We start from the raw sequence: 57,671 nt of genomic DNA, 5'->3' as shown, positions 1-57,671 counted from the left end.
TGCACGCAGAGCAATCCGACATCGAAACGCTGCGTGCCGATCCGCTGCAGATCGCAGCGAACCGGTCGCCACCCATACCCCTGCCAGTACGGCAACAGACGCTCGCAGACGTCGCAGGTATCGACCAAGCACAGGCGGCGAAGCGCGGCGCCGGTGTCCGACATATCCCTCCTTGGCGCCAATATTTTGAAACCCCAGTAAAAACAGCTATTTGGCGCAGGCAATGTAACGCTAGCAAGAACTTTGGCGCGGCTTGGATCGATTCTCTATAGCGCTAATCTCGTTATGTTTTCGTAACGCACTATGCTCATGGGTGCAGGTTGGAATGGCACCCGGTCGAGCCGTGTTGTCACGCGCGACCGCGGACCGTCGGCCATGCGACGAGAAGGCCCCGAATCACCGATGGCAACTTGCCGCATCCCGGCGATTGGCCTACCGTCTGGCACACAACAAGAACGCCACAAGGAAGTCTGTCCATGTACATACTCCGACGCGCACTCTGGCTGATCCTTTTCCTCGTCCTCGCCGCCCTGGCCGTTGTGCTGTATTACGTCGCCAACCCCAACCTCCCCGGATACCAGCCCCCCGGGCAGCTTCACTATCTCGATCAGTGGAGCCCGCACGCACGGCAGATCTACTACTACACGCCCCAAGGTACGCAGGTGAAAGGCCTGCGCTACGAATGGTTCACCGCGCTCGAGCGGCCGTTCTCCAACGAGAGGTTTTCTGCGCCGGAATACCTGGCCCGCTTCGGTTTCCTCGTCGACCCGCAGCAACAACCCAGCCAGCTCAACCCCGGCAATCTGCCGGTCGGCTTCGCCCGCCACGCGGACCCCAGGACCGGTATCAATTACCTGGACGTAAGCTGCGCCGCCTGCCACACCGGCGAATTGCGCTATCGGGGCCAGGCCGTGCGTATCGATGGCGGCGCCGCGTTGCATTCGCTCGCCTCGACGGTGCCAACCCTGCGTGGCGGCAGCTTCGGCCAGGCACTGGGCGCCAGCATGGTCTTCACCTACTACAACCCGCTGAAATTCAAACGCTTCGCCAAAGCCGTACTGGGCGAGCGCTACCCCAGCGGGCGCGATCAGCTGCGCAGCGAGTTCAAGGCGACGCTGGACAAACTGGTCGCCCAGGCGTGGAACGACACGCACCGCGGCCTCTACCCCACCGAGGAGGGATTCGGGCGCACCGATGCCTTCGGGCGTATCGCCAATACGGTGTTCGGCGATGTCATCGACCCAAGCAACTACCGCGTCGCCAACGGCCCGGTGAGCTATCCGCAGGTCTGGGACATCTGGAAATTCGACTGGGTGCAATGGAACGGCTCGGCGATGCAGCCGATGGCACGCAATCTGGGCGAGGCTCTGGGCGTCGGTGCCCCGGTGAGCATCTTCGATGCCAACGGCCAGCCGGTGGCGGAAAGCGAGCGCTATGCCTCGGGGGTCCGGCTACACGACATCCACACCCTGGAGGAGACCCTCAAGCAGTTGAAGCCTCCGACCTGGCCGGAAGACATCTTCGGCAAAGTCGACCTGGAGCTGGCCAGCCAGGGGCGCGCCCTGTTCGCCGAAAACTGCGCCTATTGCCACGCACCGGATGCCAAGTCGCAGGACGAACGCTTTGCCAAAACCCGCAACCCCGAGTGGCGCATGCGCATCGTGCCGACGCGCATCATCGGTACCGATCCGACCACCGCCGATAACATCGCCGATCACCGCTTCGACATTCGCAAGCTCGGCTGGAGCAAGGAGGAGCTCGGCAAGCTGGATGTGCGCCTGTTCGGCTCCACCCTGGCGGACATCGACCTGGGCAGCATCTCCAGCGCCAAGGGGCTGGCCTACCTTACCGCCTACGTGGAAGACCGTGCCTATCGCGATGCCGATATCGACGCCGAGCAACGCCGTCGCATGAACGGCTATGGCCTGCCGATCGGCGTGCAGGAAAAGCGCGGCTACAAGGCACGGCCGCTGCACGGCATCTGGGCTACGCCGCCGTTCCTGCACAACGGTTCGGTACCGACGCTGTTCCAGTTGCTCTCGCCTGTGGCCGAGCGCGCAAGTGAGTTCTGGGTCGGCAATCGCGAATTCGATCCGAAGTACATCGGCTTTCGCAGCGAGGAGTTCCCCGGCGGCTTCCTGTTCAAGACCTCGATCACCGGTAACGGCAACGGCGGTCACGAATTCCGCGAGGGCTGCCGCCGGGACGGCGTAATCGGCCGGCTCTTGCAGCCCGAGGAACGCTGGGCATTGATCGAGTACCTCAAGGTGCTCGGTGACGCCAGGCTGGAAAACCAGCTCGAACCCCGCGAGGCCAGGGATTGGACTCCCGGCCCCAACTGCCAGGATTGATCCTGGTTCCAGACAGGGACAGCAAACGAGAATAGGGATCGCCCGATGCTCACACGCTTATGGCTTTGGATAGGACGCCTGCTCGGCAAGCTCCTGGCCCTGGTTCTGCTGCTTGGCTTGGCCGCCTGGGGTATCGGCGCGCTGTATTACAACTGGAAGTTCTCCGGCCCGGTTTCGGCCGAGGAAGAGATTCCCCCGGACGAAGCGGTGCGGACCCGAGCGATCATCGAGGACGCCATTCGCGTCGTCGAGCAGCACCGCTCCAATACCCGCGTACTGCGCGACGCCCATGCCAAGGCCCATGGCTGCGTCAAGGCGCAGGTCCAGGTAGTGCCCGACCTCGATCCCGAGCTGCGCCATGGCGTGCTCAGCCAGCCGGGCAAGACCTGGCAAGCCTGGATGCGGCTATCCAACGGCAACGCCTATCCGCAGTTCGACAGCACGCGCGATGCCCGCGGCATGGCCATCAAACTGCTCGACGTACCGGGCGACAAGCTGATTGGCGGCCCGGACCATGCCGGCGAGCAGGACTTCGTCATGTTCAATCACCCGGTGTTCTTCGTGCGCGATGTCGCCGAGTACCAGCAGAATTTCGCCGCCCAGGCCGAAGGCAAGCGGATTCTCGCCTTCCTGCCCGGCTGGGACCCGCGCCACTGGGAAATCCGCCATCTGCTCATCGCCCTGCAGACCCTGGCCCCCGCGCCCGACAGCCCGACCGAAGCGGTGTATAGCTCGGTGTCGCCCTACAAGCTGGGGCCACACAACATCAAGTACCGCGTCGTGCCGGCACCGGAGAACTGCCCAGGCTACGAATTGCCGGAGCCCAATACCGATCTGCCCAACTTCCTGCGCAGCGCGCTCTACCAGCAATTGTCTCTGGACCGCGTCCCGGCCTGCTTCGCCCTACAGGTACAGCGGCAGAACCCGCAGCACTACATGCCCATCGAAGACACCAGCGTGCGCTGGAGCGAGGAAATATCCCCCTTCGAAACCGTCGCCAACATTGTGTTGCCAGCGCAGGACTTCGATAGCACCGAGCAGAACCTGTTCTGCGACAACCTCTCCTTCAACCCCTGGCATGCACTCCCGGAGCACCGGCCGATCGGCGGCATCAATCGGCTGCGCAAGGCGGTGTACGAGGCCGTCAGCATCTATAGAAGGGAGCGCAACGGGGTAGCGCTGCCGCCGGCCCGTGAGTGAACTTTGCCCTGAAGAGCCTTTCGACATGAACGGCCTTTAGGGCAGCACACTTGCGCCGTCAGCGCCCGGCGCCCATCACCCTGGCTGGCCCCCATCGCTCGCCCACCCGCGTTCGATGAAATGACTATCGGCCCGACCTGCTTAGGGCTAGTGTGAATACAGATCGAATGCCTCGGCATCGCCAGGGATGGCCACGTCAGCCGCTGCCGCGGAGGGCAACACCATGAGCAATGCAACGCCTCTTCTGGATCTGGAACATCTGCGTCGTTTCAGCCCGCTGGATTTCCTCACGCCGGCGTATCAGAAGCAGTTGCTGGAAAGCCTGCAACTGGTCAAACGGCCTGCCGGGTCCGCCTTCCTGCGTCGGGGGGAAACGTCGCTGGCGCTCTACTACCTGCTCGAGGGAGAAATCTGGCTGGGAGAGGAGCCCGCGCGCCGTACCCTCAAGGCCGGCAGCCTGGAAGCCTGTCATGCCCTGAATGAAATTCAGCCGCAGGCGCAATCGGTGGGCGCGCTGACCGATGTCACGCTGTTCGCCATCGACCGGGGGTTGCTGGAACGCCTGCTCAATTGGAGCCAGTCGGCCGCCTACCAGGTCAGCAGCCTGGAAGAAAGCGCCGCGCAGGAGGAGGAAGAGGACGACTGGCTGGCCAAGCTGTTGCGCACTCCGCTGTTCAGTAGGCTGCCGCCGTCGCACCTGCACGCCCTGCTCGCGCGCTTCGAGTACGTCGAAGCCAAGGCAGGCGAGGCGGTCGTTCGCTATGGCGAGCCGGGCGATCACTTCTATGTGCTCAAGCATGGTAGCGCGGCTGTGAGCCTGCCCTTCGCCTATCAGCAGGAGCCCCGGCAAGAGCTGCACACCGGCGACTTTTTCGGCGAGGAAGCCCTCGTCAGCGGTGCGGTGCGCTCGGCAACCGTGACCATGCTCGAGGACGGCACCCTGGCGCGACTGAACCGCGAGCTGTTCATCGAACTGATCCGCCCGACGCTGATTCCCAAGCTCAGCTCGGCGCAACTGGAACAGATCGCCCGCCAAGGAAAACAGCAGTGCCTGCTGCTCGACGTGCGCCTGCCCGTTGAATATCGGCAGGCCCACCTGCCGGGCAGTATCAACCTGCCGGTCGCCCATCTGCGCACCCATGCCGAGAGCCTGGAGCGAAACCTGTTCTACGCGGTAACGCCGGAGGGCGGCATTCGCAGCGAACTGGCCGTGCATCTGCTCAACCAGCTGGGTTTCGAAGCCTTCCTGCTGAGCGATCCGGAGCAGCCGACCTAACCCTGGGCCCTCGGAGGAGCGCCCAGGCAAATCGCCATTATCCTGCCATCACGGCGCGTCAAAAAATGGACGAATCGCTCCTTGCGCTGCGAAGAGCGGTGCTAGAGTGTTAATTCCAGAGGCTCGGCTTACCCCGCCCCCTGCCCAGCCGGACCGAGGAATCGCGGTCCTTCTCAGGTACTGCAACAGGACTGCCTCATTGAAACGTTTGACCTTCCCCCAAGCCTGCGAGCTGATGAAGCGTCACTTCCAACCCCTTGGCTTCGAAGCCACGCTGGAATCCCCTGAAAGCCTGGTCGCGCGCATATCCTATGCCGGAAACCACGAACCGCTGTTGACCGTGACCGGCATTCGCTGCTCCACCTCCCTCAGCATCGGCGACGTGCGACGGATCATCCATACCATCGAAGCGGACCTGGACCTCATCAGCACACGCTTGGAAACACAACAGCTATCCCGGCTGCGCTGAGCGAAACGGCGAGCCTGCCAAGCGCAGCGCTAGAGAGGTCCGAAGAGAAAAATCCGTTAGTTAACGCGACGAAGTGCACCATTTTTGCGACCTGCTTGTGACTTCTCGGTCATACGCTGTCATCCATAGCAATGACAGTCCGCTGAAACCCCAACGCAGGCGGAAAAACCACTGGGCACTTCGGAGAAACCACCCATGAACGCCCCGCTCCGTTTTAACGAAGCACTTTTGATTGCCGGCCGCGCTTTTCAACCCTTCCAGTGCGTAGCCTGGTCCCAGCAAGAAGGTAACGGCGAGCTCAGCCTCAGCGTCATAGACCGCACCAGCACCCGACTGCTGGGCCGTACCCGCATCTCCAGCGCCACCTATTCCGACCCGCTGAAACTGGCCGAAGTCCTGGCCCAGACTCGCCTGGAGCTGAGCCGCGAAGGCTTCGCGCTCGCGCCCTGGAGCATGCCGGAATAACCCTCGGCGAGGGCCTGCCGTTCGCATCGATCACGTAGTCTGCGAGCAGGCCCGCTCTCCCCTCTCATGCTGCCGGCGACCCCTGGGCCAGTTTTGTGGTCAAAGAGGGCATCAGAGAAAGGAGGGCCCCATGAAAGGCGCTGAAGCCTACGTCAACGATCAATGGCAAACCTGCGGCCTGACTGCCCTGCCCCAGGGCTCCGGACCGTTGGACATCACCCTGCATTTTCACATCCCCCGCGACACCCAGTTCACCGGCCTGTTCCAGCACATCTGCCAGGTGGCGGAGCGTCACCTTTGCCAGGCCTACCCAGGGCGCGAGGTCCATCATGAGCCCATCGTCGGCTCGGTGCTCGGCGACGGCAGCGGCGACGCCATCAGTCTGCACTACCGGATCGGCCCCGCGCGCGACTGAACCGCGCGACGATCGTCCGATCCAATCGTTGTCTATCCCTGCCAAGCGCTGAAGAGGGCAAGGCCCCGGCGCCCTGTGTTTTCCAGGAGTACCCAAACGATCATGTCCAGCGCCCATCTGAGCCTCGAAGAAGCCCTGCATATCAGTTCCCTGGCATTTTTACCCTACTCCTGCGTGACGACGATGAACGCCGAGGACGCCAGCTTCGGCCTGAGCGTCATGAACAGCAGGGGTACCCGGCTGCTGTCCATCCCCCATATCGCACGCTCGCAATACAGCGACCCGATCCACCTGGCCGGCACGCTCGAACTGGCGCGACTCGAGCTGAGCAAGGACGGCTATCCCCTGGAACCCTGGTCGATGCCATTCCAGGCCTCCCTCGACTGACCGGTGGCGCGAACGGCCGCGCGCCGTGCCGGTCAGTTGAGAGACGGCAAGACCCGTCGCTCACACCGTCACGGCGGCTCGCATTCGCCGGAAGCGTTTCTGCGCGCCAGGCGATCAAAAGCCGCCTTGCATGTTCTCTCAGCCAAGGAGCCGACCATGCTTGGAGATCATTCCGAACTGCTGCAACACCTGAACAGCGCGCGCAAGCACGCCGATCGGGCGGAGACCCACGAGAACGCCGCGTTGTACCGCGAAGCCATCGACGAGATGGCGAAGGCGATCGAACTGCTGGCTCGCAACACCCCCGAGCTTGAAGGCGAGATACGCCAGGCGGCCGCCGACGAGGAGCTGCCGGCGTTCAAATGACCGTGGGCAGTGCCAAGGGGCCACGCGCCATATTGGCAATATTCGTGGGTTTGCTGTCGTTGTCGCCAGCCGAGGGGCACGGCAGACTGGTGCCATCTTCACTGCGAGATGCACCATGGACAGCCCACGCCGGATCGCTTGCCTGATCTATCCCGACGTCATGAGCCTGGATGTGACCGGGCCACTGCAGGTGTTCGCCTCGGCCAATACCGAGCGCGCCCGCCATGGGTTGCCGGCCGCCTACGAACTGGTGCTGCTGGCGGACCATGAGGGCCCCGTAGCCACCTCTTCCGGCGTGCGCATCTGCGCCGACCGGGCCTGGCAGGACGTCGATGCCGCGCAGTTGGATACGCTGCTGATACCCGGCGGCCTGGGCGTCGAAACCCAGCACCAGTCCGCCCCGTTGCTGGCCTGGCTGCGAGCCGCCGAACCGCAGGTGCGGCGGCTCGGTTCGGTATGCTCCGGCGCATTGTTGTTGGCCGCCGCCGGATTGCTGAATGGCCGGCTGGCGACCACACATTGGGCCGATGAGTCCGCCTTGCGCGATGGCTATCCGGCGGTGCGGGTGCAGAGCGACCGGCTGCACACCTACGATCCCCAGGGCGAGAACGGCGACGCCCATATTTTTACATCCGCCGGCGTGACCGCCGGGATCGACCTGGCGCTGGCACTGGTCGAGGCCGACCTCGGGCGCCCGCTGGCGCTGGCGGTGGCGCGGCGCCTGGTGATGTTCTTGCGCCGCCCCGGCGGCCAGGCGCAATTCAGCGCCCTGCTCAGCCCGGAGCCGAGCCGCATTCCGCGCCTGGCCGATCTGCTCGACTGGCTGCCAGGCCACCTCGGCGAGGACCTGCCCCTGGAGCGCCTCGCCGAACAGGCGCGCATGTCGCCGCGCACGTTGTCACGGGTATTCGTGCGCGAACTCGGCATGGGGCCTGGGCGCTATGTCGAGCGCCTGCGCCTGGAAGCCGCCCGCGCCCTGTTGCAGAGCGACCAGGCCTCCATCGCCACGGTGGCCCGGCTGACCGGCTTCGGCCACCCGGAGAATCTCCGCCGCTGCTTCCACAAACACCTGTCCGTCAGCCCACAGGAATATGCCGAGCGCTTTGGCCGCCTGGCTGCCCTTTGAGGAATCGCGCCATGCTCGAACTGCGCCCCAACTGCGAATGCTGCGATCGCGACCTGCCAGCAGACTCCGGCGACGCGTTGATCTGCTCCTTCGAATGCACTTTCTGCCGCGAATGCGCCGAACACGTGCTGCTTGGCCGCTGCCCGAACTGCGGCGGCGAACTGGTACGACGACCGACGCGCCCGGTAGATCGGCTGGCGAAGAATCCCGCCTCGACCAGCCGCGTGCACAAGCCCACCGGCTGCACGAAAGCCGTCGGGTAAAAACCTCTAGGAGCGGGCCATGCCCGCAATCCAGATGGAGTATCTGTGTCGCGGGCATGGCCCGGCGACACGCACCCAACCGAGCGTGCGGGCAGGAAGCTCGGCTTCCCTTTCTTACCAGGAGACTCCCATGTTGTTGTTCCGCAACGTCACCATCCTGCGGCTGTTCATCGCCCAGGCGCTCTACTGGAGTTGCTCGATGATCGGCATCACCCTTACTTCGCTGGTGGGTGTGCAGCTGGCACCGCTCAATGCCCTCGCCACGCTGCCGCTGGCATTGCTGGTGCTGGGCAATCTGCTCGCCGTGCAGCCGTTGTCGCTGTTCATGCAGCGCCAAGGCCGCCGTCGCGGGTTGATGCTGGGCGCCGTGGCCGGGGTGGGCGGCGGGCTGCTCAGCGCACTGGGCGTCTGGCTCGGCGACTTCCTGCTGTTCTGCCTCGGCGCCATGCCCATCGGCGCCTACCAGGCCTCGGCAATGTACTACCGCTTCGCCGCGCTGGAGGCGGTGGACGAGTCGCAGAAAGGCCGAGCCACCGCCTATGTGATTGGCGGTGGCGTCTGCGCCGCGCTGATCGCCCCGAGCCTGGCACTGTGGTCGCGCAACGCCCTGGAAACACCCTTCGTCGGTGCCTACCTGCTGATTGCCGCATTGGCGCTGCTCGGCCTTCTGCTGATCTCCCGCCTGCGCGAAGGCGCGGCCCCGCAGCCCGCTGGCGGCGGCCTGGCGGTAATGCGCGAGCTTCTATCCCGCCCGCTGGTACGCGCGGCTATCGCCACCACGGCCATCGGCCATGGGCTGATGATCCTGGTGATGAACGCCACGCCATTGGCCATGAGTTTTTGCGGGTTGTCGGTGGAAGCGAGCTCGCAGGTCATCCAGTGGCACATGCTCGGCATGTTCCTGCCGGCCTTCGTCGCCGGCCCGCTGGTGGATCGACTCGGCAGCCGGCGCGTTGCGCTGCTCGGCATCCTGACCCTCGGCGGCAGTGCCTGCATCGCCCTGGGCGGGTTGGCTCAGGCGCACTTCCTGGCCAGCTCCTTCCTGCTTGGCATCGGCTGGAACCTGATGCTGGTCGCCGGCACCACGCTGCTCGCCGAGGGCCACAGCACAGCCGAACGCGGCCACGCCCAGGGCTTGATGGAATTGGGCAACGGCAGCGTCGCGGCCGCCATGTCGTTCGCCTCCGGGGCGATGATCACCAGCATCGGCTGGACACCGGTGAACCTGGGCATGCTGCCGATGCTGCTGCTCGCGGTGCTGGCGCTGTGGCTCGGCGCGCGGCGTCCGGCGGTACAGCCGCTGTAGCCTGCGGTTTATCCAGGGCCCTAGGAAGCAGCCGGTGAACGCAGCGATACCGATGTAGGGCGTTCGCCGAACACCCCGGCAGCCCGGATAAGCTCCAGCGAAATCAGGGGCCCAGCATCCCACCGGATAGCAAAGGATGTCGCGATTCATCCGGCCCCTACGTGGCAGTTCTGTGCAGCTATACCCGGCATCGGCGCCCGCTCCGGACCGAGACCGGGCTACCTTCTCCAACCCATGCGGCAACCCGCCGCAGTCCCGCAAGCCCCGGTTTAGAGGCGCTGCGACATCAGGTCACAGCGCCTTTCGCAGGCATTTCTTGCTTCATATCAATGCTGGCAATGCGCTTTGACGCAACGCCGCCCGATTGGAGCCCGCTATGTCCGACAAGCCCGCATCCCCCTGGCGCACCCCCTTGGTTCGGGAAATCGCCGTGATCCTCGTGCTCAAGCTGGCGCTACTGTCGGTCATCAAGTCCTACTGGTTCGATGCGCCCACCGTGCCGCCCGATGGCAGTGCACGGGTTGGCGCCCACCTGCTCGGCACGCCGCCGCTGTCACGCGATCCCAGCCCTGAGGAGAAACCGAGATGATCTCGGAAGAAGTCGTCGATCTGTCCCGTCTGCAGTTCGCCATGACGGCGATGTATCACTTTCTGTTCGTGCCACTGACCCTGGGCCTGTCCTTCCTGTTGGCGATCATGGAATCGGTCTACGTGATGACCGGCAAACAGGTCTACCAGGACACGGTGAAGTTCTGGGGCAAGCTGTTCGGCATCAACTTTGCCCTCGGCGTGACCACCGGGCTGACCATGGAATTCCAGTTCGGCACCAACTGGGCCTACTACAGCCACTATGTCGGCGACGTCTTCGGCGCGCCGCTGGCCATCGAGGGGCTGATGGCGTTCTTCCTCGAATCCACCTTCATCGGCCTGTTCTTCTTCGGCTGGGACCGCCTGACCCGCGTGCAGCACCTGGCGGTGACCTGGCTGGTGGCGATCGGTTCGAACATGTCGGCGCTGTGGATTCTCATCGCCAACGGCTGGATGCAGAACCCGGTGGGCGCGGAGTTCAACTTCGAAACCATGCGCATGGAACTGACCGACTTCGGCGCCCTGCTGTTCAACCCGGTGGCACAGGTCAAGTTCGTCCACACCGTGGCGGCCGGGTATGTCACCGGCGCGGTCTTCGTCCTGGCGATTTCCAGTTGGTACCTGCTGAAGAAACGCGACCTGGGTTTTGCCCGCCGATCCTTCGCCATTGCCTCTGCCTTCGGCCTGGCCTCGATCCTCTCGGTGATCGTGCTGGGCGACGAATCCGGCTACGAAATCGGCGATGTGCAGAAGACCAAGCTGGCGGCCATCGAGGCGGAATGGGAAACCGAGCCGGCGCCCGCCGCCTTCACCCTGTTCGGCCTGCCGAACCAGGACGAAATGCGCACCGACTACGCGGTGAAGATTCCCTACGTGATGGGCCTGATCGCCACCCGCTCGCTGGATACGGAGGTCAAGGGCATCAAGGACCTGCTGGTGGAACACGAGGCACGCATTCGCAACGGCATGGTCGCCTATGCCCTGCTGGAGAAACTGCGCGCTGGCGACAAGAGCGAGGCGAACATCGCCGCCTTCAACGAGGTGAAAGGCGACCTGGGCTATGGCCTGCTGCTGAAGAAATACACCGACAAGGTGGTGGACGCGACGGACGAGCAGATCAAGCTGGCCGCACGGGACACCATTCCCGGCGTGTTCAGCCTGTTCTGGAGCTTCCGCGTGATGGTCGCCTCCGGCTTCCTGATGCTGGCGCTGTTCGCCTGTGCCTTCTGGGCGTCGGCCAGGAAGAACGAAGAGCGCAAGCCCTGGCTGCTCAAGTGGGCGCTGTGGAGCCTGCCGCTGCCGTGGATCGCCGCGCAGACCGGCTGGTTCGTCGCCGAGCACGGCCGGCAGCCTTGGTCGATCGGCGAAGTGCTGCCGACCCACTTGTCCGCTTCCAGCGTGTCCAGCGGCGATGTATGGGGTTCGCTGCTGGCGCTGATCGCCTTCTACAGCGCGCTGTTGCTGGTGGAGATGTACCTGATGATCAAATTCGCCCGCCTCGGGCCATCGAGCCTGCACACCGGGCGCTATCACTTCGAGCAGCCGGGTGCGGCCAGCGGGAACCACCTGCCCGCAGGTGCGATGTAGGGGCGACTTTATTCGCCCGACGAGGCTGGGCTGGGCTGGGCTGGGCGAGTGACCGTGCCCCTACACCAACGCTTCGCCAGCAGAGCTGGCTCCTGCAAAAGCCGGTCGACCCTGTTGGCCGCGACAGAGGAACGCAACATGTTTGATTACGAAACGCTGAAACTCGCCTGGTGGGTGCTGATCGGCGTGCTGCTGATCGGCTTCGCCCTCACCGACGGCTTCGACCTCGGCGCCGCCGCACTGATGCCCTTCGTCGGCAGGACCGACAACGAGCGGCGGGTGGTGATCAACACCATCGCGCCCCACTGGGACGGCAACCAGGTCTGGCTGATCACCGCCGGCGGCGCGCTGTTCGCCGCGTGGCCGATGGTCTATGCGGCGGCCTTCTCCGGCTTCTACTGGGCCATGCTGGTGGTACTGTTCGCCCTGTTCGTGCGCCCGGTAGGGTTCGACTACCGCAGCAAGCTGGAAGACCCGCGCTGGCGCCAGGCCTGGGATTGGGGCCTGTTCGTCGGCGGCCTGGTACCGGCGCTGGTGTTCGGCGTGGCCTTCGGCAACCTGCTGCTGGGCGTACCCTTCCAGCTCGATGAGACCCTGCGCAGCAGCTACCACGGCAGCTTCTGGCAGTTGCTCAGCCCGTTCGGCCTGCTCGCCGGATTGGTCAGCCTGAGCATGCTGCTGTTGCATGGCGGCACCTGGCTGATGCTGCGCACCGACGGCGCCGTCGCCCGACGCTCCCGGCAGGCGGCGCGGCTGATGGCGCTGGTCTACCTGGCCTGCTTCCTCGCCGCCGGCTGCTGGCTGTGGGCCGGGCTGGAGGGGTTCACCATTACTTCTACCTTCGATGCCAACGCAGCACTCAATCCGCTGGCGAAAAGCGTGGCGCAGAACAACCACGGCTGGATGGCCAACTACGCCGCCTACCCGCTGACCAAGCTGGCGCCAATGGCGGGCATTCTCGGTGCGACCCTGGCGTTCGCCGCGGCCACCGCCGGGCGCGGCGGCTTCGCCTTTGTTGGCAGCAGCCTGGCGATCGTCGGCACCCTCTGTACCGCCGGCTTCGCGCTGTTTCCCTTCGTCATGCCGTCGAGCCTCGACCCCGCGTCCAGCCTGACGCTATGGGACGCTGCATCCAGCCACAAGACCCTGGGCATCATGCTGGTCGCTGCCGGCATCTTCGTACCGCTGATCCTCTGCTACACGCTGTGGGGCTACGTGAAGATGTGGGGCAAGGTGACCACCGGGCATATCGAGCAAAACAGCCATGGCCTGTATTGAGCAGAACCGGTAGGGGCGAATTCATTCGCCAAGCCAGGCTACGTCAGGCGAATAAATTGGCCCCTACAGTCAGACAAGCGACTTGAACACGAATCGGGAGATTTGACGCTATGTGGTACTTCACCTGGATTCTCGGCGTATTGCTCGCCTGCAGCTTCGGCATCATCAACGCCTTGTGGCTGGAAACCACCCAGAACCTCGATGAGGAACCGACGGGTGACAACTGAGGCCCGGCCGCTGCCCCAGCGAGGCTGGAGCCGCGCGCTGTCGCTGCTGCTGACGGTACCGCTGGCCCTGCTGTTGCTGATCCATCCGGCGGCCATGCTGGATGCCGAGGGCCGCTACAGCCACAGTTTGCTGATGCTGGCGATGTGGGGCATGGCCGGCGGCTTCGTGCATGGCGTGGGCTTCACCCCCTACGCGCGACTCTGGCGACTGGCCTTCGGCCCGGTGCTGGCCTGGCCGTTGCTGGGCCTCGGCTACTGGCTCCTGTATCGGGCGCAATTGGGCGTGTGAGCCCGGTTGCCGAGACGCCTCGTTCGGCTAGACAGTGCCTGGCCCGTCCTCGAAGTATTCGGCGAAGAACTTGTCCAGCTCGCCGTCATACTGGTCCAGCGAATACAGCGTATCGGCCGCCAGCAGATCCAGCAGGATCAACCCGTTCGGGCTGGAGTCGGCCTCTGCGGCGGCGCGCAGGCGCTTGGCCATGCCCAGGTTGACCTGGCGCAGGTTGCGGTAGACCTCCCGCAGCCCTTCCAGCGAGCGGTCGGCGCTCAAGCCGCGTTGCTCCCGCAGGTGCTGCCCGAGCAGGTAGGTGCCGAGTACGCGGTAAAGCGTTTCGTCGGACGAACTGAACGGCCAGTGGAACCAAGCCATGGCCTTGAGCAGCCGGGTGTGCGGGCAACCGGAGGCGCCGCCCACCGCGCCCAGGAGGGAGCCTACCGCACGCTGCAAGGTGGTGTGCTGGCGAATCTCCCGTCCGCGCCACAGCACCCGCACGTCGACCTCCTCATAGGAAGCGCTCTGCGCCAGTTGCCTCACCGGCTTGGCCAGTGCCGCGGCGAACGGGCAATGGGGCGACTCCGCCTCGTTCAGCGGGCAGTGGCGGCACTGCTGGAAGCCCAGGCGCGTCCACTCCGGCAACGCCTCGGAAACGGTTTGCTCGGGCAGCAGACTGACTTCATGGCTCCAGCTGTGGCCATCCGCGAAATGAAATTCGTAGCGGATGCGCGAGTCGTCCTGCGTGTCTAGTTCCATGGTCTACCCTGACTGCGAGAAGGACTGGAAATCAACGTAATGGCATTTTGATGTCAATGCGCCATAATCAAGGCGTCAGTAAACTGACTACAACTTAGCTCATTCTTTACGTTCCAACTAAGACCAAACACGACGCGGAGCCTGCGATGGACAGCAGCCAACCTCACTTGGCGATTGCTCTTGTCGAGCACATAGGTGTCGGCCTGCTCATACTCGATCAAGAGTTGCGGATCCAGTACTGGAATGACTTTATCAGCCGCTGCAGCGGTAAATCCCTGCAGACGGCGAAAAACCAGCCGTTCATCGAAATCTTTCCGGAAGCCGATACGCCGCGCCTGCAGGAGATGATCGACCAGGCCCGGGAAGGCCGCCATGTCTACGTCCAATGGCGTGACGATCCCTTCCTTGTGCGCCTGCCGGGCACCGCCCCCAGGAACCCGCTGATGCTGCAAAGCACGCTGCTGTTTCCCTTCGAGTCGGCGGGCCAGTCCTACTATGGCGTGGTGCTGTACGACATTTCCGACCTGGCCAAGACCAACGACAAGCTGGAGGCCGCGCTGGATGCGCTGGGCAGCAAGCAGTCCGAGCAGGAGCAACTGATCCACAAGCTGGAGCAGGCCAACAACCAGCTGCTGCAATCGGAAAAGCTCGCCGCCATCGGCCAACTGGCCGCTGGCGTGGCCCACGAGATCAACAACCCCATCGGCTACGTGTTCTCCAACCTGCAGACGCTTGCCGGCTACGTCAACGACCTGCTGCGCATCATCGACGCGGTGGACAACGTCGCCACGCTCAACGACCTGCGCCAACTCAAGGAAAGCCTCGAATACGACTACATCCGCAATGATGTCGAGGCGCTGATCAACGAGTCCGGCGATGGCATCGACCGGGTCAAGCGCATCATCACCGCGCTCAAGGACTTCTCCCACATCGACGAAGAGGAATTCCGCCCCGCCGATCTGCACCGCGGGCTGGATACCACGCTCAACGTGGTCAACAACGAGCTGAAGTACAAGGCCGAGGTGATCAAGGAGTACAGCGACCTGCCCGAAGTGGAGTGCATTCCCTCGCAGATCAACCAGGTGGTGATGAACCTGCTGGTCAACGCCGCCCACGCCATCGAGCAGCAATTCGGCCGCATCTGCCTGCGCACCGGGCAGGAGGGCAACCAGGTCTGGTTCGAGGTGGAAGACAACGGCAAGGGCATCGAGCCGCGCCTGCTCAATCGCATCTACGAGCCGTTCTTTACCACCAAGCCGGTGGGCAAGGGCACCGGTCTGGGACTGGCGCTCTCCTACAGCATCATCCAGAAGCACCATGGCCGCATCGACGTGTTCAGCGAACCGGGCCAGGGCACGCGCTTCCGCGTCTGGCTGCCAATCGAGCAACCGACGCCGGAGTCAACCAATGACGAGCCTGTGCGCCATGAGTGAAGCGAACACCGCCCCCATCGCCAGCGTGCTGCTGGTGGACGACGAAGAGAACATCCTCAACAGCCTGCGCCGCGTACTCAGGAGCGAGGGCTACCGGGTGCAGGTCGCCAACGGCGGCGAGCAGGCCCTGGAAGCCTTGCGCCAGCAACCGGTCGACCTGGTGATCTCCGACGCGCGCATGCCCGGCATGGATGGCGCCACCCTGCTGGCCGAAGTGCAGAAGCACTGGCCGGAAACCATGCGCATCCTGCTCACCGGCTACGCCGACATCACCACCACCATTCGCGCCATCAACCAGGGGCAGATCTACCGCTACATCAGCAAGCCCTGGGACGACGACGAGTTGCGCCTGATCATCCGCCAGGCGCTGGCCTTCCAGCATTCGGAGCGCGAGCGGCTGCGCCTGGTGGAACTTACCCACGAGCAGAACCAGCGGCTGCAGGAGCTCAACGCGACCCTCGAGCAGCGGGTCAAGGCCCGCACCGCCGAGCTGGAACAGACCGCGGACATGCTCGACCTGGCCTACGAGGAGCTCAAACGCAGCTACGTCACCGCCACCGAAGTGTTCTCCAGCCTGGTCAACCAGCGCATACCGAGGGACCGACAGACCAATACCCAAGTGATCGCCCTGGTGCGCTCCTACGCCGAACAGCACGGCTTCGGCGAAGGCCCCACCAACGACCTGGCCATGGCCGCGGCCCTCTACAACGTGGGCAAGCTGACCTGGGACGACCAGTTGCTCATCCGCCCGTCCGATCTGCTCTACAAGCAGGAGCGCGAGCGCTACCGGCAGTACCCGGCCCAGGGCGAAAGCCTGCTGATGGCGCTGGAGCCCCTGCAGGATGCCGCGCGCATCATCCGCCACCATCAGGAGCGCTGGGACGGCAGCGGCTTTCCCGACCGCCTCAAGGGCGAGGCCATCCCCGTGGGCGCGCGACTGCTGAAGCTGGCGGTGGATTTCATCGAGTTGCAGCGTGGCATCGTGCTCGAACGCCGGCTCAATCGCGACGAAGCCTTGCTGCTGGTCAAGAAATACAGCGGCCGACTCTACGACCCCGAGATGTGCGACCGCTTCATCACCCTCTGCACCGAGCTGGCACCGGACCTCACGCTGGCCGACCCAAGCATCATCGCCCTCGATACCCGCCGGCTGGCCCCTGGCATGGTGCTCGCCCGCAACCTGCACGCCAACAACGGCATGCTGCTGCTCAACGAAGGCAAGCAACTGACGCGCATCCTCATCGAAAAGCTGATCGCCTTCGAATCCAGCGAAGGCGGCAAGTACACCCTGTTCGTTCGTACCGCCGACGACGCGGCGCTCGCCCCCCAGGAGCAGAAAGCATGATCAAGATCCAACTGCTGGACGACGAGCCGCAGATACTCAAAGCGCTGCAACGCCTGCTGCGTCCCCATGACTGGGACATCCATACCTTCACCGACGTGCAGGAAGCCCTCGATGCGCTGACCGAACACGAGTACGCGGTGATCGTTTCCGACTACAAGATGCCGCACCTGGACGGGGTGACCTACCTGCAGTTCGCCAAGCAGCGCCAGCCCCATGCGATGCGCCTGCTGCTGACCGGCCATGGCGACCGCCAGTCGATGATGCAGGCGATCAACCAGGCCGAGGTCTACCGCTTCATTTCCAAACCCTGGGAGGACTACGAGATCGAAGCCGCGCTGCGTGCCGCCATCGATCTCTACATGCTGCGGGTGGAGAACGAACGCCTGATCGCCCAGGTACGCCGACAACAGAGCGCTCTAGACCGCCAGCACCAGGAGTTGCTGCGCCTGGAGCGCGAGCATCCCGGGCTGACCCGGGTCAAACGCGATGAAGACGGGGCCATAGTGCTCGACGAAATGGGCGAATTCGACGATGGCCGATTATCAGGCGAATGAGCGCAAGCTCAACCTCAAGGTGGTCTACTACGGACCGGCACTGAGCGGCAAGACCACCAACCTGATGCAACTGCACAGCCTGCTCAACCCACAGCGCAAGGGAGAGCTGATGGTGCTGGAGACCCGTGACGACCGCACCCTGTTCTTCGACCTGCTGCCGATCGGCCTGCGCAGCGCCAGCGGCCTGGACCTGCGCCTGAAGCTCTACACCGTGCCCGGCCAGGTGCAGCACGACAGCACGCGCAAGGCCGTGCTGTCCCGCGCCGACGGCGTGCTCTTCATCGCCGACTCGCACCCCAACCAGCAGGACAACAACGCCACCGCCTTCGACAACCTGGCCGACAACCTGCAAAAGCTGGGCATGGATATCGAGCAGTTGCCGCTGGTGGTGCAGTTCAACAAGCGCGACCTGCCCGAAGCCGTCGACGAGAGCGAACTGCAGAAGCGCTGGGCCGCCACCCCCTGGGCGCCGCTGAGCCTGGCCAGCGCCCTGCAGGGCCAGGGCGTGGTGGAGAGCTTTCGCCAGTTGCTGGCACGGCTGTATCCGTCGCTGGACCGGGAATACGCCCTCGCGGCCGAGCATGGCATCGACGCCGAGAGCTTCGTGCGCCTGCTGAGCATCGCCCACGAGGTACCCCATGCTTAATTTCGAAGAAGACCCGACGCTGGCCGATCTGCTGCCGAGCGAGCAACAGGCCCGCCTGTGTCGCCTGCTCGGCGAACTGGGCGGTGGCACTCTGCACCTCAGCGAAGCACCGCAGGCCGACGGCGAACCGCTGGAACTGAACCTGGAAACCCTCGGCTGGCTGCATGGCGACCTGCCGCCGGAGCGTCGCGAGGCCGCGGCGCGCCTGCTGGAAGTTCTGCTCCTGCAGACAGCCAAGTACCGCCTGGCCGCCAACCTGCACAACGACACCACCCAGGCCAACTTCGCCGAGCTGCAAAGCCGCAACCGCGCCCTGATGGCCTCGAAAGCGCGCTACAAGGCGCTGTCCGAGCAGTTGCAGCAGCGCGTCGACGCCCAGGTCAAGCTGGTCGAGCAAGCCCAGCAGCAATTGTACGAAAGCGCGCGGCTGCGCTCCGTCGGCCAACTGGCGGCGGGGGTCGCCCATGAGATCAACAACCCGCTGGGTTTCATCAGCAGCAACCTCAGGGTGGCCGGCGACTACCTCAACGAACTGGGTGCCAAGCTGCGCGGCGATCCGGAGGCCGGCCACCTGCTGGAGGACTTCCGCGCGCTGCTGCAGGAGTCCCTGGTCGGTAGCCAGCGCATCGCGCGCATCGTCGCCGACCTCAAGACCTTCTCCAACATCGACCAGGCCGACTTCGTGCCCTGTGACCTCAACGCCCTGCTGACCACCACCTGCCACCTGCTGCAGGCGGAAAACCCACGGGCGCAGAACATCCACCTCGATCTCGGCGAACTGCCCAAGCTGGCCGGCTATCCGGCCAAGCTGTCCCAGGCGTTCTACAACCTGCTGGACAACGCCGCCAAGGCACTGGGCGAGAACGGCCGCATCGACGTCCGTAGCCGCCAGACCGACCAGGCCCTGGAGATCGTCATCGAGGACAACGGCTGCGGCATTGCCGAGCCGACCCTGAAGCAGGTCTTCGATCCCTTTTTCACCACCCGTGACGTCGGCTCCGGTACCGGCCTGGGACTCTCCGTCACGCGCGACATCCTTTCCGCGCACCAGGGCGAAATCCATCTGGACAGCCAGGTCGGCCGGGGCACCCGGGCCACTGTGCGCTTCGCGTTGAGCTAAGGAATCCGCATGGCCAAACGCTACGCCTCACTGTTCGTTGGCGACGCCGTCGCCGAGCAGCCCAGCAGCCGCCCGGCGGCGCCCTACCATCTGCTGCTGGTGGACGACGAGGCCAACATTCTCGCGGCGTTGCGGCGCGTGCTGCAGCGGGAGAACTATCAACTGCACTTCGCCCGCAACGCCGCCGAGGCACTGAAGATCCTGGAAAACCAGCCGGTGGAGCTGGTCATCAGCGACTTCATGATGCCCGGCATGAACGGCAGCGAGCTGCTGCGGCGGATTCGCGAGCAGTGGCCGGACACCATTCGCATCATGCTCACCGGCCATGCCAACACCGACGCGGTGATGGGTTCGATCAAGGACGGCGCGGTCTATCGGTTCATCCTCAAACCCTGGAACGACGACGACCTGCGCCTGACCATCGCCCTGGCGCTGGAACAGTACGAACTGATGCAGCGCAACCGCGCCCTGGAGAAGGAAAACAAGAAACAGCACCGCGACCTGGAAACCCTGGCCAAGCTGAGCGTCACCAACCGCAGCCAGCTGGCCATCCTGCTGCACAAGAAGAGCCTGCTCAACGCCCAGCAGATCCAGCAGCTGCACAAGGAGATGCAGGCCCACAAGAGTTCGGTGCTGCGCCAACTGCTGCAACACGACTGGGTGCCGCCGCAGAAGATCTACCAGTTGCTGCGCGAGGACCTGATGTTCGAGGAGATCGACCTGCGTGAATTCCAGATCGATCCCGCCCTGCTGTCTCTGATTCCCCAGGCCGTCTGCACGCGACAACTGGTGCTGCCGCTGCGCGTGTTGAACAAGCGCCTGCGCCTGGCCATGGCCGACCCCATGGACCAGGGCCTGATCGACGAACTGGGTTTCGTCTGCGGCCTTACCATCCACCCGCTGCTCTGCGAGGCGTCGCAGATGCAGGCCAAACTCAAGGAAGTCTTCGGTGAGGACAACCCGCACCTGGAAGACATCGCCACCGTGGTCGGCAGCAGCGACCCCTACGAAGGCATCGAGATCGTGCTCGATGACGATGCCAGCGAAAACCTGGAGGAACTGCTCGGCAGCTCGGAAGACCCACCAGCCATTCGCCTGGTCAACGCCATCATTCTCGAAGCCCTGCGCCTGGGCGCCAGCGACATCCACATCCACCCGCGCACCAAGCAGGTAATCGTGCGCTACCGCATCGACGGTGTGCTGCAAGACAAGATCCAGGTGCCGAGCACCCTGCTGATGGCCGTGGTGTCGCGGATCAAGGTCATGGCCGAGCTGGACATCACCGAGCGGCGCCGTCCGCAGGATGGCCGCATCACGGTCAAGACGCCGATGCGCATCGTCGATCTACGCATCTCCACCCTGCCCACCATCAACGGCGAGAAAGTCGTCATGCGCGTGCTGGAGCGGCAGTCGGCGGCGCAGTCGCTGGAAGACCTCGGGCTGTCGCCCCACAACCTGTCGCGCCTGATGCACGTGGTCAGCAAGCCGCAGGGCATCGTGCTCGCCACCGGCCCCACCGGCAGCGGCAAGACCACCACGCTCTATGCCCTGCTCCAGCACGACGCCAGTTCCGAGAAAAACTACGTCACCATCGAGGACCCGGTGGAATTCCACGTCGACCTCGCCGGCCAGGTGCCGGTGCGCGAACGCATCGGCCTGAACTTCGCCAGCATCCTGCGCGCCATCCTGCGCCAGGACCCGGACGTGATCCTGCTCGGCGAAATCCGCGACGAAGAAACCGCCGACGTGGCCTTCCATGCCGCGCTCACTGGCCACCTGGTGTTCTCCACCCTGCACACCAACTCGGCGGTGGCCACCATCGCCCGCCTGCTCGACCTCGGCCTCAAGCCCTACGTGCTGGCGTCAGCCCTGGAGGCGATCATCGCCCAGCGCCTGGTGCGCCGCGTGTGCGCGCACTGCCGGGAGGAGGTCGAGCCGCCGATGGACGTGCTCAAGCGCCTGGGCCCGGCCTTTCTCGACCAGGAGATGCGCTACTACCGCGGTCGCGGCTGCAACCAGTGCCACCATGGCTACAAGGGGCGGATCGGCATCCATGAAGTGCTGACCATGAACGACGCCCTGCGCGATGCCATCATCCAGGGACTCGGGGTCACCCAGTTGCAGCACCTGGCCCATGAGCAAGGCATGCTGACGCTGCTGGATGACGCCCGCGACAAACTGCGACAGGGCTTCACCACCGCCGAGGAAGTGTTGCGCCTGCTCGGCCCGCAGGCCCTGTAGATGAAAGCCCGCTACGTCGCCCTGCAAGCCTTTCTGCATGTGCTGGCCTTCGCCTTGCTGTCGCTCGGCTCGATCAGCCTGATCGGCTATTGGCGGTTGGAGCGGCCCACGCCCTATTCGGTGGCACTGTTGCCGGACGGGGCCACCACCTCGCTGCTGCTTGGCCTGGCCTTGCTCAGCGCGGTGCGCCGCTGGCGACGTCCGTACCTGCTGACGACCTTCCTGGTGCTCGCCCTGTGTGGCTACAGCTTGGCCCACAATCTGCTGGCCGGCGGGGCCAACCAGGGCACCTCGGTGCTTACCGGGTTCCTGCGCATCCGCAGCCCGCTGGCGATCGTCGCGATTCTGCTCGCCCTGGCAATGGGCAGCAGCTTCCTGGGGCCCCGCGTGCAGCCGTTCAGCCGCGCCGTCGGACTGGCCATCGCCCTGCTCGGCGCGGCGGCCCAGCTGGCGATCTGGATCCCCTGGGTCAACCCGCTGCTGCTGGGCTTCAAGCCGGAGAGCGCCGGCATCGCCAACCTGCTAATCCTCGCCCTCGGCCTAGCGGTGCTGCTGTTGCCCGTTCAGCACCGCTCCGGCGAACCGGCGCTCGATGGCTTGAGCCTGATTGCCGGAGCGCTGGGCACCCTGCTGACCTGCATCGCCTGGTATCAGTTGAGCCTGCAGAACACCAATGCCCTGGTCCAGCAAAGTGCCCTGCTGCTCTCCAAGAGCAAGATCACCAGCGAGCAGGCCCTGGTGGACCGCCTGGCTCTGATCCAGCGCATGGCCGAGCGCTGGAAGGTGCTGGGCGACCTGCCGTCGCCGCAGTTGTGGCAGCAGGAGGCCGGCAGTTACCTGCGCGATGCCCCCAACCTGCGTCTGCTGGGCTTGCTGGACAGCGAGCTGCGCCCGTACAAGGTAGAGGCCCGGAACGCCGACGCCCTGCATTGGCTGGAGCATTTCCTCTCCAGCCCCGAACGGCGCGCCTGGCTGCAGCAGGTACAGCGCACCGGCATCGAGGACATCAGCCGGGCGCAGCGGCACGACGGTGAAGAGGCCGCGCTGCTGATCGCCGTACCGATGCAACTGCCCGGCCAGGACTGGTTGCTGGTGGCCGAATTCAATATCCCGCGCATGCTCGCGCCGCTGCTCGGCAACGAGCGCGACGGCTTCCTGCTGCGCATCTTCGAGGACGATCTGCAAATCTACGGTCCACCGAGCGAAGACAAGCCGCTGCTGGCGATGCCGCTGGGCGAGCTGACGGCCACCCTGCCCCACGCCATCGACTGGCGCCTGGTCAGCTACCTGGACAATGCCCACCGGCATTTCGCCACCGCCTACCTGCCGACGCTGGTGATGTTTTTTGGGCTGACGTTCAGCTTCTTCCTCATGCTCAGCCAGCGCCTGGCCAACCTTGCCATCGAACGCAGCGAACGCCTGCGCCTGGCCAATGCCGAACTGGAGGCCAGCCTGCACCGCCAGTCCAGCCTGCAAGCGACCAACCAGCGCATCATGGAGTGCTCCCTGGACGTGCTCTGCTCCCTCGATGAAGAGGGCCGCTTCACCCAGGTCAGCCCGTCCAGCCACGCCGTGTTCGGCTACCTGCCGGAGGAAATGATCGGCCGCCGCTACCTGGCCTTCGTGCAGCCGGAGGACCGCGTGCAGGCCACCCACGAGCTGCAGGCCATGATCGCCGGCACCTACAGCCAGACCATGCGCCATGCCTTCCGGCGCAAAGACGGCAGCACCGTCTACATCCTCTGGTCGGCAGCCTGGTCAGCCAGCGACAAGAGCCTGTTCGCGGTCGCCCACGACATCACTCCGATCGTGCAGAGCGAAGCCTACGCCGAGGACCAGCGCGACATTCTCAGCATGGTATCCACCGACCAGGCGCTCCCGGACATCCTCGCCGCCATCTGCCACATGGCCGAAGCCCGGGACCCGACGGCCCTGTGCACGGTGATGTTGGTGCACGAGCAAAAACACTATCTTTGCCTGGGGGCAGGCCCCAGCCTGCCGGAAGACTATCGCGCCGAGTTGGAAAAGCTGCCGATCGGCCCAGCCTCCGGCGCCTGCGGCACGGCGGTCTACCTGCGGCAGATGGTCATTTGCGAAGACATCGCCAGCGACCCGCTCTGGCAGGGATACCGCGACGCAGCGCTGGCCCACGGTTTGCGGGCCTGCTGGTCGATCCCGCTGATCTCCCACACGGGCGAAGTGCTCGGCTCCCTGGCGATCTACCACCACCAGCCGCTGGGGCCGGACGACGAACAGTTGCAGCTGATTTCCACCGCCAGCCAGTTGGCCGCCATCGCCATCGCCCGCCGGCAGGATCGCTTGCGCCTGGAGGAAAACGAGCAGCGCTACCGCTCGCTGTTCACGTTCAACCCCCACCCGGTGTTTGCCCTGGACCTGGCCGGCCGCTACCAGAGCCTCAACCAGGCCGGCTGCGAGCTGTCCGGCTACCGCGAGGAAGAACTGATCGGCAAGAACTTCACGGCCTTGGGCTTTGTCGAGGACCTGCCGCGCATTCGCGCCCATTTCAAGGCCGCGCGGGCCGGCGAGGCGCAGCACTTCGAGGTGCGCTGCCGCAGCCGGCAGGGCGAGCTTCTCGAACTGGATGTCACCAACCTGCCGATCAAGGTGCAAGGCAAGATCGTCGGGGTCTACGGCATCGCCAAGGACATCGGCGAGCGCAACCGCATGACCCAGGCGCTGCGCACCGCCCTGCAGCACTCCGAACGCCAGACCGAGCTGCTGCGCGGACTGAGCGATACCGCCCTGAACATGGGCTCGGTACTCGATGGCCAGGTTTTGCTCGACTACCTGTCGCAGCGCCTGCGCCTGCTGATCGGCGCCCAATGGGCCAGCATCCGTCTGCGCTACAACGATCCGGACGCGCTGCCGCTGCAGGCCACGTCGCAGGCCGAGGACCACAGCGCCAACCAGGAAGGCCAGGAAATACTGCTCGGCGGCCTTTGCGCAAAGGTCTGCACCGACAATCAGCCGATGTTGCTCAACCAGACCGACTTGCAGACCCACCCGCACTGGTTCGGCCTGGACAGTGCGCCCCGGCAGCAACCGCCGCTGCGCGGCTGGCTGGCGGTGCCGCTCACCGATCGCAGTGGATACAACATCGGCCTGTTGCAGTTGTCGGACAAGAAAGGCGGCGATTTCGACCAGGACGACCTGGCCATCGCCCAACAGTTTGCCCAGATGACCACGGCGGTCTTCGAGATCAACCGCCTGATGCGCGAGGTACTGGCCGGCGAGCAGCGCTTGCAGGAGCAACTGGACTTCACCTCGGCGATCACCGACAGCGTCACCGAGGGGCTGACCGCCATCGACGCCAGGGGCCGCCTGACCTTCGCCAACCCGGCCGCCGCGCGTTTAATCGGCTTGCCGGCCGAGGAGTTGATCGGGCAGCCGCTGGGCGCGCTCCTGCCGCTCACCGAGGCGGACTGGCGGGCCATGCCGGGCAACAGCCATGGCGAGTTCCGGCTGATGCGCGAAGACGGACTGGAGCTGTACATGGCCTACGACAGCGCACCGCTGCTGTCCGCCCAGGGCTCCATCGGCTGGGTGCTGGCCTTTCGCGACGTCAGCGCCCAGCGTCGCGCCGACCAGGCCATGCGTGAGCGTGACCAGTTCTTCACCCTGTCGCTGGAGATGTTCTGCATGCTCGACCTCGGCGGACATTTCATCCAGGTCAACCCGGCTTTCCTCTCCGTGCTGGGCTATGCACCGGCCCGCCTGATCGGCCAGCCCTATCTGGAGCTGATCGCCCCCGACGACCAACCCGATATGCTGCGGGCCATCCAGCACATGCGCGAGGGCCAGCCGATCCAGGGCCTGGAAGCGCGCGTGGTCGACGCCAAAGGCAAGTGGCACTGGTTGCAGATGAGCGCCGCCCTCGGCGAGGACCAGGTGATCTATTGCGCCGCCCGTGACATCAGCGAGCGCAAGGACGCCGAGCAGGTGCTGCAAAGCACCTTGCGCGAGCTGGAGCGCAGCAACCGCGAACTGCAGGAGTTCGCCTTCGTCGCCTCCCACGACCTGCAGGAGCCGCTGCGCAAGATCCAGGCCTTCGCCGAGCGCCTGCAGAATCGCGCCGCCGGCCTGGACGAGGAAGGCCGCGACTATGTGCAGCGCATGAGCTCCGCCGCCGGGCGCATGCAGTCGCTGATTCGCGACCTGCTGGCCTACTCGCGGGTCACCAGTCGCGGCCAGCCGTTCCAGCGCCTGAGCCTGGACGGCATTCTCGACGAGGTGCTGCAGGACCTGGAAACCGCCCTGGAGCACAGCGATGCGCGAATCGACCGGCAACCGCTGCCGGACATCGAGGGCGACCCGCTGCAAATGCGCCAGCTGCTGCAGAACCTGCTGAGCAACGCCATCAAATTCCACCGCGAGGAGGAGCCGCCGCGCATTCGTGTCTATGCTGAAATCCAGACACCAGGTGAATGGACGCTCTGTGTGGCGGATCAGGGCATCGGCTTCGACGAAAAGTACCTGGACCGCATCTTCAACCCGTTCCAGCGCCTGCACGGACGTCAGACCTATCCGGGTACCGGTATCGGCTTGGCCATCGTCAAGAAAATCGTGGAACGCCATGGCGCCAGCATCACCGCCACCAGCAGCCCTGGGCAGGGCACCACTTTTCGCATCACCTTCAAGATGCCTGTCGTATAGGGATAGCGCCAATGACTGATCGCAAATCGGTACATATCCTGATCGCCGACGACGACCCGGACGACTGCCTGCTGACCCGCGAGGCCTTTCGAGAAAGCCGCGTGCTCAACGAAGTCCGCTTCGTGCACAACGGCGAGGAGCTGATGAGCTACCTCCGGGGCCTGCCGCCGTTCGCCGATCGCCGGCGCTATCCATTGCCCGGGCTGATCCTGCTGGACCTGAACATGCCGCTCAAGGACGGCCGCGAAGCGCTTGCCGAGATCAAGTCCGACCCTCTTTTGCGCAGCATTCCGGTGGTCATCCTGACTACGTCCACCGACGAGGAAGACATCCTGCGCAGCTATCACGATGGCGTGAATTCCTTCATCACCAAGCCGGTCAGCTTCAGTGGCCTGCTCCAGGTCGTGCAGAGCCTAGGCCACTACTGGCTGGATATCGTCGAACTTCCTGCCGAGCACCTGAAGCCATGAACGATCGAGTCTTGCGACTGCTGTTGATCGAAGATGACGAGGATGACTACCTGATCACCCGCGACCTGCTGCGCGAAGCCGGGCATCTGCGCTATGAGCTGGAGTGGATCAGCGACTACCAGCGCGGCCTGGAAACCATCGACCAGCAGCGTCACGACGTGGTGCTGATCGACTACCGGCTGGGCGCCGAATCCGGGCTGGACCTGCTGCGCCATGCGCTGGACTACGGCGTGCGCACCCCGATCATCCTGCTCACCGGCCAGGGCGACGAGTCGCTGGACGCCAACGCCGTCAGCCTTGGCGCCGCCGACTACCTGGTCAAGGGCCAGATCGACAGCCGCTTGCTGGCGCGCAGCATCCGCTATGCCATCGGTCGCGCACAGGTCATCGAGGAACTGGCCGGCAGCGAAGCGCGCTACCGCCTGCTGTTCGAGACCAATCCCGAACCCATGTACGTGTTCCACAAGGACAGCCTCGCCTTCCTCGCGGTCAATCAGGCGGCCGTGGATCTCTACGGCTACTCGCGCGAGGAACTGCTGGGCATGACCGTGCTGGATATTCGTCCGCCGGAGGAGCAGCGGCGCTTCCTCGATTACCACGCCCAGGGGCGGCCGATGGGCAACGTCGGTGTCTGGACCCAGCAGCACAAGAGCGGGCGGGAGATGCAGGTCGAGCTGCTGGCCCACGACTTCGACTTCAACGGCCTGCCCGCGCGCCTGGTGCTGGCCCTGGACGTCACCGAGAAACTGCGCGCCAGTCGCGAGGTGGAGCGCAAGGAGCAGGCCTTCCGCCAGTTGCTCACCGATAACCGCGATGCCGTGCTGGTGGTTTGTCCCGCGGGCCTGGTGCGCTATGCCAACCCGGCGGCGGAAAACCTGCTCGGCGCGCCGCTGGAAGCGTTGCAGCAAGAGAAGCTGGCATTGCCGGAGCGACAGAGCGGCCTGTGCGAATGGAGCCTGACGCTGCCCAACGGCGAAACGCTGGACGTGGAGATCCAGTGTTCGCAGACCGAGTGGGACAACGAAACCATGCGCCTGCTGTCGCTGCGCGACATTCGCCAGCGCAAGGCGGTGGAGAAGCAGCTGCGCCTGCTGCAACGCAGCATCGACGCCAGCTACAACGGCGCCTTGATCTGCGATGCGCTGGCCCCCGACCTGCCGATCATCTACGTGAACCCGGCGTTCGAACGCATCACCGGCTACACCGCCAAGGAAGTCATCGGGCGCAACTGCCGCTTTCTCCAGGGCGAGGAGCGCAACCAACCGGCGGTGGAGGAAATCCAGCGTTGCCTGGCGGAACAGCAGGACGTCCACGTGGTGCTGCGCAACTTCCGCAAGGACGGCTCGCCCTTCTGGAACGACCTCTACATCGCCCCGGTACCGGACGAGCACGGTTGCATCACCCATTTCATCGGCGTGCAGAACGACATCTCCGAGCAAAAGCGCTACGAGTCGGAGCTGGCCTACAACGCCAGCCACGATGTGCTTACCGGGCTGCCCAACCGTTCGCTGCTGGAGGACCGCCTGGTCCAGGGCTGCAACATCTCCCAGCGCTACAAGCGCAGCCTGGCGGTGATGTTCATCGACCTGGACGGTTTCAAGCCGATCAACGATTCCATGGGCCACAGCGTCGGCGACCAGATACTGGTGGAAGTCGCGCGACGCATGAACCAGCAGGTGCGCCCCGGCGACACCGTGGCGCGCCTGAGCGGCGACGAGTTCGTCGTGCTGCTGCCCGACCTGGCCAGGGAGGAAGACGTGCTGCTGGTGGCCGAGCGGCTGATCGAGAGCATCGCGCGGCCCTATCGCGCCCAGGGCATCGAGCTGCACGTCACCGCCAGCATCGGCATCACCCTGAGTGACGGCACCATCGAGCCGCCGACCCTGCTGATCCAGCAGGCGGACCTGGCGATGTACAAGGCCAAGCAGCAGGGCCGCAACAATTACCAGTGGTACACCAAGGACCTCAATCAGAAGGTCAGCGAGCGGGTGAACCTGCGCAACGAGTTGCAGAAGGCCATCGAAGGCAAGGACTTCGAGCTGTACTACCAGCCGCAGATCGATGGCCGCACCGGCCGCGTGGTGGGCGCCGAAGCCTTGCTGCGCTGGAACCACGCCCAGCAGGGCTTCATCTCGCCGGCACAGTTCGTGCCCGTGGCCGAGGACACCGGGCAGATCATCCCGCTCAGCCAATGGGTACTGGAAACCGCCTGCCGGCAGAGCAAGGCCCTGAACAGCCAGGGGCTGGCCCATATCGCCATCTCGGTGAACGTCTCGCCGGTGCAGTTCCAGCGCGCCAATTTCGTCGATACCGTGGTATCCACGCTGAAGAAGACGGGGTTGCCGGCCGAGCTGCTGGAACTGGAGATCACCGAAACCGTGCTGCTGGAAAACGCCGAGCGCGCCATCCATACCCTGCATACCCTCAAGGGGCTGGGACTGCGCATTTCCATCGACGATTTCGGCACCGGCTTTTCCAGCCTCAACTACCTCAAGCGCCTGCCCATCGACAAGGTGAAGATCGACCGCTCCTTCGTCCAGGAAGTGATCAGCGACCGCCACGATGCCGCCATCACCCAGGGCATCATCTCCATGGCCCACCACCTGCGCCTAAGGGTGATCGCCGAAGGGGTGGAAACCGAACCGCAGGTGGCCTTCCTGAAGAAGAGCCACTGCGATGAGTTCCAGGGTTACTACTTCGCCAAGCCGATGCCCTTCGACCAACTGGAAGCCTTCCTGCGCGAACGCCGCCTGCAGAGCGCCTCGCCATTGGAAACCCCTGCCGACGCGGTGAACGCCCAGACACTGTTGCTGCTGGACGACGAGGAAAACATCCTGCGCTCCCTGGCCCGCGTGCTGCGTCGCGATGGCTACCAGATCCTCACCGCCAACCGTGCCCACGATGCCTTCGAACTGCTGGCCAAGCACGACGTGCAGGTGATCCTTTCCGACCAGCGCATGCCGGAAATGAACGGCACCGAGTTCTTCAGCCGGGTGAAAGACCTTTATCCGGAGACCATTCGCATCGTGCTGTCCGGCTATACCGACCTGAAATCGGTGACCGACGCCATCAACCAGGGGGCGATCTATAAGTTCCTCACCAAACCCTGGGACGACGAGCAACTGCGCGCCAACATCGCCCAGGCGTTCCAGCAGTACGCCATCGCCAAACAGAAGGGCGAGCTACCGGTGGAGGTCGGGCAGAGCGAGCAATAGGCCCCGCAGGCTTGCACCGCGCTTGGCTGACGGGCAGCACGGAGCGTTACGCCAGGGGCTTCTAGCCTCGATCAGGCGAAAAGTTCAGCACACCCTGCGCCTGCAACCACGTCGCCCCGGCGAACATCATCATGATCTGCGCCTCGGCCTGGGCGCAGATGGTGCCGCGCCGTGCCGGCTGCTCGATGTACTCCAGGGAGAGCTGGAACAGTTGCCGGCTGATCATGCCGGAGACCTGGCCCAGCGCGGCGCGCTCCAGCCCAGGCAGGAGCCGCAATTCGTCGATATCCACCGCCATGTCCGTGGCGAAGTCGTCCATCACCTGGCGCAACGCCTCGCGCAAGACCGGTGACGCGCCGTGCAGTTCGCGCATGCCGAGCATGAAGGCTTGTGGGTGCTCGCCGACGAAGGCGAAGAACAGTTGCACCGTCTCCTGACAGACCCGCCGCCCGCGGACCAGGTCGATGCCCGCGGTGGCAGCCGGTTCGCCGGCACGCTGCGCCGCCTCCCGCCGCAGATCGCGGAGCGGTTGGCGCAACTGCTCGGCCAACTCGCCGATCACCGCCAGGCCCAGTTCGTCGATATTGCCGAAGTGCCGGTAGAAGGTATTCGGGTTCAGCCCCGCTTCCCTGGCCAGTTCGCGTAGGCCCAGGCTGCTGAGGCTGCGGGTCTGGCTGCTCAGGCGCAGCGCCGCTTCCATCAGCAACCGCTTGCCCTGGGCCACCACGCGCTGCCCCAGCGGCTGCGCTTTTATCTGCCTGTCCATCTGCTTGACTCACCCTACGGAAGGTTGGTTTGACCGGGAAGTATACGGGTGTATACATGTAGACAACTGTACACATCCACAACAACGATAACAGGAGTGAGGCATGAACGCGCCCTCGGCACCCGCGGTACGGCACGTCAAGATCGCCATCATCGGCAGCGGCTTTTCCGGCCTGGGCATGGCCATGCGCCTGACCCAGCGGGGCGAGCAGGACTTCCTGATCTTCGAGAAGGAGGCCGGCGTCGGCGGTACCTGGCGGGTCAACCACTACCCCGGCTGCGCCTGCGACGTGCAATCCCATCTCTACTCCTTTTCCTTCGAGCCCAACCCCGGCTGGACGCGCATGTTCGCCCCGCAGACGGAAATCCGCGCCTACCTGGAAGGCTGCTGGGAGAAGTACCGCCTGCAGGACAAGACCCTGCTCAATACCGCCATCGCCCAGATGCACTGGGACGACGAGCAGGAGCTATGGCACCTCCAGGACGCCGTCGGCAACCGCTACAGCGCGCGCTTCGTGGTCTCGGGCATGGGCGCCCTCTCCACCCCGTCCATCCCGAAGATCGACGGCCTGGAGCGTTTCGCCGGCAAGCAGTTTCACTCCCAGCAGTGGGACCATGACTACGACCTTCGCGGCAAGCGCGTCGCGGTGATCGGCACCGGCGCCTCGGCCATTCAGTTCGTGCCGCAGATCCAGAAGCAGGTCGCCCGGCTCGACCTCTATCAGCGCAGCGCACCCTGGATCATGCCCAAGCCGGACCGCGCCATCGGTGCCGACGAGCGCGGGCGCTTCGAGCGCCAGCCCTGGCGCCAGAAACTCTGGCGCGGCGCCATCTATGCGCTGCTCGAAAGCCGGGTAATTGGCTTCACCTGGACGCCCCGGCTGATGAAGCTGGCCGAGGCGTTCGCCAAGCGCTTCATCGCCAGGCAGGTCCAGGACCCGGCGCTGCGCGCCAAACTGGTCCCGGACTACCGCATGGGCTGCAAACGGGTACTGATCTCCAACGACTACTACCCAGCCCTGGCCCAGCCCAACGTCACCCTGGTCACCGAGGGCATCCGCGAAATCCGCGCCCACAGCATCGTCAGCAGCGACGGCCAGGAGCGCGAGGTGGACGCCATCATCTTCGGCACCGGCTTCACCCCCAGCGACCCGCTGCCGCGCGCCACCATCTTCGGTCGCGACGGCGTCGACCTGCTGGATACCTGGCCGCAGGGTCCGGAGGCCTACAAGGGCACCCTCACCGCCGGCTTCCCCAACCTGTTTTTCCTGATGGGCCCGAATACCGGGCTCGGCCACAACTCGATGGTCTACATGATCGAGTCGCAGATCCACTACGTGCTCGGCGCACTCAAGCTGCTGGACGAGCAGCGGTTGAGCAGCCTGGAGGTCAAGCGCGACGTGCAGGATCGCTTCAACGGCAAGCTGCAGGGCCAGCTCGGCGATACCGTGTGGAACGCCGGCGGCTGCATGAGCTGGTACCTGCACCCGGTCAGCGGACGCAACTGCACGGTGTGGCCGGGCTTCACCTGGCGCTTCCGCCAGCTCACCCGCCACTTCGACCCGGCGGCCTATCACTTCAGCCGCCTGCATCCCGCCCATCCGGCGCAAAAGTTCGCCGCTACTACCCCACACGCCCAGGAGATCGGTGCATGAAGTCGTTCGAAAACAAGGTTGCCGCCATCACCGGCGCCGGCTCCGGCATCGGCCGTGCGCTGGCCATGGCCCTCGGCCGCCAGGGCTGTCACCTGGCCCTGGCGGACATCGACGCGGCCTCGCTGGAACAGACCGCCGAAGCGGCCCGGCAACTCGGCGTGCGGGTCAGCTCCCAGCCGCTCGACGTCACCGACCGCGCGGCCATGCACGCCTGGGCCGACCGGGTGATGGAAACCTTCGGTCGCATCAACCTGGTCGTCAACAACGCCGGCGTGGCCCAGGGCGGCAGCGTGGAGGGCAACGACTACGCCGACTACGAGTGGATCATGGGCATCAATTTCTGGGGCGTGGTCAACGGCAGCAAGGCCTTCCTGCCGCATCTCAAGGCCAGCGGCGAGGGGCATGTCGTCAATGTCTCCAGCATCTTCGGCCTGTTTTCCCAGCCCTGCATGAGCGCCTACAACGCCAGCAAGTTCGCCGTGCGCGGCTTCACCGAGTCATTGCGCCAGGAGCTGGATATGCAGGCAGGCGGTGTCTCCGCCAGCTGCGTGCATCCGGGCGGCATCAAGACCAACATCGCCAAGACCGCACGCATGAACGACAGCCTGGCCCAGCTCACCGGCCAGGAAATCGAGCAGGCCCGTCAGCAGTTCAACGACCAGTTGCTGCGCACCACGCCGGACAAGGCCGCGCGCGTCATTCTCAACGGCGTGCTGCGCAACAAGCGCCGCATCCTGATCGGTGCGGATGCCTATGCCCTGGATCTGCTGCAGCGCCTGTTCCCCGCGCTCTATCAGCGCGTCGTGGTGCTCAGCATGCGCCTGGCGCCGCGCTTCATGTCGCGGCCCGCCCCGGTCGTGCGGGAAGCTTCGGAGCAGTAGCCGGCCAGGCTTCCAGCGCCTCGCTTGAAGGGCAGGCCTGGCTGACTAGGCTTAGGTTGTTGGATGACAGGGTCCAGCCGGGGTAACGCACCGCAGCGTTTCCCCGGGCCTGGATGAGACAGGGAGGCAAGATGGCCATCAGGTACAGGTCGCAACCAGTCATTTATAGCCGCTCGCTGGATACCTACCGCTCTAGCTCATGTGTCACCCAGTACAGATCGCTGCCCGCCGGGCCAGGCTTTCGCCTGCTCCGGCCGGCAGGTCGATGAGAACGCACGGAGCGGTTGAGGAGGATGCCATGAGCTGCTGCGACAACTCGACGGTCAAGATCAGGAATGACAGCGACACCGGTTGGACCGTCAAGGAAATCAATACCATGGAGAAATTCAGTGGTATCAAGATCGGCTGTCAAATCACCACGGACGGGGAAGCCATCGGCAAGGCATCCTCCGCCAGTGGCTCCGGCGGCCATGCCATGGGCTCGATCTGCCTCACCAGCGGCAACCTGAGCCTGGACCTGCCCTACGCGTTCAAGCCAAGCGACAGCAAAGGCGAATGCCCCTGCGGAGCAAGCGTGACCAATACGCCGATCAAGGCCGGCGGATACATCGCCGTGGCCTCCCTGACCTTCGGCAAGCAGGAGGGAGAAGCGATGGTGAAATGGGTGATCAGCAACAGCTGACCCCCGCGCCGGGCCTCCACCACCCCGGTGGAGGCCCGCGTCAATGCCGTTCCCCCTCGCGCGCTTGCTCGACACCGATCGCATGATGAAAAGCCAGCAGGCCACCGGCCAACGCATCGGCAATCGCCGGGACGCCAAGCATCGCCTTGTCATCGAGATGGCTGCCCAGCAGCGGCACGGCGATACAGGCATGCTCGACGATGTTTCCAGACATGGTCCTGACCACCTCCCGCAGCATGCGCTGGGCATGCGAGGCACGGGGCGATGTATTGACCAGCATGACCGGCATGTCGACGAACGCCTCCCCTCCCACCAGCCAATCCAAGGCGTTCTTCATCACTCCGCTGATGCCATGGGCATATTCCGGGCTGGCGATGATGAGCCCGTCGGCCTCGGCCAGGTCGGATTCCAGCTGCACGACGGCAGCAATGGCCGAGGCGTCCAGGTCGGGATTGAACAACGGCAGCTCGGCCATCTCCCCATACAGCGACAGCTCAACTCCTACCGGCGCCAGCCGGGCGAGCGCCCTGAGAGCCGCCGTGTTGTAGGAGTCGCGCCGCAGACTTCCCGATAACGCCAGTATCCTCGTTCGACCCACGTACACCCCCACCGGCAAAAAACCGATTGGACCCCGCCCGGGCCTGCCCGTCCACCTGCCAGGCCCATGCCTTTGACGCGGAGCACAGGGTGCGGCCTAATGCCCTCCCGTTTTTCCGTGTCCGCATGCCCATGACGTTCCCCGGTCCTCGCCCGAGCACCTTGCACCTGCCTCCCGGCCCCTGGCTGACGGTGCTCGACTGCCTGTGCGCGCGCTTTCCGGCCATCGGCCGCGAGGTCTGGCTCGAACGCATGCGGCGCGGGCGGGTGCTGGATGAGCAGGGCCAGGCCTTGGCGCCGGAACATGCCTATCGGGAAGGCCTGCGGGTGCACTATTTTCGCGAAGTGCCGGACGAAACGCCGATCCCCTTCGTAGAGATGGTGCTCTATGCCGACGAGCACCTGGTGGTGGCGGACAAGCCGCATTTCCTGCCGGTGGTGCCCTCAGGGTCTTTCGTCGAGCAGACGCTGCTGGCGCGACTGGTGCGGCGCCTCGGCAACCCGCACCTGGTGCCCATCCATCGCATCGACCGGCTCACCGCCGGGCTGGTGCTGTTCTCCGCCAACCCCGAGAGCCGCGGACGCTATCAGGCCCTGTTCCGCGAGCGCCGGATCGACAAGCGTTACGAGGCCATCGCCCCGGCCCTGCCAGGGCTGGCGTTCCCGCTGAAGCGCGCCACGCGCATGGTCGAAGGCGACCCGTTCTTCCGCATGCGCGAAGCCGAAGGTATACCGAACAGCGAAACCCGCATCGAGGTCTGCGAGCGCCATGGCGATCTGTGGCGCTACGGGCTGTACCCGGTCACCGGCAAGAAGCACCAACTGCGCCTGCACATGGCGGCGCTCGGTGCAGGGATTTGCAACGACATCTTCTATCCGACGCTGACCGCCGCCGCGGATGCCGCCGACGACTATGCACGCCCGCTGAAGCTGCTGGCCCAGTCCCTGGCCTTCAGCGACCCGCTGACGGGCGAGCGGCGCTGCTTCGAGAGCCAGTTGCATCTGGACTGGTAAGGGTTCAGTGAAAATCCCGGCTGCGCACGTCCAGCCCGGTCAACAGCGGGGTCAGGTCGCTCAGGCGGCCGGCGATCAGATGACGCACTCCGCTTTCCGTCTCCAGGCGGCCATCCACGCGCAATAGCCGCGACTCGATCAGGGGCCGTCGCTGGCGCTCGGCAAGGTCATGCCAGACCACCACGTTGACCATGCCGTGTTCGTCCTCGAGGGTGACGAAGGTCACCCCGCTCGCGGTTTGCGGACGCTGGCGGCCGATGACCAGGCCGGCGACGCTGACGGCGCGACCATTCTCCACCTCCGCCAGCTCCCTCGAGCTGCGGCAACGCCGCGCCCGGAGCTCCCGGCGCAGCAGCGCCAGTGGGTGGGGCCCGAGGGTGGTGCCGACCGTGGCATAGTCCGCCTGCAGGTCCTCCCCCACCGTTGGCAGCGGCAGCGGTACATGCGCCTCGCGCGGGGCCGGCTGGCCGGCGAATAGCGGCAGCTGCGCCTCGACGGCGGCCACTTCCCAGCGCGCCCGATGCCGGTGGCCGGCCAACCCGCGCAGGGCGCCGGCATCCGCCAGGCGGGCACGGGCGCGGGCATCCAACCGGGCGCGGGCACTGAGGTCGGCCACATCGGCAAAGGCATCCAGCACGCGCGCCTGTTCGATCTGCCGGGCATCCTGTTCGCGAAACCCCCGGACCATGCGCAACCCCAACCGGATCGCCGGTTGCGCCTGCCCGTTTGGCTCCAGCGTGCAGTCCCAGTCGCTGTAGCGCACATCCACCGGACGCACCTCGATGCGATGACGACGGGCATCCTGCAGCACCTGGTCGGGGCTGTAGAAGCCCATCGGCCAGCTGTTGATCAGCGCACAGGCATAGGCTGCCGGCTCGTGGCATTTCAGCCAGCAACTGGCGTAGGTGAGCAGGGCGAAGCTGGCAGCATGGGACTCGGGGAAGCCGTAGCTGCCGAAGCCTCTGATCTGCTCGAAAATACGCGCGGCGAACTCGGCCGTGTAGCCGTTGGCGACCATGCGCGTCATCAGCCGCTCCTGGTGTGGTTCCAGGCCGCCGTGGCGCTTCCAGGCGGCCATGGAGCGCCGCAGCTGGTCGGCCTCGCCAGGCGTGTAGTCGGCCGCGACGATGGCCAGCTCCATGACCTGTTCCTGGAACAAGGGCACCCCCAGGGTGCGCTCGAACACCGCGCGCAAGGCTTCGGACGGATAGTTCACGGCTTCCTCGCCGTTTCGCCGGCGCAGGTAGGGATGCACCATGTCGCCCTGGATGGGCCCCGGACGAACGATGGCCACCTCGATCACCAGGTCATAGAAGGTCCTCGGCTTGAGCCGGGGCAGCATGGCCATCTGCGCCCGGGATTCGATCTGGAAGACGCCGACGGTATCGGCGCGCCCGATCATGTCGTAGGTGGCCATGTCCTCGGCGGGGATGCTCGCCAGGGTCCAGCGCAGGCCCCGGTAATGGGCGATCAGGTCGAAACAGCGGCGCAATGCGCTGAGCATGCCCAGCGCCAGCACGTCCACCTTGAGCAGGCCGACCAGATCCAGATCGTCCTTGTCCCACTGGATGACGGTGCGCCCCTCCATGGCCGCGTTCTCCACCGGTACCAGGGTGTCCAGCGGCTGCTCGGAGATCACGAAACCGCCCGGGTGCTGCGACAGGTGCCGCGGGAAGCCGATCAGTTCGGCGGCCAACGCCAGCACCGGGCGCAGCACCGGGCTGTCCGGGTCGAAGCCGACTTCCCGCAAACGTTCAGCCGTCGGTACCCGTTCGCTCCAGCGCCCGCAGCAGTCGGCCAGCGCGTTGACCTGGTCCGGCGGCAGGCCGAGAGCCTTGGCCACGTCGCGTATCGCCCCGGCGCCGCGGTAGCTGCTGGCCACCGCGGTGAGCGCCGCACGGCTCCGGCCGTAGCGCGTGAACACGTACTGGATGACCTCCTCGCGACGCTCGTGCTCGAAGTCCACGTCGATATCCGGCGGCTCGTTGCGTTCCTTGGACATGAAACGCTCGAACAGCAGGTTCATGCGATCCGGGTCCAGCTCGGTGATGCCCAGGACGAAGCACACCGCCGAATTGGCCGCCGACCCCCGTCCCTGGCAGAGAATCCCCTGGTCGCGGGCGAAGCGCACCAGGTCGTGCACGGTGAGGAAATAGCTTTCGTACTCCAGCTCGGCGATCAGCCCCAGCTCCTTCTCGATCAGGGCGCGCACCTTCGGCGACTCGCCCTGCGGCCAGCGCCAGCGCAGCCCCCGTTCGGCCAGCTCACGCAGCCAGGTGGTTGGCGTGAACCCCGCCGGCACCAGCTCGCGGGGGTACTGGTAGCGCAACTGGCTCAGCTCGAAGGTGCAACGCTCGGCGATGCGCAGCGTTTCCGCCAGCAGCTCCGGCGGGTACAGCTCGGCCAGGGCCGCGCGCGGACGCAGGTGCCGTTCGCCATTGGGGAACAACCGGTGCCCCGCCTCAGCCACCGTGCAGTGGTGGCGGATGGCGGTCATGCAGTCCTGCAGGGCGCGGCGCCCGCGAGCATGCATGTGCACATCGCCCGCGGCCACCGCCGGAATGCCCAGGCTCGCCGCCAGCGCCTGCAGTTCGGCCAGGCGCCGGGCATCATCAGGTCCACGATGCAGCTCCACCGCCAGCCACAAGCGCCCGGGAAAGACCGTGCCGAGCCAATGCCCGTCCGTTTCCTCAGTCGTCCCATCGGGAACCCACAGCACCAGCAGCCCATCCAGCGGCCCGGCGAGGTCTTCGCGCAGCAGGCGATAGCGGCCCTTTTCCGCCCGCCTCCGGGCCCGGGTGATCAGTTGGCACAAGGCCTGGTAGCCGCCCAGGTTCTCCGCCAGCAGCACCAGCTTGGGGCCGTTCTCCACCCGCACCTCGCTGCCGACGATCAGGGGCAGCTCGACCTCCTGCGCGGCCTGCCAGGCCCGCACGATGCCGGCCAGGGTGCATTCGTCGGTGATCGCCAGAGCCCGGTAGCCATGGCGCCTGGCCCGTTCGAACAACTCCCGGGCACTGGACGCTCCGCGTTGAAAGCTGAAATTCGACAGGCAGTGCAGCTCGGCGTAGCCGCTCATGCGAACCAGCCCTGCAGCCATAACCGCTCGCCTTCGCCAACCACGCGGTAGGCCCAGCCGCGCTGGCCCGCGCGGGTTTCAATCAGGTAGTAATCGCGGCGCACATCGCCACCGTCCCACCAACCGGACTCGACACGCTCGGGGCCTGCCAGGAAGCGCACCCCCGCCTCCCGCAACGGCAGCGCCTCGCGCAGAAGCCAGCCGGGGCGCAGCACGTCGGGCCCCGGCATTGTGGGTCCGGCTGCTGGCTCCGGCTGCCAGGCGTGCTCGGGACGATGATCGGCATGGGCGCCCAGGCCGTGCACCGCTGCATCCCCCAACCGCGCCCGCAGGCGTTCGCGCAGTTGCTCCCAGGGTAGCGACTGTTGCGGGCGCTCATCGAACAGTTCGCGATGCTGCGGGACAAAGGCGGACAGCTCCCGGGCCACCAGGCGCACCGCTTGTACCGGTGCGGGCACCTGCAGTTGCTCCAGCCGCCCGCGCGCCACCTCGAAGAGCATGGCAGCCTCGCGCTCGGCACCGAGCAGGCCGACCGGCACCTGCGAGTCCGCGCCTTCCCGGTGCTCCAGATGCAGGGTGAAACGCTGTACCCCGCTGTCGCGCCCGGCGAGAAACGCAGCCAAGTCGGCCGTCAGCCGGCGCACCGGAAACAGCAGGGCCTGGTGCGATGCCACCTCGAAATTCAGCTCGATGCGCACGTCGAATTCGTCCGGCGGCAGGTAGCAGTCCAGCGCCAGCGCTCGCTTTCCGAGCAGCCTGTCCAGATGTCCCAGCACCTCCGGCGCAAAGCGCCGGGCCACGGTATCCCGCGGCAACGCCAGCACCTGGCGAAGCGTGCGCAAGCCCATGCGGGAAAATGCCGATGCCGCTTCGCGGCTGAAGCCGGCGCGCTCGACGGGCATGCGCTCCAAGGCTCCGCGCAGGCTCTCTGCGTCCGCCACGCCCAGTCCGTCATGGACATTGGCCAACACGCGCGCCGCCACCGGGTTGGGGGCCGCCACGATGCGATGGCGAAAGCCCAGCGCCGTCAGCTCATCGCGCAGACGCGCCTCGAAACGCGGCCAAGGACCGAACAGCGTGAAGCTGGACTCCACTTCCAGCAGCAACACCCGCGGGTAGTGCAGGCTGACGTGGGAACTGAAACGGTATGCCCAGGCCGCCAGAAAGCGCTGCCAGCGCTCGACCTCGCTCGGGTCGTATTCGATCGCGGTGAAATCCCGCGTCAGCGCATGGGCTGCGGCCAGCGACTGGCCAGGGCGCAGGCCAAGCGCACGGGCAGCCCGGTTGACCGTTTGCAGCACCCGGCGCTGCGGCGTGCCGGTCACCAGCGCCAAGGGCTCGCCGCCCTCCTCCCGGCCACGCAAGACGCCATCCAGAGCCAGCTGCGGCAACAATATGCATGCCCAACGCATAACGGCCTCATTGCCAAGGAATGGCGGTGGCTGGAGCCAGCCCGCCACGGCACTTGAGCACCCGCAACTGCGCCGGCCGCCCCTCGACGGCGATGCGCAGCGCCGCTGGCGACGGATTCACCGCCTCGCGCAACGGGCGATAGGCAAAGGCCAGGGTCTGCCCTGTCTCGGCCGCCACCTGCAAACGGCGCAGGGCACGGTCGTCCGCCTGCTGCGGCCAGCACAGCACGGCCCCGCAGCTGCCCGAGCGCAAGCACTGCTCCGCAGCCCACAGGGCGTCCCGACCACTCGCCTCCACCCACGCCAGCCAGCGCAGGTCCACGCCTGCGGCCTGCCAGGCATGGGGGTACGGCACATGGGGCGGGGCCACCAGCACGACCCGCTCCTCGGCGCGGGTCAAGCGTGCCAGGGTCGGCCACAGTAAGCGCAACTCGCCAAGGCCGTCGGCCGGCAGCAACAACTCGCTGAGCGCAGCCTCCGGCCAGCCGCCGTTCGGCAACAGCGCATCCAACAGGGTATGCCCGGTCGGCTGGGTCCCGAGGGGCACCTCCAGCGACTGCCCCTTCCAGACACGCCGCTGGTGCAGCAGCGAATCGAGCGCAATCACCGCCCCCATGACATCCCCCTCGGCAATGCCAAACCGGGCAGCCGAAGCGATGGACAGGAACGCCACAGCCCTGCTGCAGGGTCGGGAAAAAGAATCGGGCACATGCAAGGGAACCGCCATACGACTGTATATATATACAGATAACAGAGATATCCGGCGATGCCAATGTGACAGCCCCGCCGGGCGACGGAAGGCCGAAACAGAACCGTGCGAAAGCCGCCACGGCCCAGCGGGCTCGGCAGCACTGGCAGGCCTTCCCAGCCGAACGGGAACCGGAGCGCACCCGGCTGCAGAGCATGAGGCGCTCCCCACTTCTGCGGCAGGACAAGGGCTTGGCGCGCCTGGACGTGCTATAAGGGCGCCTCATTCACTACAGGGACGTATGCACGGTGGTCACTGCAGCGGCAGCAATCGACAGACTGAATCCTCTGCCCTATCAGTCTGAAGTCTTGGCGTATCTGAAAGACTGGGAGCCGGACGTCTGGGCCTGGGCCTCCTCCCTCAGCGTGCAGGAGCAACACAGCAACGAAGTGCGCGCACAGCTGCTGCGCGACACCTACCGGCTGGCTCCGACAAGCCACGCTCCGGTCTACGAGCTTTGCCGGCAAGCCTTGGAAAACTTGCAGATCGATGCGCCGGTGACGCTTTACCAGGCGAACGGCTCGAGCATGAACGCGACGCTCTACTTCCTGCCGGGCGAAGCCCACATCGTGCTGGAGGGGCCTGTCCTGGAACGCCTGCAAAGCACCGAACTGCTCGCACTGCTGGGGCATGAAATGGCCCACTACCACCTCTGGTCCGAGCACGGCGGCGAATACCTCATCGCTGATCGCGTGCTCAACCATAGCGCGGTGTCGAACAGCCGAAACCCCAGTTACCTCGAAACCGCGCGTCTCTACGGCCTGCACACCGAACTGTACGCCGACCGCGGGGCCGCTCTCGCCGCGCAGTCCGCCAAGGCCACGATTTCCATGCTGGTCAAGGTGCATACCGGGATCGCCGACGTCGATGCCGATGCCTACCTGCAGCAGGCTCTGGAGCTCGACGGCAAGGCTGGCCAGGTATCCCAGGGGGACTCTCATCCTGAGTCGTTCCTGCGCTCACAGGCGATCGACCTGTGGTGGCGGCAGGACGCGCAGCTCGATGACTGGCTGCACCGGCGCCTGCGTGGCCCGTTGCAACTCACCAACCTGGACCTCACCGGCCAGGTGGCGCTGACGGACATCACACGCGGTTTCATTGCGCGTTTTCTGCGCGAGCCTTCCTTGCGTTCCGAGCCGGTCATGAGCCAGGTGCAGCAGTTCTTTCCCGACTGGTCCGACAATCATCCCCCCATCGACCTGGCCACGCTCGATGCCCAACGCATCGACACCAACGTGCAGGAGTACCTGCATTACCTGCTGCTGGACCTGGCCCTGGTCGATGAAGACCTGCGAGACCACGCCTTGTTGCAGGCAGCCGGCATGGCGGTCGAACTAGGCGGCCGGGAGGCCTTTCTGAAGATACTCAGGCGCGACCTGAAATTGAGCAGGCGCGAACTGGCCAAGCTCGGCAAAGCCATGAAGGAGGGCACCAGCGCATGAGCGAGCAACAATCCGAACTGACGCTCGGCCAGCTGCTGGCCTCCAAAGCCAACGCCCAGATGCCCATCGACGATGTGCTGCATCTGGTCCTGCCGTTGATGCGCGAGACCGCACGTCTTCACGACAAGGGTCGAGTCGCACAATTGAATGCCGGATCGGTGCTGCAAGACGCGCAAGGTTCGCTGTGTCTGCGCAATCCGCAAGGCGACGAGCCAAGGTATGCCCCCAAGCGCCTGCGCGACGTGCAGCCCATGCACAGCTCGGCGCTGAATGTCATCGGCGAGCTGCGCCGGACCTACGACGCCGAACATGGCGTCACGGAGGACAACCTGCAAGTGCAGGAAACGGAAGAGCAGGAGATCGCCAAGCCGGTGTTCGTCACCGGCTTCCGCTCGTGGGAACAACTGGTCGACCACCATGACCCGATCACCGACATTTTCCACCTTGGCCAGATCCTGGCGTGCCTGGCCTGCGGCCTGGACTTGCGCAACGAAGAAGACCTGCAGGGCTTTGCCTCGCATCGGCGCAACCTCTTCGAGATCGCCCCGCAGCTCAACCCCGTATTGGCCGGCACCATCGTCGAGATGACCGAGCTCAATCGCCACCAACGGGCAAGCAACCTGGGCGCGCTCATCCGTCGCCTGGAACACTGGCGCGACCAGCCCACCGGGCTGGATGTCGAAGGCCTGCTGACCGGCATCAAGGGTCCAGGCTCGCGGCGCACGGCCGTGCTGGAGCACTTGCGCGATCGCCTGTTCGACCTGTCGCGGCGCAATCGCCTGCTGCACTTCCGCCCGACCCAGGCCAACGTCAACCTGACCGTCGCCAGCGTTCCACTGGTCCTGCACCTGGAGAGCATCCGCGCCGAGGAACTTTGCACCTGGAGCGGCAACTTCGCCGAGCAAGTGCTGAGCGGCAAGCCGATCAGCCTGCAGAAATGGCTGCGCCTCGAAGAACAGGCATACCTTCCATCGTCCCTCGACCGCCTCATCCAAGAGACCCGCCGCGACCGCGCCGAATATGGCTTCAGCAACCTGCGCCTGGTGCTGGCATTCATGCGCTGGCACAACCTGAAGGAGTTTCCCGAAGAGCGCATCCTGTCTCCGCTGCTGTGGCTACCGGTGGAGCTGGTGAAGAAGAAAGGCGTACGGGACCAATACGTCCTGCAATGCGACGAGAGCCAGGCCGAGTTCAACCCCGTGCTGCGCCATCAATTGCGCCAGCTCTACGATATCCAGCTGCCTGAGACCGTGGACCTGCAGAAAACCACGATCGCCGAGGTGCATGCCGATCTCAGCCGGCAGATTCACCAGAGCGAACCGAGCGTGGAACTGCGCCTGCAAAGCAAGCCGGCCATCCGGCTGATCCACCAGAAGGCCGTCCAGCGACTGCAGCATTTCCAGCGTCGGCGCGGCTACAAGCCGGTGTCGTCGATTCCCAATCGCCCCGACTTCAGCTACGACCGCAACGACTATCGCCCCCTGGGCCTCGCACTGTTCCGCCAGTGGGTCGAACCCTCGCTATCGCCCCTCCGCGATGCAGTGGGCTTCCAGCCTACCGCCAAGAGCGACCTGCGGCATGCCGTGGCCAGTGACAACAGCGCGCAGAGCCTGACCTACGGCCTGGCCAGGGAAGAGGGCCACAAGTACGCCTGGGACATCGACCTGACCCAGGTGACCCTGGCCAACTTCAACTACAAGAAGATGTCGCTGGTGCGCGACTACGCGCAGCTCATAGACGAGCCGGCCGCCAATGCGGGCTTCGACCGGATGTTCTCCATCGAGCCGCGCGAGGTCGAGGTCGATGTGCCGCAGGCGATCCCCCTGGCGGAGCAATGGAACGTGGTGCCGGCCGATGCGACCCAGAATGCCGCGGTCGCCTTGGCCCGCAGCGGGCGCAATTTCATCATCCAGGGGCCACCGGGCACCGGCAAGTCGCAGACCATTACCAACCTGATCGCGGACTATGCGGGTCGCGGCCTGCGCGTGCTGTTCGTCTGCGAAAAGCGCGCGGCGCTCGATGTGGTCTTCCATCGCCTGCAGCAGGCCGGACTGGACGAACTGTGCTGCCTGATCCACGACTCGCAAACCGACAAGAAGGCCTTCGTCGGCAACCTGCGCGATTGCTACGAAAGCTGGGTGGCCAAGCCACACAACCGGGACGAACTGGAGACTCGCCGCACCGCGGAACTCGAGCGCATGGCCGCCCCCTTGAGAAAGATCGAGCGCTTCGACCAGGCAATGGCTGGCATTCCGGGCGACCTGGCCTGCAGCGTGCGCCAACTGGTCCAGCGGCTGGTGGAACTACCGGACGTCAGCATCGAAATCAGCCCGCAAGCCCGGGAACGCCTGCCGAACTGGGCAGAGTGGGAAGCCAACAGGGAGCTGAGCGCACGCCTCTACGCCAGGTTGCAAGAGCGCTTCGGACTCGCCAGTTTCGCCGCCCACCCCTTCTGCCGACTGTCGGCGCAGCTGCTGGAAAGCGAACAGGTCTACAGCCAGGTCAGTACGTTCATCGACCAGGCCACGCCGCTGCTTGAAGCGCTCGAAGCGCACTGGGACGCCCCCGGCAGCCTGTTCACCGCCGACACCTCACTCGCCAATGGCCAGGCGCTGGCGCAGGCGGTTCGCCAGGTAGCGGACTTCAATCTGGCCGTTCAGCTCGAACTGCTCGACGAAAAATCCGCCGCCCGACAAACGCTCCGCGAGCGACTGGCGGCACTGCAGACGCTGCAGCAGGAGCATCAGCAAGCCATGCAGCAAACCGCGAACTGGCGCGAGCGGCTGACTGCGGAGGACACCAGGGCTGCCTTGGAGCTCGAAGGTCGAGTCGGCCATTCGATGCTGCGCTTCTTCAACCCGGCCTGGTGGCGCCTGCGCAGTGAAATGCGCCGGCGTTACGACTTCAGCAAGCATGCGGTCCAACCGTCGTACCTCAGCCTGCTGGAAAGCCTGGCCGCGGCGCACCGTGCCGAGGCGGCCGCATTGGGCGCCGAACAGGAACTGGTCACGCAGTACGGCATCCCCGACAGCAGTCAGTTCATGACAGCGCTGGCGCAGGTTGCGCAAACCATGCGCACCTCGCCCCTGCTCCACCAGTGGCTCGGAAACCTGGGCGAATCGACCCAGGCAAGCCAGCAAGCGCAACAGGCGGCGCGCTCGACGCAGGCCTTCGCCGCCCTGGAGGAGCAGCTACGCAACCACCTCAGCGGCCCCGATATGAAGCTCGGGGAGCTTGGCGAATACCTGCGAGACCTGCGTGAAGACCTCGAGGAGCTGCCGGACTGGATTCCGTTGCTGCGCGAGCTGCACAACGCCGATCGCGCTACCGTCGCCGCCTTGCAGGAACACCCGCTGGGCCAGAAGGAAATGGACGTGCTGATCGCCAGGGAAGCGCTCGCCCGCCTTTATCGAAGCGACCCGGAACTGGCCAAGTTCGGCGAGCGGGAACTGACCGAGGCGGTAGCCCAGATCAGCGCCGCCGAACGGGAAGTCTTGCGCCTGAACGCGCAACTGATCGAAGCGACACAGCACCGCAACTTCCTCGAACAGGTCAAGCGCGCTTCACTGGCCGGCAGCCAGCTGGACGACGAGAGCAAGCAATTCAAGAAAAGCTACAGCAGGGGTCGCCGCGAACTCGAACACGAGTTCGGCAAGAGCATGCGCTACCGCGCCATTCGCGAGTTGGCCAGCGGCGATAGCGGCCTGGTGATCAACGACCTCAAGCCAATCTGGCTGATGAGCCCACTGTCGGTTTCCGACACCTTGCCGCTGCAGACATCTCTGTTCGATGTCGTGATCTTCGACGAAGCCAGCCAGATTCCCAGTGAAGAAGCCGTACCGGCGCTCAGCCGGGCACAGCAGGTGATCGTGGTGGGCGACGAGATGCAGCTGCCGCCCTCGAGCTTCTTCTCCGCCAGCGGGGAGGAAGACGACGACCAGGTGACCGCAGAAGAGGACGGAGAACTCATTACCATCCAACTGGATGCCGACAGCCTGCTCAGCCAGGCCGCTCGCAACCTGCCGGCCACTCTGCTGGCCTGGCACTACCGCAGTCGCCATGAAGCGCTGATCAGCTTTTCCAACGCAGCCTTCTATGAAGGCCGCTTGATCACCATCCCCGACCGCAAGATCACCCAGCGGATCGAACCGCCGGCCGACCTGGTTGTGACCGACCCGGACATGCCAAGGCACGCCTGCGATGCCTTGCTCGCCAAGCCGGTCAGCTTCCTGAAAGTCGCCAACGGCGTCTATGAAAATCGCCGCAACCAGGCCGAAGCCCGCGTCATAGCAGGCACCGTGCAGGAACTGCTGACGCGCGGCACTGGCCTGAGCATCGGCATCGTGGCCTTCTCCGAAGCGCAGCAGAACGAAATAGATGCCGCACTGGACGCCCTGGCCGCCGAAGACCAGCACTTCGCGACCCTGCTGGAGCGCGAATACCTGCGCGAGGACGACGGCCAGTTCAACGGCCTGTTCGTGAAGAACCTGGAAAACGTCCAGGGCGACGAGCGCGACATCATCCTGCTGAGCATCTGTTATGCCCCCGACCCACATGGCCGAATGCTGATGAACTTCGGCCCGATCAACCAGCGCGGCGGCGAGAAGCGTCTCAACGTGATCTTCAGCCGAGCGCGACATCGCATGGCAGTCGTCAGCAGCATTCACGCGGAAGCCATCACCAACACCCACAACGATGGAGCGGCCGCGTTCAAGACATTCCTGCAATTCGCCGAAGCCAGCTCACGCGGCGAGACCGAACGCTCGCAGAGCATCCTCGGCACCCTCAACCCCGGCGCACAGCGCTCGTTCGACACCAAGGTGCCCCACAGCCCGTTCCGCAGCGCCCTGGCAACAGCACTGCGTGCGCGAGGCCACGAGGTCCACGAACACGTCGGCAGCTCGCAATTCCGTTGCGACCTGGCCATCGTCGACGGCTCCGGCCAGCTCTACAAGCTCGCCATCCAGCTTGATAGCGGTCGCGACGCAAGCGAGGCAACGGTTCGCGAGCGCTATGTGTTCCAACCTACGGTACTGCGCAGCTTCGGCTGGAAAGTCATCGACATACCGAGCAAACAGTGGCTGAGCGACCCGGACGGAGTCATTACGCGGATCGAGCAGGCCCTGAGCGACAAGCCAAGCGCGCAACCCGAACGAGTACCGGAGATCGAGCATGCACCAGAGCCTGCGAACGAACCCGAAACGGCCAGTCCCGAGATAAACCTGCGCGAGTTTCGGCTCGAACAGGGCAGCGCTGCCAAGTTCTGGAAAATCGGCTGGCAAGGCGATGAGCTCACCATTTCCTTCGGCCGACTGGGCAGCAAAGGCCAGACGCTGATCAAAACCTTCGACAGCTCAGCGAAAGCAGAGACAGAGGCCAACAAGCTGATCGACGAAAAAATCCGCAAAGGCTACTCAGAGTGGATCACGGAGCCTCAACTATCCTGAGCTCCTCTAAACGGCAAGCAGCGAGGCGTGGCAACCACGACCGAGCTGCTTGCATACCCACCTCCACCACCCCTGATTCGCTCGACCGGCCATTGGAACCAATCGCCACCCGCCCCTCAGCCCAACAGGCTATGCACAGGCCCCGACTGCCCCCCTTCGCAAATGACCTGACGAAAAGACGTCACGGGAAACCACCCAGCAGCCACAAGCTCGACACGGCCACTGTGCCCTCAGTTTCTGAAGCCAAACGAAAAAGGCCAGCTCAATACTGAGCTGGCCTTTTTCGTGGAGTTATTTGGTCGGGACGGAGTGATTCGAACACTCGACCCCTTGCACCCCATGCGTGCAGCCAGTCACTGCGCGCCAGTATATACGCCACATCCCCTGGGCGCTTCGCTGCAATCGATGCCCTACGCTGCACCACAGTGAGTGACAGAGTCACTCGATTTATCACTGACCCCGCCTCGCCCGTTCTGGGCACGTTCACCCACCCCACTTCGATTCGATCAACCGCTTCGCTGGCGTGCTGCTGGCATCGCTGACCATGGCAACGCGCCGATACAGGCAGACCGCACGATAGATTGCCTGGCGCTTCCATGCGGGAACCTGCAGCGCAACCATCGCCTCAAGCAGGATTTCGTCGCAGCGCGCCCGCGTGATCCGATGCGGCAGACCATGCAGCGTTGTGCTCAGGTACTCGCAGAGGATGTCATGCACGACAGCAGCCTGGCCATAGATGCCCCATGGCGGGATCAGCGACCAGAACACGCGCGGCACGCTGGCACCGTCGGTGAGATAGCCGGCTGGCACGTTCACCCACTCGCCAGAGTCAGGGCTGCCAACATAGAACTGGAAGCCCTTGGTCACCCGCCAATGATCGGCGCCGAGAATGCGGCTGGCTTCGGCGTCGTACTGGATGTTCAACGGTGCGCTGAAACTGGTGAAGCTGCTCACTTGCGCCCGCCATGCTCAAGGCTGTAGTGGTTGCCGTCGTTGAACCGACCGCCCCAGGTCCCGCCGATGCTCTCCCAATACTCGCCAAGCGGGCGATGATCCTCGGTATCGGTCAGGAACTTGCCGTCGCGGAACAGGTTGAAGTCGACCGCCAGTCGTTCCTTGTGCACCGAACTGGCGGCGCTGTAGGACTTCTTCTCCCCTACCGCACCATGCACGCGCGGGTCGCGGTAGGCGTCGCCGAATGTCAGTTCGTACCCGTTCTGGTACGCCCATTCGATCAGCAGGCCGATCAGCCGGGTGAAATGGCGTTGCTTCTGCCCCAGGGTCATTGTGTCGTTCTCCTGCGCTCAACGCCGTTCCAGCCCAACACCCAGTGCACGCGCAGAACGCTCGCCAGGTTTCCCCGCGCGCGGAACACCTGGGCGCCAAGCACCAGCAGGATGCCGAGCACGAATGGGGATGGCTCATCAAGGCCAAAGACAATGGCCAAGGCGTACCCTCCCACGCAAACGGCCAGCAGCCAGGCGATGAAGGCGATGCCCGGCCGGTATCGGGCCCCATCGCGGCGGAACACTATCAGCCGAAGCAAGATCGCGACGCAGGCCACGACGGTAAGGGCGGTGATCAGAATCTCAACCATCTTTCTTGCCTCCCAGCCAGGGGATGTAGCGGAACCAGAACGGCGCCTTGCCGCCCTTGGCCCAGTTGAGTACGCCGCTTGCGATGGTCACAAACAGCGCTGCGGCGATCAGGGCGGACAGACCTGGCGTGATTGGCACCTGGCGAGCGGCAGCCTCGGCAGCCGCCATGTAGCCGAACACCCAGGACGACACCAAGTAGCCAAGACTGGCCTTGAATGTCGGCGCCCTGTCGAACACAACGAAGAAAAGCGCCCCGGCGAAAGCGCCAATCACTGCGATGGCGTCGACACCGGGAATTGCTGCGACGCCGGGAATTGCGAGGGCTCCTGCCGCGATTCCGGTGATACCTGCGGTGCTGCTTGGTTCTGCCATTGCTCTACTCCTGTCCGGCAGTTGGGGGGGCTGGCAGATCCAGGGGCGGCAGCTCAGCGATGAATTCGGGGATGGTGGGCGCTGGTCGTTCGCCAGCCTCGACCAGAGCCAGCTGCTCGTAGCCGTAGGCCCAGACGAGCGAGCGCCAGGCGCGGAAGGCTTGGCCCTCGGCCTGGAACTTCGGGACGGCCGGCTCTTCGGCGTAGGTCACGGCGGAAGCGATCGAGTCGTATCCGTAGGATTGGGCGCTGGAGTCGAGCAGGCGCTGCGCGGCTTCTATATGGCCTTGGAGCGAGACCGGAACAGGGCCCCAGTGATCACCAAGCCAAGGCTGTCGAGCGTCCTCGGGCGGGGTTGGCACTTCGCGGGCGTTGGCGGGTGGGGCTGCATCCCATCCGCCAAGGTAATTGCCTTGTTCGTCAACGAAAAACTTCATGCGTAAGCCCTCACGACAAGGTTCCAAGATGTGTTGGTGATCGGAACAACCGAGCCAGAGGATTTATCCAGCAGAAAGAAAGTGCCTCCTGACCGTGGCCCAAAGCGCACGAAAATCTGAGTGGAGGTGTAGTGCGCGGTGATGCCCGTGGTGTTGGCATCAGCCCCAGGCCAAACGATGCCAACCGGAACCTCAACCTTGTCTCCAACGGAGTAGTTCAAGTTGGCTGTCACGCACTGGAGATAGGCGGTTATCAACTTTGGCTCGGCGCCGAGACCGTGCGTAAGTGACAGGAGGCCACCGCTGGTGATCGATTGAGCCGCACTAACATAGGACTTGGTAAATGGTTTCCCGATGCTCTCAAGCGCAGTTACTCGAGAATCCAGCCCAGAAACAGACTGTTGTGATTTGGCCGCCCAGTGCTTGGCCGAGAAAAACCCAGGCTCGACCGGAACGTCTTCATTTTTTTCAGCCCAGTCTTGCGCCTTATCCCTTGCCGCTGCCGCTGCCAGTGCCGAACTAGCAGCCGCTGATTCAGATGCTGACGCCGCAACTGCCGCCGCTGATGCTTCAGCTGCAGCCGTAAGCGCTATGGCCGGCTGCTGCTCAAGCTGCTCTAGCGTGAGATTGGAAGGTGCCGGGTTGCCGTCGACATCGAACGCAAGCAGCTTGAGTGATCGTTCACCAATGAGCGGCAGTGTAGGAATGCCCTCAGGCTCAGTCGGCGAAACCGCAAGCGCCCGGCCGTCGTCGCGCCGTAGTTCCTGCATGGCGAGCCACAGCCGATCGAAGTCAAGATTGACCGTCTGCGCCAGCAAGTCCCCGTTGTCCTGGTAATCGGTCAGCCGCTCGAACGGAACGACGCGCCGCAGTAGTAGATCGCCGGTCGGTGCGGCGGCAAAGGTGATGCTGCCGGTGTTGGTGCCTATGCCGCTGACGGTGAAGCCAGTTGTCACCGGAACGGTATCGAGCGTCACCTGCAGGTCGGATGCCGAAAGCAACAGGAACGGAATTGCGTAGACGGTGGCGATCCCGTTGGCCGCATACCGCTTGAAGGATTCTTCGTCTTGAACAGCCATGGGCCCTCGCTGGGCGGGCTCAATATTCGACTTGCACTTCGTGCACGCCCGCATCTGGGCGCCAATCGTCACGCCTATCCTCTGTCGGTTTCCCGACTATCTTCCCGATGCGAACCGGGGTTTGGCTGATGGCGCCGGCACCAGAATCGAGGTAGTCGTCAGGCTGGTTGGTGATCGCCGGGTTGAAGTCGCGCATCTGATCCCAGACCGGGCCGCGCAGCACGTCGACATGCGCCCACAGGAAGCGGCTCGACAAGGGCGGTTCCAGGGCATCGAGGATGCGTTTCTGCTTGTTGACGGTGCTGTGTTCCTCGCGCACCGCGCAGCCAGTGCCCTTGAGCGCCTGGCGCAGGATGTTCGGCACGAAGCCGCCTGGACCGTTGGTTTCCACCACCACGCATGGAATGCTCAGGGCCAGCACCACCTCGCGAACCTGTATCACCTGGCCGCCGATGATCCGGTCCTTGTGATCGAACTCGGCCAGTTCGCCCTCTAGGCCCTTGGCGATGTGCCAATAGAGCTGGCCACGTTGGTCGGTCAGAATCAGGGACAGGGCACTGGCGTCGCTCTTCACCTTGCCCAGCGAGCAGTCCCAGTAGGCCACGGCCCCGACGATCTGGGTCTCACCCAGCCACATGGAACAGGCGTTATTCGCCCGGCGCAGCACGGGTTGCACGTCGTAGGGGATGATCTTGGCGGGATCGAGCCGAACCTCGGTAACCGGCTTGCTGTGCAGCTGGTACTGGCTATCCCATGCGTTGATGGTGCGGGTCTCGCGGCGGCGCTTCTCAAGCTCGTCGCGGTCAAACCGCCCAGGCCATGCCGGCCGCGCGTAGCAGTCGATCAGGCAACCAGGCGGTTCGAAGAAGGCTATGCCGGTCTTCGTCAGCGAGTAGTCGATGCCTTCGACCAGCACCCGTGCATGCTTGCCGATGCCAGAGAACACCACCTCCGGGCGAAACGGCACGCTGTAGGCGGTCTGCGTCGCGGCCTCGATTCGGAACTCGTCGCGGTACATGCGGATGGTCAGGCAGTCGGCGCCCATGGCTTCAACCTCGTCGTAGAGGCTGTCATGGGTGTGGGGCGTTCCGATGTAGAGCTTCGAACCGCCCGGCACCAGGATGTGCGTCTGCTCGTCCAGTCGATAGCGCAGCTTCTCGCGCGCCTCGGGCGTCTGGATGTTGCGCGGCACCTCGACGTCATCGTTCTGGCACTCGTCGGCCCGGGCTGACGTGACGTTCGACAGAATGCCCTTGGCGAACATCGAGGCGTTCCGGAAGTCAGCCGCGCCCTCGACCCACCACTGTTCGACCGTGCCCTGGTTGGGCGGCAACAGGTGGCGGGTCAACGGGTGGTTGCGGATGACGTTCTGCGTGTCCCGGCTGGTCTTGTAGGCGGTCGGGTCCGACTCCGACTGGTGCAGGATGCGAAAGGTCGGGGCTTTGTAATACCGCCAGGCGTTGTAGATCGCCAGCAACGTCGACTTGCCGAAGCCACGGAAGCACCGGAGCACGGCCAAGCTGCCCTTGTTCTCGAGCCAGATCAGCGCCTGCACGTGAACATCCGGAACCGTCCAGCGCATGCGCTTGGACCAGATCAGGAAGAACACCAGCAGGCTGACTTTCGGAGCCTCGGGCTCAGTGGACATTGTTGCCCTTTTGCATGCGCTCGATGATGGCCTGGGCCTCGCGCTCGGCGGCTGCCAGCTCACCATCCAGTTCGTCGACGGCATGGCCAGCATCTGGCGCAGGCTTCTGACGGTTGAGGACGCCGGCGATGTTCACCACCTTGAGCAGCAGGGTCATGGTCGCCGCGGCGTTCTTCTTGCACCAGTAGCGGTCGCCCCGCTCCTGCTGCGTCAGCTCACCCAGTGGCTTGTCGTTGCCCGGCCACTTGTGCGGGTCGACTTCCTCGATCACCACCTCGCCCAGGCGCTCGCTCAGAGCCTGCAGACGAACAATCTGATCATCACGCATATCAGCGGCCTCCTACTGCCGCGCCCAGGTTGGGCGCTCGATCTGGTGTTGCCTCGCCCGGTTCCCACCAGAACCGCTGGTTGAAGTCCTTGCGCGCACGCTGCTCCATCCGACGCAGGTATCCGGGGGAAAACATCTCCTGCAGGTTGTGGAAGAAGATGTGATCCGTGGCGGCCTTCGTGTACCAGAGGTTCGCGCCGGGGATGTGGCTCTTCGCGAAGCGAATCAGGTTGGCGCCCGTGGCGTCGAAGTTGGCGTCGCCCGCCATTGCCTTTAGTCGAAGCAATGCATCGGCATCGCCAGCCAAAGGGCCGCCAAGGGAAATCAGAGCCGACATGCCACCCTGCGTCGTGTCGCTGAACAGGAAGTCGCCGTACAGGCCGAGCGCGCCGCCCTTCATCATCGAGGCCATGCCGAAGCGCAGACCAGGCACGCCGAGCATTCCATCGTCGGTGATGTCCTTGGGGTCGCGACCGGATGCAATCTCGTTGAGCTGGATGGCCATTCCGCCAAGCACCGTGGTGGTGGCCATCAGGGCGCCGATGTACTTGGCCTTGCCCCAGCCTGGTTGGGCCATGGCACGTGACCAGTGCCGCATGATCATGGCAATCGGGAACGACTTGAACTGCCAGAATGAACGCATGATCTCGCCGCTCCAGGTTCCGCGCTGGGCGTTTCCGTACATGAACGCTCGTTCGCGCGCACCCGGTTCGATGATCGCCATGCTGGTCTCGTCCAGCACCGTGCCCAGCAACCGGGTGGCGGCCTGGTCGCGCAGGCGCTGGGGCGTTGTGCCTGCCTGTTGTGCCAGGTCCTGCAGCTGCTCGTTGGTCAGTCGGTAGATCGAATTGGCGGTCAGCACCGTCGAACCAGCACCGTTGAAGTCCTCGGGCTCGGCCAGGCGCCACACCTGCCAGTCCAGTTCGGTGATGCCCTTGGCCTCCAGCAACGCCCGGTCGGCCGCATCCATGGCCTGCAGGCTGGTGTGCCGGCGCGACATATCGCCCAGCGTGTCCATGTAGGTGACGCCGAAGGCACGTTGCAGGCCTGACGTAAGCGCGTTCATGCCAGATGCCTGCATGACCTTGCTGGCCCATGCTTGGGAGAATTTTGCCGCGCGCCCGGAAATTGCCTCGGTCGACCCCAGGCCATCGGCGCCGAAGCGGTTCAGGCTGCCGATCAGCTGGTTCAGGCCAAGGCCGGCACGCATGGCCAGGCGCCTGTCGGTCGCATCAGCCGGGTTGAGCATCCGCACCTCGTTGGCGAACACCTGCATCACCGGCATGCCGTTGATCTTGGCGGTGAGCGCCAGCGTTCCCTGGTCGGTAACCGAGGTGATCACCGCAGAGCCGAGCCGACTCCCCACGTTCAATGCCCGATACGTGTCGAAGCCTTGCGAAAGCCCAGGCGATACCGGCGGCTCTCTGGTGCCAGCGACCTCGGCATAAAGGCTCTCGATTTTCTTACGCTGCTTCTGCACCTTGGGCGTTGCCTTCGGATCGGCGGTGGCCATCTCCTGCTGCGCCGTGTCGAGGAAGTAGCGCATCTGGTGGTTGGGGTTCGGGCCGAATGCCTCGACCACGGCAATATCGCGTGCGGCGCGGTCGATGTGCCCGATCAGCAGTTCCAGCAGATTGCGCTCACCGTACTTGGCCTGGGCCTCGATGAACGCCTCGGCGCTGGCGTAGTGGATCTGGCGCGACTCGTTGCCACGGTTGGCGCGCGCGGCGCCGGTTGGCGCCCTGCCCGGCTCCAGTTTGTTGATACCGCCAGTGGCCAGGGTCTGCCAGGCGTGGTTCAGGAAGTCGCTCAGCTCGGTATCGTTCATCGGTGAGCCGTCTTCCTTGAGGTATTTCGAACGGTCGGCCCAGCGCAGGTGGTCAGCCACCCAGCCGGCCTGGTCGCGGGCGACCTTCACCTGGCTGTGATCGCGCGGCATCGACCAGTCCTCGAGGAAGCCAATGTCGCCACCGGCACGGTTGAACCGGGTGCGCAGCGACTCGGCCACGTCCTTGAATGCCTTGGCCGCCTGCTTGGCCTCGGGTCGCCCGCTGTCCTCGCCGTGCAGCTCGCGCACCAGCGCCAGGTTGCCATCGCTGTCCTGCAGCAGCCCAAGGAACTTGCCCTTGGTGACATCGATCACTTCCAGCATGCGGCTGATCGATTCGTCGCGGATGGCGCGTGTAGCGGTTTCGACCGACTGGATACCGCTCTTTCCGTCGGCGCTGAACGCCAGCATGCGGTCTAGCGCCTCCATCGGATTTCCCGGGAAGCGCTGCATGTAGTTGGTGACCCGGTCGTGCGCCATGATGGTCAGCGCCACGCGGCGCTTATCCAGGGTGCGTTCGGCGATCAGTTCATCGCCGGCCTTCTTGGCTGCGGCGGCCATGCGCTCGCTGCTGGTCTTGGCCTGCCAGTCGGCATCCGTGCGCGCCAGCTGCCGCATGTTGCGGCGCAGGCGATCCTCGATGCCTTGCAGTTCTGGTTGGGTGAGGGAGCGGCCCATAGCCTGGGCGACGGCGAGAGCGCATTCGGGGCGCATAGGGCTTGCCTCCTGATTGGATGTGGCAAGCCTATGGCCTGGCGATAGTCGGTTTCCCGACTATTCGCCGCGCTGGAGAGAGCAGGCTGCGGCGGCTTCTATCCCGCGCGCTTCGAGCTGGGCGCGTTGGATTTCGTTGTCGGCCTGCGCCAGCAGTTCACGGGCCGATACGGTGACCGGGTTGCCATCGGCATCGATGGCGCCGGTCGGCACCTGGATGTCACCGAGCTCGTCGAGCACCAGCTGTGCGACCTGCACTTCCGGATCAGCAGCACCAGCACCGCTGGGCTGATCTGTCTTTGCACTACCCGGAGATTCCTGACGGTTTTCGCTTCCGGGCTTTACGTTTTCGGCTGATGGCTTTACATCCCGCCCGGCAACAGGCTGGCGCGGCGCCGGCAGTTCAACGGGCTCAGGGCGCGGGGCAAGGCGCTCTGCCTCGTCGACCAAACGTGCCAGCTCATGGGTGGCGGCCTGGCGGATGGTCAACTGCTTGTTGCCCTGCTGCACCTGGTCGGCCATCGGCTTGCGCTGGAACCCTCGGTCTATCTGGGCAGCCCGCGCACTGACGCGATCCTGCAGGCGCGCCGGTAGCTCGCCACGGTCGATGGCCGCCAATTCTCCGCGCGCGGCCTCGGCCTGCCGATTGGCCTCGATCTGCTCGCTGATCTGCCCCAGGCGCTCTTCGATTTGGCTGCGCTCCTGCTGGATGATCTGACGGGCCTGGCTCTCGGCCTGCTTGCGGGTCAAGCCTTCGCCCTGGTACGCCTTGGCTCGATCGCGAAAGGTATCATCCAGCTCGGCTAGAGTGCGCTGCAGCGTGGCTGTCTCGGTGCGCAGATCGCGCACGTTCGGTACTGCCTGCGCCGCCTGCTGTTCCAGCTCTGCGCGGATCGCCGGCAGCTCGACTTCCAGGGCCTGGGCTTCGACTTCCGCGCGACCGGCACGAACCGGCTCAATCAGCGGGGTATCATCGACAGGACGCAGAAATGCCGCTTCAGGCAGGTCGGACGGCAACCGTACCGGCTCACCGCGTGAGAGCTGTTCCAGGGCGATATCCAGTGCACGAACATGGGTGTTGGCCGCAACGGCATCAACCGGGATGCCGGGCGCCGTATGCAGCTCAGCATGCTGGGCGTTGTTCTCGGCCAGCGCCGCATTCACCTGGTGCTCTTTCGGCGCGCGGCCAAGCCCCCTGCCAATGCCGAAGAATGCTGCACCAAGGACCGCATCGATGGTCATGGCCGTGCCATCAAACGCCCGATACTGGGCGGCCTGTTCGATATAGCCGCGGCTCTCCAGCAGTTCGGCGGTGGCGCCACGGCTGGCAACGCCAAGGCCCACGTTCGCGCCGACGGCGATGGCGAAGTCACCGGCCAGTGGCTTGACGAATCTGGCAGCCGGCAATGCCGCACCAACGGCAACGGTTGCACCATCGATTGCGCCCTGGATGGCGGCGGTGTTCTCGTCGATCCCTTCGGACATGGCCACCTGTTTGCTGGCGTAACCGGCTGGAGCGCCGGCAGCGGCGGCGGCCCCTACCGGCCCGCCGGCCACAGCACCGGCCACGGTACGCGGCAGGATGGCAGCGGCCTCGCCCAGCAATTGCCCGGCGAGGCCAGTGGTGCGTGGGTCTGGGCGCAGTTCCTTGACCGACTCGGCCAGGTCGCGCCCTATCTCGCCGGACAGTTCATCGGCAGCGATTGCTGCCTGCTCGGCGTGTCGCTCACCGTCGAACCCTGGCGTGTAGCCGGCGCCAAAGCCAGTCGCCAGGGTGCTGGCGAACTCGGTGCCAGCCAAGTTGATCATGCCGGATTGAATGGCGGCGCCAGCCTCCAGCGCACCGCGCACAAGGCCAGGGCCGATGGCGTCATAGCCACCCTGGAAGAACGTTGGTTCAGGCAGTTCCGTGGT

Annotated in this window: 48 protein-coding genes and 1 tRNA gene (1 of these 49 running past the window's edge); 31 read left to right on the top strand and 18 right to left on the bottom strand. The window is 64.9% G+C overall.

Annotated features, from left to right (window positions below; translation table 11 throughout):
- A protein-coding gene (locus ACWKV7_RS18970; RefSeq protein WP_483859256.1) for a sigma-54-dependent transcriptional regulator crosses the window boundary here: on the bottom strand, positions 1-164 show its start. Its footprint begins 1,084 nt before the window's first position; 164 of the gene's 1,248 nt are visible here — the first part of the coding sequence; the start codon lies at positions 162-164; its stop codon lies beyond the left edge, outside the window.
- Positions 165-476: 312 nt separating this feature from the next.
- Between ACWKV7_RS18970 and ACWKV7_RS18965 the strand changes: the two genes are divergently transcribed.
- The 16 genes from ACWKV7_RS18965 (at position 477) to ACWKV7_RS18890 (ending at position 13,593) form a co-directional block, all read left to right on the top strand.
- The gene (locus tag ACWKV7_RS18965; RefSeq protein ID WP_483859255.1) at positions 477-2,351 is read left to right on the top strand and encodes a di-heme-cytochrome C peroxidase; all 1,875 of its coding nucleotides are present in this window, start codon (positions 477-479) and stop codon (positions 2,349-2,351) included.
- Positions 2,352-2,396: 45 nt separating this feature from the next.
- Positions 2,397-3,551 carry a catalase family protein gene (locus tag ACWKV7_RS18960; RefSeq protein ID WP_483859254.1) on the top strand — a complete coding sequence of 385 codons (1,155 nt, stop codon included), beginning with the start codon at positions 2,397-2,399 and terminating at the stop codon, positions 3,549-3,551.
- Between the two features lie 223 nt (positions 3,552-3,774).
- Positions 3,775-4,827 (top strand): cyclic nucleotide-binding domain-containing protein, encoded by a 1,053-nt coding sequence (locus ACWKV7_RS18955; RefSeq protein WP_483859253.1) that lies wholly within the window; start codon positions 3,775-3,777, stop codon positions 4,825-4,827.
- A gap of 199 nt (positions 4,828-5,026) precedes the next feature.
- Complete coding sequence (locus ACWKV7_RS18950) at positions 5,027-5,296, top strand: DUF1652 domain-containing protein (RefSeq protein WP_483859252.1); 270 nt, start codon at positions 5,027-5,029, stop codon at positions 5,294-5,296.
- 195 nt (positions 5,297-5,491) lie between these two features.
- Positions 5,492-5,761 (top strand): hypothetical protein, encoded by a 270-nt coding sequence (locus ACWKV7_RS18945; RefSeq protein WP_483859251.1) that lies wholly within the window; start codon positions 5,492-5,494, stop codon positions 5,759-5,761.
- A 130-nt stretch (positions 5,762-5,891) separates the two neighbouring features.
- Positions 5,892-6,176, top strand: coding sequence for a hypothetical protein (locus ACWKV7_RS18940; protein WP_483859250.1), 285 nt, complete (start codon positions 5,892-5,894; stop codon positions 6,174-6,176).
- 102 nt (positions 6,177-6,278) lie between these two features.
- Complete coding sequence (locus ACWKV7_RS18935; protein ID WP_483859249.1) at positions 6,279-6,563, top strand: hypothetical protein; 285 nt, start codon at positions 6,279-6,281, stop codon at positions 6,561-6,563.
- A 156-nt stretch (positions 6,564-6,719) separates the two neighbouring features.
- Positions 6,720-6,929, top strand: coding sequence for a hypothetical protein (locus ACWKV7_RS18930; protein WP_483859248.1), 210 nt, complete (start codon positions 6,720-6,722; stop codon positions 6,927-6,929).
- Between the two features lie 115 nt (positions 6,930-7,044).
- The gene (locus ACWKV7_RS18925) at positions 7,045-8,055 is read left to right on the top strand and encodes a GlxA family transcriptional regulator (protein ID WP_483859247.1); all 1,011 of its coding nucleotides are present in this window, start codon (positions 7,045-7,047) and stop codon (positions 8,053-8,055) included.
- An 11-nt stretch (positions 8,056-8,066) separates the two neighbouring features.
- On the top strand, positions 8,067-8,318 hold the full coding sequence (locus ACWKV7_RS18920; RefSeq protein WP_483859246.1) for a DUF1272 domain-containing protein: 252 nt from the start codon (positions 8,067-8,069) through the stop codon (positions 8,316-8,318).
- A 133-nt stretch (positions 8,319-8,451) separates the two neighbouring features.
- Positions 8,452-9,624 carry an MFS transporter gene (locus tag ACWKV7_RS18915; RefSeq protein WP_483859265.1) on the top strand — a complete coding sequence of 391 codons (1,173 nt, stop codon included), beginning with the start codon at positions 8,452-8,454 and terminating at the stop codon, positions 9,622-9,624.
- Positions 9,625-10,000: 376 nt separating this feature from the next.
- The gene (cydP, locus tag ACWKV7_RS18910; RefSeq protein WP_483859245.1) at positions 10,001-10,213 is read left to right on the top strand and encodes a cytochrome oxidase putative small subunit CydP; all 213 of its coding nucleotides are present in this window, start codon (positions 10,001-10,003) and stop codon (positions 10,211-10,213) included.
- Positions 10,210-11,799, top strand: coding sequence for a cytochrome ubiquinol oxidase subunit I (locus ACWKV7_RS18905; RefSeq protein WP_483859244.1), 1,590 nt, complete (start codon positions 10,210-10,212; stop codon positions 11,797-11,799). The genes cydP and ACWKV7_RS18905 overlap by 4 nt, the downstream gene beginning before the upstream one ends.
- 138 nt (positions 11,800-11,937) lie before the next feature.
- Positions 11,938-13,077, top strand: a complete 1,140-nt coding sequence (cydB, locus tag ACWKV7_RS18900) for a cytochrome d ubiquinol oxidase subunit II (protein WP_483859243.1) — start codon at positions 11,938-11,940, stop codon at positions 13,075-13,077.
- A 110-nt stretch (positions 13,078-13,187) separates the two neighbouring features.
- Positions 13,188-13,304 (top strand): cytochrome bd-I oxidase subunit CydX, encoded by a 117-nt coding sequence (gene cydX / locus ACWKV7_RS18895; RefSeq protein WP_483859242.1) that lies wholly within the window; start codon positions 13,188-13,190, stop codon positions 13,302-13,304.
- Positions 13,294-13,593, top strand: coding sequence for a cyd operon YbgE family protein (locus ACWKV7_RS18890; protein WP_483859241.1), 300 nt, complete (start codon positions 13,294-13,296; stop codon positions 13,591-13,593). Before cydX ends, ACWKV7_RS18890 begins: the two co-directional genes overlap by 11 nt.
- 27 nt (positions 13,594-13,620) lie before the next feature.
- Here the strand turns inward: ACWKV7_RS18890 and ACWKV7_RS18885 are convergent, their stop codons facing one another.
- The gene (locus ACWKV7_RS18885; protein ID WP_483859240.1) at positions 13,621-14,334 is read right to left on the bottom strand and encodes a DUF6901 family protein; all 714 of its coding nucleotides are present in this window, start codon (positions 14,332-14,334) and stop codon (positions 13,621-13,623) included.
- Positions 14,335-14,480: 146 nt separating this feature from the next.
- Here ACWKV7_RS18885 and ACWKV7_RS18880 point away from each other — a divergent pair, with 146 nt between their 5' ends.
- From ACWKV7_RS18880 to ACWKV7_RS18840, 9 genes are read left to right on the top strand one after another with little or no spacing between them, the layout of a single operon-like run.
- Positions 14,481-15,767 carry an ATP-binding protein gene (locus ACWKV7_RS18880; RefSeq protein WP_483859239.1) on the top strand — a complete coding sequence of 429 codons (1,287 nt, stop codon included), beginning with the start codon at positions 14,481-14,483 and terminating at the stop codon, positions 15,765-15,767.
- A complete protein-coding gene (nosR, locus tag ACWKV7_RS18875; RefSeq protein WP_483859238.1) occupies positions 15,760-17,112 on the top strand; it encodes a response regulator c-di-GMP phosphodiesterase, NosR family in 1,353 nt (450 codons plus the stop codon). Before ACWKV7_RS18880 ends, nosR begins: the two co-directional genes overlap by 8 nt.
- Positions 17,109-17,666: a response regulator gene (locus tag ACWKV7_RS18870; protein WP_483859237.1), complete on the top strand. Its 558-nt coding sequence runs from the start codon at positions 17,109-17,111 to the stop codon at positions 17,664-17,666. Before nosR ends, ACWKV7_RS18870 begins: the two co-directional genes overlap by 4 nt.
- On the top strand, positions 17,644-18,312 hold the full coding sequence (locus tag ACWKV7_RS18865; protein WP_483859236.1) for a GTP-binding protein: 669 nt from the start codon (positions 17,644-17,646) through the stop codon (positions 18,310-18,312). Before ACWKV7_RS18870 ends, ACWKV7_RS18865 begins: the two co-directional genes overlap by 23 nt.
- The gene (locus tag ACWKV7_RS18860; protein ID WP_483859235.1) at positions 18,305-19,432 is read left to right on the top strand and encodes a sensor histidine kinase; all 1,128 of its coding nucleotides are present in this window, start codon (positions 18,305-18,307) and stop codon (positions 19,430-19,432) included. The genes ACWKV7_RS18865 and ACWKV7_RS18860 overlap by 8 nt, the downstream gene beginning before the upstream one ends.
- Before the next feature lie 9 nt (positions 19,433-19,441).
- Positions 19,442-21,673 (top strand): ATPase, T2SS/T4P/T4SS family, encoded by a 2,232-nt coding sequence (locus ACWKV7_RS18855; protein ID WP_483859234.1) that lies wholly within the window; start codon positions 19,442-19,444, stop codon positions 21,671-21,673.
- Complete coding sequence (locus ACWKV7_RS18850) at positions 21,674-26,347, top strand: PAS domain S-box protein (protein WP_483859233.1); 4,674 nt, start codon at positions 21,674-21,676, stop codon at positions 26,345-26,347.
- A gap of 11 nt (positions 26,348-26,358) precedes the next feature.
- The gene (locus ACWKV7_RS18845) at positions 26,359-26,817 is read left to right on the top strand and encodes a response regulator (RefSeq protein ID WP_483859232.1); all 459 of its coding nucleotides are present in this window, start codon (positions 26,359-26,361) and stop codon (positions 26,815-26,817) included.
- The gene (locus ACWKV7_RS18840) at positions 26,814-30,032 is read left to right on the top strand and encodes an EAL domain-containing protein (RefSeq protein ID WP_483859231.1); all 3,219 of its coding nucleotides are present in this window, start codon (positions 26,814-26,816) and stop codon (positions 30,030-30,032) included. The genes ACWKV7_RS18845 and ACWKV7_RS18840 overlap by 4 nt, the downstream gene beginning before the upstream one ends.
- Before the next feature lie 61 nt (positions 30,033-30,093).
- Here the strand turns inward: ACWKV7_RS18840 and ACWKV7_RS18835 are convergent, their stop codons facing one another.
- On the bottom strand, positions 30,094-30,798 hold the full coding sequence (locus ACWKV7_RS18835; RefSeq protein ID WP_483859230.1) for a TetR family transcriptional regulator: 705 nt from the start codon (positions 30,796-30,798) through the stop codon (positions 30,094-30,096).
- 103 nt (positions 30,799-30,901) lie between these two features.
- Between ACWKV7_RS18835 and ACWKV7_RS18830 the strand changes: the two genes are divergently transcribed.
- The 3 genes from ACWKV7_RS18830 (at position 30,902) to ACWKV7_RS18820 (ending at position 34,015) form a co-directional block, all read left to right on the top strand.
- On the top strand, positions 30,902-32,452 hold the full coding sequence (locus ACWKV7_RS18830; protein WP_483859229.1) for a flavin-containing monooxygenase: 1,551 nt from the start codon (positions 30,902-30,904) through the stop codon (positions 32,450-32,452).
- On the top strand, positions 32,449-33,333 hold the full coding sequence (locus ACWKV7_RS18825; RefSeq protein ID WP_483859228.1) for an SDR family NAD(P)-dependent oxidoreductase: 885 nt from the start codon (positions 32,449-32,451) through the stop codon (positions 33,331-33,333). Before ACWKV7_RS18830 ends, ACWKV7_RS18825 begins: the two co-directional genes overlap by 4 nt.
- Positions 33,334-33,631: 298 nt before the next feature.
- The gene (locus ACWKV7_RS18820; protein WP_483859227.1) at positions 33,632-34,015 is read left to right on the top strand and encodes a hypothetical protein; all 384 of its coding nucleotides are present in this window, start codon (positions 33,632-33,634) and stop codon (positions 34,013-34,015) included.
- A gap of 40 nt (positions 34,016-34,055) precedes the next feature.
- On the opposite strand, the gene ACWKV7_RS18815 is transcribed toward ACWKV7_RS18820, so the two are convergent.
- Positions 34,056-34,613, bottom strand: a complete 558-nt coding sequence (locus ACWKV7_RS18815) for an NADPH-dependent FMN reductase (protein ID WP_483859264.1) — start codon at positions 34,611-34,613, stop codon at positions 34,056-34,058.
- Positions 34,614-34,738: 125 nt separating this feature from the next.
- On the opposite strand from ACWKV7_RS18815, the gene ACWKV7_RS18810 reads away from it, so the two are divergent.
- Entirely contained in the window at positions 34,739-35,626 is an 888-nt protein-coding gene (locus ACWKV7_RS18810) for a pseudouridine synthase (RefSeq protein WP_483859226.1), read from the top strand.
- Between the two features lie 4 nt (positions 35,627-35,630).
- Here the strand turns inward: ACWKV7_RS18810 and ACWKV7_RS18805 are convergent, their stop codons facing one another.
- From ACWKV7_RS18805 to imuA, 3 genes are read right to left on the bottom strand one after another with little or no spacing between them, the layout of a single operon-like run.
- The gene (locus ACWKV7_RS18805; RefSeq protein ID WP_483859225.1) at positions 35,631-38,726 is read right to left on the bottom strand and encodes an error-prone DNA polymerase; all 3,096 of its coding nucleotides are present in this window, start codon (positions 38,724-38,726) and stop codon (positions 35,631-35,633) included.
- Positions 38,702-40,117 carry a Y-family DNA polymerase gene (locus ACWKV7_RS18800; protein ID WP_483859224.1) on the bottom strand — a complete coding sequence of 472 codons (1,416 nt, stop codon included), beginning with the start codon at positions 40,115-40,117 and terminating at the stop codon, positions 38,702-38,704. Before ACWKV7_RS18800 ends, ACWKV7_RS18805 begins: the two co-directional genes overlap by 25 nt.
- A 7-nt stretch (positions 40,118-40,124) precedes the next feature.
- Positions 40,125-40,733 (bottom strand): translesion DNA synthesis-associated protein ImuA, encoded by a 609-nt coding sequence (gene imuA, locus ACWKV7_RS18795; protein WP_483859223.1) that lies wholly within the window; start codon positions 40,731-40,733, stop codon positions 40,125-40,127.
- Positions 40,734-41,173: 440 nt separating this feature from the next.
- Between imuA and ACWKV7_RS18790 the strand changes: the two genes are divergently transcribed.
- The gene (locus tag ACWKV7_RS18790) at positions 41,174-42,307 is read left to right on the top strand and encodes a M48 family metalloprotease (RefSeq protein WP_483859222.1); all 1,134 of its coding nucleotides are present in this window, start codon (positions 41,174-41,176) and stop codon (positions 42,305-42,307) included.
- The gene (locus ACWKV7_RS18785) at positions 42,304-47,754 is read left to right on the top strand and encodes an AAA domain-containing protein (RefSeq protein WP_483859221.1); all 5,451 of its coding nucleotides are present in this window, start codon (positions 42,304-42,306) and stop codon (positions 47,752-47,754) included. Before ACWKV7_RS18790 ends, ACWKV7_RS18785 begins: the two co-directional genes overlap by 4 nt.
- A gap of 296 nt (positions 47,755-48,050) precedes the next feature.
- On the opposite strand, the gene ACWKV7_RS18780 is transcribed toward ACWKV7_RS18785, so the two are convergent.
- The 11 genes from ACWKV7_RS18780 to ACWKV7_RS18730 form a co-directional block, all read right to left on the bottom strand.
- Positions 48,051-48,139: transfer RNA gene (locus tag ACWKV7_RS18780), tRNA-OTHER, on the bottom strand.
- Positions 48,140-48,237: 98 nt separating this feature from the next.
- The gene (locus ACWKV7_RS18775; protein WP_483859220.1) at positions 48,238-48,708 is read right to left on the bottom strand and encodes a DUF1353 domain-containing protein; all 471 of its coding nucleotides are present in this window, start codon (positions 48,706-48,708) and stop codon (positions 48,238-48,240) included.
- Positions 48,705-49,040: a M15 family metallopeptidase gene (locus ACWKV7_RS18770; RefSeq protein WP_483859219.1), complete on the bottom strand. Its 336-nt coding sequence runs from the start codon at positions 49,038-49,040 to the stop codon at positions 48,705-48,707. The genes ACWKV7_RS18775 and ACWKV7_RS18770 overlap by 4 nt, the downstream gene beginning before the upstream one ends.
- A complete protein-coding gene (locus tag ACWKV7_RS18765) occupies positions 49,037-49,351 on the bottom strand; it encodes a phage holin family protein (RefSeq protein WP_483859218.1) in 315 nt (104 codons plus the stop codon). Before ACWKV7_RS18765 ends, ACWKV7_RS18770 begins: the two co-directional genes overlap by 4 nt.
- On the bottom strand, positions 49,344-49,724 hold the full coding sequence (locus ACWKV7_RS18760; RefSeq protein WP_483859217.1) for a putative holin: 381 nt from the start codon (positions 49,722-49,724) through the stop codon (positions 49,344-49,346). The genes ACWKV7_RS18765 and ACWKV7_RS18760 overlap by 8 nt, the downstream gene beginning before the upstream one ends.
- Before the next feature lie 4 nt (positions 49,725-49,728).
- Complete coding sequence (locus ACWKV7_RS18755) at positions 49,729-50,160, bottom strand: hypothetical protein (RefSeq protein WP_483859216.1); 432 nt, start codon at positions 50,158-50,160, stop codon at positions 49,729-49,731.
- Positions 50,157-51,239 (bottom strand): hypothetical protein, encoded by a 1,083-nt coding sequence (locus ACWKV7_RS18750; protein WP_483859215.1) that lies wholly within the window; start codon positions 51,237-51,239, stop codon positions 50,157-50,159. The genes ACWKV7_RS18755 and ACWKV7_RS18750 overlap by 4 nt, the downstream gene beginning before the upstream one ends.
- Positions 51,240-51,258: 19 nt before the next feature.
- Complete coding sequence (gene terL / locus ACWKV7_RS18745) at positions 51,259-52,887, bottom strand: phage terminase large subunit (protein WP_483859214.1); 1,629 nt, start codon at positions 52,885-52,887, stop codon at positions 51,259-51,261.
- Positions 52,877-53,215, bottom strand: a complete 339-nt coding sequence (locus tag ACWKV7_RS18740; protein WP_421447942.1) for a hypothetical protein — start codon at positions 53,213-53,215, stop codon at positions 52,877-52,879. The genes terL and ACWKV7_RS18740 overlap by 11 nt, the downstream gene beginning before the upstream one ends.
- A 1-nt stretch (position 53,216) precedes the next feature.
- Positions 53,217-55,538: a hypothetical protein gene (locus tag ACWKV7_RS18735; protein WP_483859213.1), complete on the bottom strand. Its 2,322-nt coding sequence runs from the start codon at positions 55,536-55,538 to the stop codon at positions 53,217-53,219.
- Between the two features lie 279 nt (positions 55,539-55,817).
- Positions 55,818-57,608, bottom strand: a complete 1,791-nt coding sequence (locus tag ACWKV7_RS18730) for a hypothetical protein (protein ID WP_483859212.1) — start codon at positions 57,606-57,608, stop codon at positions 55,818-55,820.
- Positions 57,609-57,671: the final 63 nt, after the last annotated feature.

This window comes from Zestomonas ipomoeae (assembly GCF_057128665.1).
This window is presented reverse-complemented; position numbering and strand designations above follow the sequence as displayed.

Excerpts from the sequence above, each read along its gene's own strand:
- ACWKV7_RS18965 (WP_483859255.1), top strand. The coding sequence starts at position 477 with ATGTACATACTCCGACGCGCACTCTGGCTGATCCTTTTCCTCGTCCTC.
- ACWKV7_RS18960 (WP_483859254.1), top strand. The coding sequence starts at position 2,397 with ATGCTCACACGCTTATGGCTTTGGATAGGACGCCTGCTCGGCAAGCTC.
- ACWKV7_RS18955 (WP_483859253.1), top strand. The coding sequence starts at position 3,775 with ATGAGCAATGCAACGCCTCTTCTGGATCTGGAACATCTGCGTCGTTTC.
- ACWKV7_RS18945 (WP_483859251.1), top strand. The coding sequence starts at position 5,492 with ATGAACGCCCCGCTCCGTTTTAACGAAGCACTTTTGATTGCCGGCCGC.
- ACWKV7_RS18940 (WP_483859250.1), top strand. The coding sequence starts at position 5,892 with ATGAAAGGCGCTGAAGCCTACGTCAACGATCAATGGCAAACCTGCGGC.
- ACWKV7_RS18935 (WP_483859249.1), top strand. The coding sequence starts at position 6,279 with ATGTCCAGCGCCCATCTGAGCCTCGAAGAAGCCCTGCATATCAGTTCC.
- ACWKV7_RS18930 (WP_483859248.1), top strand. The coding sequence starts at position 6,720 with ATGCTTGGAGATCATTCCGAACTGCTGCAACACCTGAACAGCGCGCGC.
- ACWKV7_RS18925 (WP_483859247.1), top strand. The coding sequence starts at position 7,045 with ATGGACAGCCCACGCCGGATCGCTTGCCTGATCTATCCCGACGTCATG.
- ACWKV7_RS18920 (WP_483859246.1), top strand. The coding sequence starts at position 8,067 with ATGCTCGAACTGCGCCCCAACTGCGAATGCTGCGATCGCGACCTGCCA.
- cydP (WP_483859245.1), top strand. The coding sequence starts at position 10,001 with ATGTCCGACAAGCCCGCATCCCCCTGGCGCACCCCCTTGGTTCGGGAA.
- ACWKV7_RS18905 (WP_483859244.1), top strand. The coding sequence starts at position 10,210 with ATGATCTCGGAAGAAGTCGTCGATCTGTCCCGTCTGCAGTTCGCCATG.
- cydB (WP_483859243.1), top strand. The coding sequence starts at position 11,938 with ATGTTTGATTACGAAACGCTGAAACTCGCCTGGTGGGTGCTGATCGGC.
- cydX (WP_483859242.1), top strand. The coding sequence starts at position 13,188 with ATGTGGTACTTCACCTGGATTCTCGGCGTATTGCTCGCCTGCAGCTTC.
- ACWKV7_RS18885 (WP_483859240.1), bottom strand. The coding sequence starts at position 14,334 with ATGGAACTAGACACGCAGGACGACTCGCGCATCCGCTACGAATTTCAT.
- ACWKV7_RS18880 (WP_483859239.1), top strand. The coding sequence starts at position 14,481 with ATGGACAGCAGCCAACCTCACTTGGCGATTGCTCTTGTCGAGCACATA.
- nosR (WP_483859238.1), top strand. The coding sequence starts at position 15,760 with ATGAGTGAAGCGAACACCGCCCCCATCGCCAGCGTGCTGCTGGTGGAC.
- ACWKV7_RS18870 (WP_483859237.1), top strand. The coding sequence starts at position 17,109 with ATGATCAAGATCCAACTGCTGGACGACGAGCCGCAGATACTCAAAGCG.
- ACWKV7_RS18865 (WP_483859236.1), top strand. The coding sequence starts at position 17,644 with ATGGCCGATTATCAGGCGAATGAGCGCAAGCTCAACCTCAAGGTGGTC.
- ACWKV7_RS18860 (WP_483859235.1), top strand. The coding sequence starts at position 18,305 with ATGCTTAATTTCGAAGAAGACCCGACGCTGGCCGATCTGCTGCCGAGC.
- ACWKV7_RS18855 (WP_483859234.1), top strand. The coding sequence starts at position 19,442 with ATGGCCAAACGCTACGCCTCACTGTTCGTTGGCGACGCCGTCGCCGAG.
- ACWKV7_RS18850 (WP_483859233.1), top strand. The coding sequence starts at position 21,674 with ATGAAAGCCCGCTACGTCGCCCTGCAAGCCTTTCTGCATGTGCTGGCC.
- ACWKV7_RS18845 (WP_483859232.1), top strand. The coding sequence starts at position 26,359 with ATGACTGATCGCAAATCGGTACATATCCTGATCGCCGACGACGACCCG.
- ACWKV7_RS18840 (WP_483859231.1), top strand. The coding sequence starts at position 26,814 with ATGAACGATCGAGTCTTGCGACTGCTGTTGATCGAAGATGACGAGGAT.
- ACWKV7_RS18835 (WP_483859230.1), bottom strand. The coding sequence starts at position 30,798 with ATGGACAGGCAGATAAAAGCGCAGCCGCTGGGGCAGCGCGTGGTGGCC.
- ACWKV7_RS18830 (WP_483859229.1), top strand. The coding sequence starts at position 30,902 with ATGAACGCGCCCTCGGCACCCGCGGTACGGCACGTCAAGATCGCCATC.
- ACWKV7_RS18825 (WP_483859228.1), top strand. The coding sequence starts at position 32,449 with ATGAAGTCGTTCGAAAACAAGGTTGCCGCCATCACCGGCGCCGGCTCC.
- ACWKV7_RS18820 (WP_483859227.1), top strand. The coding sequence starts at position 33,632 with ATGAGCTGCTGCGACAACTCGACGGTCAAGATCAGGAATGACAGCGAC.
- ACWKV7_RS18810 (WP_483859226.1), top strand. The coding sequence starts at position 34,739 with ATGCCCATGACGTTCCCCGGTCCTCGCCCGAGCACCTTGCACCTGCCT.
- ACWKV7_RS18805 (WP_483859225.1), bottom strand. The coding sequence starts at position 38,726 with ATGGCTGCAGGGCTGGTTCGCATGAGCGGCTACGCCGAGCTGCACTGC.
- ACWKV7_RS18800 (WP_483859224.1), bottom strand. The coding sequence starts at position 40,117 with ATGCGTTGGGCATGCATATTGTTGCCGCAGCTGGCTCTGGATGGCGTC.
- imuA (WP_483859223.1), bottom strand. The coding sequence starts at position 40,733 with ATGGGGGCGGTGATTGCGCTCGATTCGCTGCTGCACCAGCGGCGTGTC.
- ACWKV7_RS18785 (WP_483859221.1), top strand. The coding sequence starts at position 42,304 with ATGAGCGAGCAACAATCCGAACTGACGCTCGGCCAGCTGCTGGCCTCC.
- ACWKV7_RS18770 (WP_483859219.1), bottom strand. The coding sequence starts at position 49,040 with ATGACCCTGGGGCAGAAGCAACGCCATTTCACCCGGCTGATCGGCCTG.
- ACWKV7_RS18765 (WP_483859218.1), bottom strand. The coding sequence starts at position 49,351 with ATGGTTGAGATTCTGATCACCGCCCTTACCGTCGTGGCCTGCGTCGCG.
- ACWKV7_RS18760 (WP_483859217.1), bottom strand. The coding sequence starts at position 49,724 with ATGGCAGAACCAAGCAGCACCGCAGGTATCACCGGAATCGCGGCAGGA.
- ACWKV7_RS18755 (WP_483859216.1), bottom strand. The coding sequence starts at position 50,160 with ATGAAGTTTTTCGTTGACGAACAAGGCAATTACCTTGGCGGATGGGAT.
- ACWKV7_RS18750 (WP_483859215.1), bottom strand. The coding sequence starts at position 51,239 with ATGGCTGTTCAAGACGAAGAATCCTTCAAGCGGTATGCGGCCAACGGG.
- terL (WP_483859214.1), bottom strand. The coding sequence starts at position 52,887 with ATGTCCACTGAGCCCGAGGCTCCGAAAGTCAGCCTGCTGGTGTTCTTC.
- ACWKV7_RS18740 (WP_421447942.1), bottom strand. The coding sequence starts at position 53,215 with ATGCGTGATGATCAGATTGTTCGTCTGCAGGCTCTGAGCGAGCGCCTG.